The sequence below is a fragment of the Polyangium jinanense genome (assembly GCF_028435265.1).
Lineage (GTDB): Bacteria > Myxococcota_A > Polyangia > Polyangiales > Polyangiaceae > Polyangium > Polyangium jinanense.
Map to the genome: position 1 here is coordinate 1 of NZ_JAGTJK010000058.1, position 57,671 is coordinate 57,671.

Consider the following 57,671-nt stretch of genomic DNA (forward strand, 5'->3'; position numbering starts at 1 on the left):
GGCAAGTCCTCCGGAGGACCCCCCGGATCCGTCACCATCAGCCGCGGGCTCGAACGACTGGCACCCGCAGCAGAGATGCTACGGGTGCTCAGGGAGAATGGGCTCGCGAGATGAGACCAATGCTCAGAACCAGGGCAAGCCCTGGACCTCAGGGGGAAGAACTGCGCGATGCGCAGTTCTTCCCACAGGCCGGTGGCAAGACCAGGAAGGTGCGTTTCACGCCGTCGGCGTCATGGGTCGAGACGTCCGCGCTGCTGTCTTGGTGGGCAGGATCGTCGTTGGTCTTGACCTGGCCTGTTCGATGAACTGCGCATCGCGCAGTTCATCGACCCCGGGTCCAGCGCTTGCGCTGGTCCAGGTCCAGGGGCGGATAGCCCCGGTGGGGCCTGGGGCAAAGCCCCAGCGAAGCGCCTCCCAGATGAGACCAATGCTCAGGCGGATTACGAGGTTCGGCGCGGCCTGAAACACGCTTTCGCGCCGGTCTTCGTCGCGATCTCGTCGACGAAATGCGAGACCGAGTCGGACTCGTCCCTCACGCCGATTTGACGGACAAGGTCGAGAGTTGCTCCTCGATTTGCCCGATCAGCCACCCGATGAAATCCTCTTTTCGCATGACACGCGAGACGTGGAGCCCCGACCAGACCGGGGAGCGGACCGCGGAGGTGTCGCAGCTCTGCACGACGATGGGCAGATCGCGGGTGCGGGCGTCGTTCCGGATCGCGCGGACGAGCTCCACCCCGTTCATCACCGGCATGTGAATGTCTGTGATGACCAGCGCGACCGGGTGCGTCTCGAGCATGGAAAGCGCGTCGCGGCCATTCTCGGCCTCGAGCACCTGGAACTTCGGCGCCAGCACCGATCGATACACGCTACGCAAAAACGAATCGTCCTCGACGAGCAGGATGGCCCCGCCCGTGGCCCCGCCGAGGACGCGTTCCACCACCGCCCGGAGCTCTGCCGCCGTGACCGGCTTCTCCACGTACCCCGAGACGCCCTGGAGGATGGCCTCGGCCTCGCGCTTCACGACCGTGACGAAGATCGTCGGGATGCCGTGGCTCCGGAGGACGCGGTTGACGGCAAACCCATCCATTTCCGACATCAGGACGTCGAGGATGGCGACGTCCGGTTGCCACGTCGAGACGACCCTGACCGCGTCGCGACCGCTCGGGCTCGTGCGCACTTCGTGCCCGACGTCGGCGAGGGCGGCGGCCATCCAGAGCCTGGTTTCGTCGTCGTCGTCCACGATCAAAAGCTTCGCCATGGCCGGTCCTTCCCTCGGTCTGTCCTTCAGGCCGCCAGGGTCCCTGTCGAGGTGGGGGCCTTGCGGAGGCGGAACCAGAACCGAGCGCCTCCCTCGGGAAGCGTGGCGTACCCGATCGTGCCGCCCCAGCGCTCGACGGTGATGCGGCAGAAGTAAAGCCCGAGCCCCGTGCCCGCTTCGGGCCCGATCCCCCGGCCGAAGCGCTGGAACAGGCGCGTCGCGAGCGAAGGTGGCACGCCGGGTCCCTCGTCCTCGACGCTCACCTCGACGCACCTGTCCTCCTCGCGCGCGCGGACGCGCACGCAGCCCCCGACCGGGCTGTGGCGGACCGCGTTGTCGAGCAGGTTCGCGAGGACCCGCACGAGCCTGGGTTCGTCCGCGATGACGAGGCTCGGGAGCGGCGGCACCTCCCGCTCGATGCGCACGTTGCGGCCGCGCGCGGTGAGCTCGTGCTCGGCGACGACGCGGAAGATCCCGGCGCGCACATCGGAGACCGCGGTCTCCTCGTACGTGGTGTCGAGGTCGTCGTGCTCGGATGCGAACACGCTCAGAATCTCGCGGATCATCCCGCGCTGCCGGAGCGCCGCGTCGAGCGCGAGATCGATCAGGTCGCCGTCCTCGCCGGGCGGATTTCGCTCGTCGAGGGACGAGAGCACACCGAGGATCGTCTGGAGCGGGTTCGCGAGGTCGTGGACGATGCAATGCATGAGGATGTCCTTCTGCTCGATCTCGCGGGCGAGCGCGTCATGCGTGATGCGCAGCTCGCGGGCGCGCTGCAGGACCAGGCGCCGCTCGTGGAAGAGATCGTCGCAGCGGGTGATCACGAGCAGACGGCAAGGGCCCACGAGGAGCGCGGTCGCGGAGAGAGGCAGCTCCTCGCCATCGGTGGCGGTTTCGCACCAGAGGTCGGAGTCGAGCCGCGTCAGACCTCCGTTCGGCGCCTGCCAGACGGACTCCGCCTCGGGCAGGAAGACGGAAAGGAACGGGAACACGCTCTCCACGCGGATGGGCGTGTTCGCGTGGCGGACGCCCCGCAGCATGCGCGAATACCAATCGGGCGCGTTGCCACGTTGCAAGAACGTGCCGTCCGGCTGGCGTTCGAGGACGACCTTCCCGAGGAATGCGAGGATCGAGCTGGCAATCGAGGTCTTCATGCAGGCCTGCCCTTCAGCGCTGGAGCAGTGCGTGGCCGAGCGCGCGGAAAGCTTCTTCGACGCCCGCGCCGGTCTTCGCGCTGGTCTCGAAGACGGGCCCGTGCGCGGCGAGCTCACGCTCGTAGGCGTCGTCGAGCTCCCAGAAGGCGCGCAGATCGGCCTTGTTCAGAACGAGGACACGAGGCACGTCGCCCACGACCTCCGTGGCGGCGTGGTGGAGGGCCATCGCGGTCTCTACCGTGGCGCGGCGGGTCCCGTCGGCGACGAGCAGGTAGCCCGCGGCGCCGCGCAGGTACGAGAGGCGGACGCGCTGGAACTCGTCCTCGCCGCTGAGATCCCAGAGCACCAGGACAATCTCGTGATCGCCGTAGGTGAGGTGCTTCGTCTCGATCTTCGTGCCGATCGTGGTCAGGTACTGATCGGAAAAAATGCTCCGGACGAAGCGCATGACGAGGCTCGTCTTGCCGACGCCCGTCGCGCCGAGCAGGCACACCTTCCGCTTCTCCAGCGTGCTCATGACCCCTCGTTCATCGGCGAAAGGTGCACGTGGAAGGTGACCTTGCGCCCGGCCAGATCCGCGTGACCCACGCCTCGCACGGAGAGCCGATCCGTCGCGACGCCGCGCTCGTTGAGCTCGGCCGCCACGCTCGACGCGCGCTCCTCGCTGAGGCGCTGGTTCTTCTCGGGTGTGCCCGTCGCGTCGGCGTGCCCCACGATCTCGATCCGCGCGGTGAGGCCGCCCCGCGGGGCGGCGTCGAGGAGCGCCTGCACGGCGCGCGCCGCGGCGTCGAGGCGGGCGTGCTCGGCGCGTGGCGGCGTTGCCGAGCCGGGCGGGAACGAGATCTGGAGGCCCTCCAGCGTGGCCGCCGCGGCCCTCGCGGACGTGAGGGCCTCGGCCTCGAAGAGGCGCGTGTCGTCGAGCGCCGTGACGCCCGGCAGGCTCGTGGCGAGCAGACGCGCCCGGTCGATCCATGCGCGCTCGGCGACGCCCGCGGCCACGAGCGTCCCGCCTGCGAGGCGCAGCGAGACCCCGGACGGAGGCCGCAGCACCTGGACCGCGCGTCGCTCCGTGATCGGAGGATCCAGCGAGTAGATCGGCTTGAAGCGCAGCTCGACGTCGGACGCGCGCAAGCCGTGGGGCGCGAGCAGGGCGGCGGGGTTTTTCGCGAGCGGATCCCCGAGCCCTTCGACGAAGCGGCGTCCCCCGTCGCGCCCCGTCCGCGTGACCGTCACGCCGGGCTCCTCGCCGAGCGCCTCCACGTACGCGTCGAACCGCGCGTTTCGGTCGTGCACGACCTTCCACCCGATCCCGGCGCCGACCAGGGCGAGGACCGCGATCGCGGCGAGCGCGAGGGTGCCGCGGCGTCGGCTCTCCGGCTTCTGAACGCGCTCCTCCCGCATGCACCCGACGAGCGCGTCGCGGGTCGGCTCGAACGCGGCCGCGTCCCCTTTGAACTGCTCGAGCGGGGCCGCGTAGGTTCGGTGGATCTGCTCCAGCGTCTCGGCGAGCGACGCCGCCACGTCCTTCGTGGCGACGCCGCGGACGATGGCGACCAGCACGGCGCGCGGCCCGTGCTCGACGACGCCCGTGAGCCCACCGACGCAGAAGCGCGACAGATCCGCCTCTTTTTCCGCGTGAAACGCGTCCCGCGCGAAGTCGTCGATGGCCGCGAGCATCGCCGACACCTGATCGGGATCCTCCGCCGCCACGTTCTCCGCCGCGACGTGCTGCAACACGAGCCCGCTCTCGCGATGCACCAGAAACACGTGCTCCACCCGGTAGGCGAGGTTGTGGAGCATCACGACCTCGACGAACGGCCGGCCGGTGCGGGCCGCCTCGATGCGCCAGCGCAGGCTCTCCAGCGTCATCGTCTGCTGCACCATGTCGTCGAGCCGCTGGAGGAGCGCTTCGACCGCGGCGCGGGCGGCCTTCCGGACGGCGGGGCCGATCGACGGGAAGATGGCGTCGGCGAAGAGCTCCGGGTTTTTCCGGACCGTCTCGTGGATGCTCGACAGCATGAGCGGCTGCATCGCGGACGAGAGCTCCTCGCCGCGCTTCTGGCTCACGACGGCGGCCTGGGGCAGCACCTCGCCGATGGCCTCGGCGAGGGCCTCGGGGGTCTCGAGCTTGTGTTCGAGGGACTTCAGCCGCTCCTGCTCGGGCTTCACGAGGAACGGACGCAGGTCGTCGAGGGTGTAGTCGTGTTCTCGCCGCCGCGCCCGCGCTCGCAGGCGGGCGCTCATGACTGCTCGGCGCGAGGCTCCGGGGTGCGTGCGGCCTCGACGACCCCGCTTGCGGGGCCGGCGGCCTCCGAGGGCTCGCCGGTGTACAGGGCGAGTTCACGCTGGAGCGTGGACATGAGCTCGTCCCTGAGGGAGCGTGATTGCTCGACGAACCCCTTGGCCTCGTCGAGGATTTGCTGCCGGAAATCACGCTGCGCCCGGATCAGCCCGTCCTCGAGCTTCTTGATACGCTGGTCGAGCTCGGCGACGGCGTCCCGCGCCTCGCGCGCGACGTTGTTCAGGGCGGCCATCTGGGCGGTGTGGTCGGCTTCCCGCTGCGCGCTCTGCGCGTCCGTTTCGCGCTTCACGTGGGCTTCGAGCACGTCGATCATGCGCCTCGTATCGGCGCGCAGCTCTTCGCCCTGCGACGCGACCAGGCCCTCGATGCGGGCGATCTTTCGCTCAAAATCGCGAACGTAGGCGCCGAACAGGATCTCGCGCACCTGATCGAGGCTGTTCGCCGGCGACGGCGCGGCGTGCGTGGTCCCCCTGCTTTCGAGCTCTGCTCGTGCACTCGGGTTCATGGCTCCCCTCGTCGTGGACGGCCTCTCGCGTGGATTTTGCCGCGAGCGTTCCGGGCCGCCTTGTCGTCCAGATGCGCTGGAATCCATAGGAAAATGACTCCCTTGGCCGCAGCGGATCCATAAAGCGGTGGACGCGCATCGCCACCCCGCGGCGCCGTGCGCACCCAGCCGCTCACCGATCGGCTCGGCCGGCGATCGCCCCTCGAACGATCCCTCCGGCCGCCCGTGGCTTTCGATTGCTCAGAACTGCTGCTCGATCTCGATCAGCCGCTCCTCGAAATCCATCTTCTTACGAGGGGCGGTGGGGCTCGGCGCGGGCGGTGATTGCATCTGCTTGCGCCGCACGTCGAACACGAGCGACGGCGGGTATTCGACCTGGTACGACACGCGGAACTCGCGCTCCTCGCGCGGCGCGAGCGTCACCTTGAAGCGGACGATCCCCTTCGCGTCCGGCTTCTCGTTCGGGGTGATCTTGACGTTGCTCACGCGAATCTCGGTGTTCTCCGAGACGGGGATACGCTCGGCGAGGACCACCGTGACGGGGCGATCCGAGAGGTTTTTCGCTTTGCTCACGAACGAGAGCTGCATGCGGTTTCGCGCGTTGCGCTGGAGCGAGCTCTGGTGTTTGTCGAGCTCCCGCGTCAGCTTGACCTGATCGGCGACGCTGAAGAAAACGGAAAAGTCCTCGTCTTTCGCGACGAACTCGATGTCGGTCATGCCGAGGAACGCGCCGTCCTGGTACCGCGCGACGCTGCCGGGCAGGAGCGGCTGGCTCGTCTTGTTGGCCATCTCCAGGGTGATGGCGGCATTGAGGGATTCCTCCGGGGCGGCGATGATGTGGCGCTGGGCCTTGATGCGGCTCGAGCCGATGCGCAGCCGGATCGAACGACCGTCCGAGCGGACGATCGCCGGATCCTTCGCGGTGAAATGCGCCGTCGTGCCGCGCGTCTGCAGGCCCTGGAAAATTTGCACCGTCTTGCTTTGCACGCGCTCGAGCAGCGCCAGGTTTGACGAATAGGATTGCTCGAACTGCTCGACCTCGGAGATGCGCTGCGACGTTGCCTGGTTCATCCGGTTCCAGTGGCGGTTCTGCTCCTCGAATTTCTTTTGCGCGGCGCTGAACGACGTCACCTGCCGCGTCACGCTCCGGGTTACCTCCTGGGTCTTGCCGAGCGCCAGCATTTCGAGCTCGGGGATGCGCTCGCTGTCGGAGGAAGATTGCGTGGAGAACGAGAGCTCCGCGTGGCTCCAATCTTCGCCCGTCGTCTGCGTGACCACGGCGAACGACGTGAGCTCCACCCAGTCGGGATCGGCTGCGCTCGCGCGCACCTCGTGCATCGGCTCCCACGTGGCGCCGGGCGTGGCGTACGTCAGCGTCAACGTCGCATTGCCGGCGGCGCTGCCTTGCACCGTCACGAGCACGGTCGTCTCTTCCAGCTTGGTCAGGCGGCGGAGCTCTTCGAGGTTCTTGGCGCTCGCCTCCACGTCGGGGGCGAGCTGCTCGCGTGCAGCCTGCACCTCGCGCCGCGACGCGCTCGTCTTGCGCAGCGCCCCGGAGACGAAATCGATCACCTGCCCGTACGTATCGACCTTGATGTCGCGGGTGACGGCGTCCCCTTCGAGCTTCTGCACGGAAAACACCTTGATCGATTCGACGTGCTCCTGCTGCGCGTCCAGGATCGCGAGCTCGTCGTCGAGCGCTTGCAGCTTCCGGAGCAGCGCCTTGTGTTTTTCCTCGACCTTGCGAAACCCTTCATCCGTGGATCGCGCCAGAAAGCGCCGCTCGACGGCCACGTCCACGATCTTGCCGGTGCTCGTCGACGCACGCACGGAGCCTTCATCGACCCAGCCGGGCAGCTTCTTGAAACGGAAGACCGTGGGCTCGGCCGTGAGCGCTACCGTCGCCTCGCGGCTCACGAGCGCCCGATCCGAGTACACGGTCACCTTCGTGATACGCGACGCCACGCCTCGGTCGGCGGGGTCCTCGACCGTATCTGCGACGGTCGCCGCCAGGGCGAACACGGGCGGCGTGCTCTGCGGTGGAGCTTCCGCGCGTGGTGTCACGGGCGAGGGCGTGCTCGTGCAACCGAGGGCCGCGGAGAACAGGAGGGAGAGGGCAATCCACTTCGAAGGGAGGGGCGGCGTCATGGAGATCCCTACTGTACGAACGAGACGCGCCCAGGATCTATCCGAATGTGTGACGTGGCCAGCCGCACCGGGTAGCATGCCGCCATGTTGCTACCGACGCTGCGCTACCAGCTCGACGTGTCGTGGTCGCTTTTGGCCCTTCACCTCGACGGCTTGACCGACGAAATGTGCTTGTGGGAGCCCGCGCCCGGGGCGTGGACGGTCCGGCCGACGAGCGGACGCTGGGTCGCCGATCTCGTCTTGCCCGAGCCGGATCCTCCGCCCACGACCACCATCGGCTGGGTGACCTGGCACATCGGCTGGTGGTGGACGGGGGCGCATGCGCATACGTTCGGCGCGCGGCGCGGCGAGGCGCTCGACATGATCGAGCACGCGAAAACCGTGGACTGGCCGGGCAGCGCCGCGGGCGCCGCCGCGTGGCTGACCCGCTTGCGTGATCAATGGACGCAGGCGCTCGACGGTCTCACGGAGGCCGAACTGGACCAGCATATCGCGTGGTTCGACAAACCCTTGAGTCACGTGATTGCCTGGGCAAACATCGAGCTCATGAAGAACGCCGCCGAGATCGGCCAGTCACGGCTCTTGTACAGAGCGCGAAACGGCCGCGCCTAGTTGGCAAACCAATCGCTCGGCCGCTGCCGCTGGGTCACGACGATCCGCGCTTTCGTCCACGTCCCCGCGGTGGGCGCGATGGTCCCCGAACATTCGATGGGCCGGCTCGACGAATGATCGTACTCGTCCGTGAGGTAAAGCCAAGCGGAGAACCCGTCTCCGCCCTTTCGCTCGACGTCGTGCGCCCCGTAGCCCTTGAGACCGACATCGACCGTCTTCGCGCGGCTCCCGCGGGAGCAGGCAACACTGCCGCTGACCTTGAAATCCGAGCCGCTCGTGGTCCCCTCGTCGACGACGAGCCAGATGTTGTTGAATGCGTACCCCGTGCCGTCCCATTTGAACTGGACTTTGAAAGGTTTGTCCGGCTCGACGGCGACACTCGCGACTTCGGTATCGGGGACGTGCAGCCCGCGACCCTCCTCCTGATACAGGAGATACCCGCCGATGCTCGCCCCGATCAGGAACAGGGTGAAGCAGCCGGCGCCGAGGAAAAGGCCGACCCGGTTCACTTTCCCGGACGTGGCCGGCCGGACGCCTGGAAACGGGGCGCCCTGCGGGCCGGGCCACGGGGTGGCTTGCGGACCGGGGGGCGCTGCGCTGCATTCCGCGGCGGCCGCGGCGAGGAATGCCTCGGGGCTTATCGCGGGGAGATCGGCGCCCCGAATGCGCATGATCCCTCCGCCGGGCGCCTGCCGCCACTCGGCCCAGTAGGCCCGCTGCGCGCCGCCCTCGCCCTCGATTCCCCGCTCCGCCACAAAATAACGAGGCGGCTGGCCGCCCGCGCGCACGAGCGCGACGTAATGGCATTCGGTGGGCGCCTGCGGAGGCGGTAGGGGGATGAGGAGCGCCTCGACGCCGGGCGCGGGGTACATCGGCGTGATCACGAGCGCCGAACCGTCCGCGCGATCCTCGGGCCCGAGGCCCTCGCCGGCGGCGGCCCACGCTTGCTGCAGCATCGCGTTGCCCTGGTTCGCCGCGGCAGCCCACCACGCCGACGGGTCACGCAGCACGCCACTCATCAAGACTTGATGCGCAAAACGGTAATGTTGTTGTCTCACCGCGGACCTCCGCCGACCCGCCCGTCGGCGACCCTGAGGTCTCACGGGCCCGCCGTCGCGTCAATGGTTCCATCGAGCAAAGGGTCAGGGCAACGGCCCTCTGACGGGAATGTGCTCTTTTCACGAGACCGGCGACCTTTTTCCCGACATGGGGCATCCTCCTCGTGAGGAGGGACGCCGTGGGACCGGACGATTCTCCCGAGGATGCAACGAAGCTCGCTTCGCAGGCCCATGCGTGGCTGAGTCCCACCGCGATCACAGGACGAGCATGACGACCGATGAAAAGGTAACTCTGCGCGAGGAGAAAGAGACCCTTCTCCTCACGGTGTACGGCAAGGCGGAAGAGAGCCGCATGCCCGATTCCCTCCTGCGTGATCGTTTCGCCGCGGAGGCCATCCGCCGGGTCGACTACGATTTTTCGAAGCTGAAGGTCCGCCGCGACGACATGATTTCGCTGGCGATACGCGCGCACCTCCTGGATGGCTGGACCCGCGAATTCATCGCCCAGAACCCGGACGCCACCGTGCTGCACCTCGGATGCGGGCTCGACAGCCGGGTCTTCCGGGTCGACCCGCCCGCAACCGTCCGCTGGTTCGACGTCGACTATCCGGAGGTCATCGCGCTGCGCCGTCGTCTTTATCCCGAGCGTTCGGGCTATACCCTCCTCGGCACGTCGCTCACGGATCCGCAATGGCTCGACGCGGTGCCGTCGGATCGTCCGGCGATGATCGTCGCCGAGGGCGTCCTCCCTTATCTCCGCGAGGATGAAGTGCCCCGCCTCTTCGGTCGGCTCACGGCGCATTTGCCGGCGGGCGAATTCGGATTCGACTGCTACAGCCGCCTCGGCGTGCGGCTCCTCCGGCGGCACCAATCGATCAAAGCAACCGGCGCCTCCGTGCACTGGGGCCTCGATGATCCCCACGAGCTCGAAGCGCAGGTCCCGAAACTCGTGTTCCTGACGGAGGTCACGAGCCACGATCCCGCGCAGCTCGCCAGGATGTCGAGGGCGGCGCGCCTGATCTCCCGCGTCTTCATGGCGGTTCCGGTTCTCAAGAAGGTCGGACGGATGGTGCGATATCGGTTTGGATAGACAATCCGTGCCTTACAGCCGCCTCACCGCCCCGGAATTCGAACCACGTCACGGCGTCGATGTTCTCCCCGAAGCTCGTGCGATCGGGCCTCGATGCGAAGACCGTGGTGCTCGCTTTCACGGGCGTGCCGGTAGCGGGGCCCGCGGGCACTTTGAACGACATTCACCTTCGCTTTCTTTTGGATCCGTGGAGCACGTGGCCGCCGGCAGAGGGGACGAATGTCGGCCTGGCCGACGTGCAAGGGCCCTTCGCGATATCCGAGGGGGCAGGCATCCAGGTCGCCGTGCTCCGCGGCACGAGCGTAGGGCCCGTGCCGTATCAGATCATCCCCGAATTCGGCATGGGGGTCCCGTTCTTCCCGTCCTCCGCGCTTCCGTCCGACGCGACCCAGGCAGCCCTCCTGCGAATGCATCCCGGGGGGCACATCATCGGATATGGGCGTCCCCACGCCGGAGACACGATCGAGCTCCTCGTCGGACTCGGCCATCACGACGGGCCGAAGCCCACCGTGGAGGGATTCACGCCCATCGGCTGCACGAAAACCTCCGTGCTGATGGACGCCGTCCATACGGAGAAAGGGACGCTCGTCGGCTTTGCGAGCAATGACGAGCCGGCGAATGCCAAGGGCTGCACGGGCTCGCTCGGCGACGCCACACGGGTCGTCGTCGCCCGCGTCACCGATGGGAATCCGGTCGGCACCGAGCTCGCCGCGACGACGCCCGACAATCCGGCATCGATCATGGGGCTCGCCATGGCAGGCCGCAGTGAAGGCGCGTGGATGACCGTGGGCCACTCGGGGTGGATCGAGGCGACGGCCACGATTCAAGCGCACTTGCTCGACGCGGCAGGGACCTCCGTGGCAGCGCCGTTCAACTTGGCGGGAGCGAGTGATCTCAATCCGGATTCCGTCGGCGCCAGCAGCATGGCCGGCGATCTCGTCGCCGCGTGGTCCTACGGTGCGCTGTCCCCCGACCGTATCGAGGTGAAGCGCGTCAACGCCGCGGGCGCGGTCGTGGCCACGGCGATGATCGAAGCAAACCTCGGCACTTCCCAACCGATCGCTGTCCTTGGATCCCCCACGGGCGACGCCGTGCTCCTCGCATATTCGGCGATCTCGCCGGAGGACCCGACGGCGCGTATTCACCTCCAGCGGCTCGGTTGCGCCCCTCTGCCCTGAGCTCGTCCACGGGCGGACGCATTTTTTGGTATCCTCCTCCTCGGTGGCCGTTGTAGAGAAGCTCCAATGGTCGCGGGGGTGACTCCCGCGGAGCGAGGGACAGCCGCAATGAACACGTTCAATTTCACGCAAGCCGATGGCTCGTCACGGGCCGTCGTCGGATATCGGTATGCGCCGCCCAAGGCCGCGGCGAAGCGTTACGTCGCCGGCCGCGGCAATGTCTCGCGGCTGCCTCCCAAGGTCGACCTCCGGCCGTTCATGTCGCCGATTGAGGATCAGAAGGCCACGAACAGCTGCGCCGCCAACGCGACGGCGGGCGCCTACGAGTACCTCGTCAAGCGCCACCTGGGCGAAGACGCCTACGACGTGAGCCGCCTCTTCATCTATTACAACGGCCGCGCCGTCGACGATCCCGAGAACATCCAGGACGAAGGCAGCGTCCTGCAATCCGTCATCGCGAGCCTCAAGGAGCACGGCGCGTGCTCGGAGGAGACCTGGGCCTTCGATCCCGAGGCCGTCAACGAGCAGCCTTCGGACGAGGCGTACCAGGAAGCCGCGCAGTTCCGCATCGAAGACACCGAGCTCGTCCCGACGAACCTCGAGGCCTGGAAGATGGCGCTCGCGGAGGGCCACCCGATCATTTTCGGCGTCAAGCTCTTCTCCTCGTTCGACAAGCACAAGAAGGCGGGCCTCGTCCCCGTCCCGACCTCGCGGGAGACCGGGCGCGAGAGCCACGGCGGGCACGCGATGCTCTGCGTCGGTTATTCGGACCCGGACCAGGTCTTCATCGTCCGTAATTCCTGGGGACCCGAATGGGGCGACAAGGGATATTGCTACATCCCTTATCGGTACCTCATGAACGAGGAATACAACTTCGGCGACTCATGGATCATCAAGCGTATCGACGTCTTGCCGCCCGACGAGGAGACCTGGTCCGACGACGAGGAGTCCGTGCTGGAGGACGTATCGAGCGTCCTTGCCCAGCTCGACGAGGACGAATATGCGGGCCTCCTCGAGAGCATGGGCGACGTTCCGCTCGACGTGCGGCTCGCGCTCCTGTTCTTGCGTGCTGCCGGCGCGGACGGGGACATCGCGGACGACGAGCTGCGAGCCACGGCCGAGCACATCACGCCCGTGCTGGAGCAGCTCGGCTCGCGGCAAAGCGCGGAGAAGGTGCTGCGTAATGCGCTGCGCCGCCTCGATGACGAGCAGCTCGTGGAGGAGACCATCGAGGTCCTCGGCGAGGTCTTCTCCCAGGAGGTGCTCGCCTCGATCGCGTCCCAGCTCCAGGAGATCGTCGGCTCCGATGACGACGTCTCCGAAGAGGAGCAGGCCTTCGTCGACGCCGTCGTCGAGCGCTGGCAGATCGAGCCCGCGGAGGACGAGGGCGACGAGGAAGAGGGCGACGAGGACGAGGGCGACGAGGACGAGGGCGACGAGGAAGAGGGCGACGAGGACGAGGAAGAAGAAGACGAGTAGCCCCCCGAGATCACGCTCGGCGAAAAGTGAACGCATCGTTCACTTTTCGCCCCTTGACGTCCTCCTAAAGTGAACGTACGGTTCACTTTAGAGAGCGACGACGTGGCACGACAGCTCAACGAACAGGTGCGCGAACGGGTGTTTCGCGCGGCGGCGGAGGTGTTTGCCGAGGCCGGGTACCAGGGCGCGACGATGGCGGCCATCGCCGCCCGCGCCGGGGTCTCGACCGGCAACATCTACCGGTATTTCGAGCATAAGGACGCGCTGTTTTACGCGGTGCTGCCGGACGAGTTCGCGGCGCAGTTCCTCCGGCTCACCCGCAGGCGCGTGCAGGCGCTCGTGCGCGCGCCCGTGCCGACCGAGCTCGACGCGGGCGCGGAGGAGCGCGGCGAGGAGCTCCTCCGTTTCTGGATCGAGCATCGATTGAAGGTGATCACGCTGCTCGACCGGGCCCAGGGCTCACGGCACGAGGGATTCGCCGAGGCATTCGTGCGGGAGCTCATGCGCCCCTCGCTCGCCAAGCTGCGCGTCGATGCGCCGCAGAGGCGGGTGAGCCCCATCGCGCGTTTCGTCCTCCAAAATATCTTCCGCAACACGGTCCGCACGATCGTGTCGATCCTCGAAGCCCACGCGGACGAGGCGCAGATCCGCAAGGCGTTTCAAGGGTTCTGGAGTTATCAGCTCGCCGGTTTGTCCGGCTTTGCCAAATGGGTGCAGTCATGAGCCAAGATCTCTGGGAGCTCGACGCGGTCGGGCAGGCGGCCCTCGTGAAATCGGGCGAGGTGAGCGCGCTCGATCTCGTGGACGCGGCCATCGCGCGTATCGAAACACTCGAACCCGTGGTCCATGCGCTCGCGAGCGTGGACTTCGACGCGGCCCGGGAAAAAGCCAGAGCTCGGCCATCGGGGCCGCTCGGCGGCGTGCCATTCCTCATCAAGGACGTCCTCGCGTATCCCGGGCACAAGCTCACGATGGGCTCGCGCCTTTTCCGCGATTACATCGCGCCTGCGGGGTCGCCTTATACCGAACAGCTCGACGCCGCGGGGCTCGTCACGCTCGGAAAAACGACGACGAGCGAGTTCGGCCTCCTCGGCAGCACGGAGACGCTTCTCGCCGGGATCACGCGCAATCCGTGGGATCTCACGAAATCGGCCCTGGGCTCGTCCGGCGGCGCCGCGGCCGCGGTCGCGAGCGGGATGGTGCCGGTGGCGCACGCGAGTGACGGCGGAGGATCGATCCGGATCCCGGCGTCCGCCTGCGGCCTCTTCGGCTTCAAGCCGGGGCACAAGCGCTGCGTGCCCACAGGGTATGTCGACACGTTCGAGCTCGTCATCGATCATTGCGTGAGCCGGAGCGTGCGCGACAGCGCGTTCTTGTTGTCGCTGACGGAGGACCCGAGCGCGCATCCGCGGGTCGGATACGTGGATCGACCGCTCGATCGAAAGCTGCGTATCGGCGTGTATTCGACGACGCTCCTCGGCCGGGCGCCCGATCCCGAGGTGATGCGTGCTCTCTCGCAGACGATGCGTCTCTGCGCCGACCTTGGGCACGAGGTGGTGGAAGCGCCGCCGCCGCCCGTCGACGGCGTGCTGCTCTCCGAGGCGTTCTTCGATTCGGCCGGTGCCGCAATGCACGAGGTCGTCCGCACCATGGAGAGCATGCTCGGCAGGCCCGTCGGCGAGGACGACCTCGAGCCCTTCACCCTCGCGCTGATCCACCATTCTCGCAGTTTGCCCGAGGGCGCAGAGGCGCGCGCGAAGGCCACGGTTGCCCACGCGTCCGCGCGAATGCTCTCCTACATGGAGAGCTACGACGTCCTCCTGTGCCCGACCCTCCCCGTTGCGCCGTACGACCTCGGCACGCTCGCGCCGCACCTCGATCGTGAGCTCCTCATTCGCCGCACGGAGGTGCTCGCGGGGTACACGCCCATCTATAGCATGGCGGGTGTCCCGGCCATGTCCGTGCCGCTCGGCTCCTCGGAATCGGGCCTGCCGCTCGGCAGCCATTTCGCCGCGCCGCTCGGACAGGAGGCGACCCTGCTCGGCCTCGCTTATCAGCTCGAAGCGGCCGCCCCGTGGCGGCATCGCTGGCCCGCGGTGACGCGCGCGACGCGGGAGCGCGCCTCCGCGTCCGTGCTAGGGTAGGCGCCATCATGTCGACTGCCGCGTTCGAACCGCCGATCACCGCACCCTCCGACCTCGTGGAGACGGTGCGAAGGCAGGGGTTCGCCGTCGCGAGTTCGTCCTGGGCCCAGGGCCTCCCCGGCGCGCTCCACCCGGATTGGGCGGCGATCGCCGCGGAATGGGACGACATGCCGCGCGACCCGTACCTCAAGGACGGCGGGCACTACCGGCGGCGCCGGCACGCCTCGTTCATCGTCGACGAGGCGTCCTGCCGTCTCGTCCCCCACCGCGCGCACTTTCAGCCGCTGCAATACAATGCGCTCCACGGCGGCATGGAGCGCTGGTTCGAGCCGATGCGGCAAACTCTGATCGGGCAGCCGTTCTGGTCCGACTTGCTCACGGCCCTCGCGCGGGTCTGCTCCGAGATCAAGAGTTCCTTGCCCTGGTACGTCGAAGCACACCAGTTCCGGATCGACACGAGCGAGGGAATCGGGCGGCCCACGCCCGAGGGCGCGCATCGTGACGGCGTCGACTTCGTCGCGCTCTTCCTGATCGGGCGCCACGGGATTCGCGGCGGTGAGACCCGCGTCTTCGATGCGCGCGGCCCGCAGGGGATCCGCTTCACGCTCACCGAGCCCTGGTCCTTCCTCTTGCTCGACGACGAACGCGTGATCCACGAGTCCACGCCGATCCAGCCTCTCCTCGGCGGAGAATCGGGGGCGCTGCCTCACGGGCATCGCGACACGTTGGTCCTCACGTACCGCAGAAATGGGTTTCAGGACCGGTGAACCCGCGCGCGCCTCTTGACAGGGGCGGCCCTGTTCGATTCTCTTGCGTGCATGGGCGCGGGTAACGCGAGCGGAGATCTGCCGGCGGCGTATGCGCTGCACCTGGTCGATCTCGCGGCGCGGTGGGGCGTCGCGCCCGACGAGCTGCTCTCCGGGCTTGGGCTCACGCGTGATTCCCTGACGAACCCGGCGGCTCGGATATCCCTGGAGACCACGGGCACGCTCGTGAAACGGGCGACGGCGCTCACCGGAGAGCCGGGGCTCGCCGTTTTCATGGGCCTACAGATGCGCCTCTCGTCGCACGGATATCTCGGCTTCGCCGCCATGACGGCCGGGACGATCCGCCAGGCGATCGAGCTTGCCATTCGTTTCGTCCCCACGCGCACCACGGCGCTCGGCTTCCATCTGCACGTCGAGGGCGAAACGGCGTCCCTCGTCTTCGAGGAGCGCGCGCCGCTCGGCGAGGCGCGGGAGTTCATTCTCATCGCGCTCATGATGGGCATTGCCCGGATCGGCCGGGACATCACGAAGCAGGAGCTCGGCGGGGACGCGTACTTCGCGTTCGCCGAGCCCCCTTATTTCCAGCGGTTTTCCCACCTCGCGCCGGGGCGGATTCATTTTGGTCAGCCCTCGAACCGCATCGTCTTCGCCTCCTCGGTGCTCGATTTGCCCCTCGACATGGCCGATCCGGTGGCGATGCAGCTCGCGCGCGAGCAATGCGAGCGGGAAATGCAGGCCCTCGGGCGGGATGATCGGACGGCGGCGAAGGTCCGTGAGCTCTTGCCGCTGCCGGAGGGATATCGCTCCCTCGAGGAGATCGCGCAGCACCTCGGCGTCTCGCCGCGCACGCTGAAGCGACGCCTCGCCGATGCGAATACCTCTTATTCCGAGATCCTCGACGAGCTCCGGCAGGAGCGCGCCATGCTCCTCCTCCGGGACGAGAGCCTCTCGCGCGAGCAAATCGCCGAGCGGCTCGGCTATTCCGACGCGGCGAATTTCGCGCGGGCCTTCCGGCGCTGGACCGGACGAACCCCCGGCATGCTCCGCAAACCGTGACGGTTACGGCGAGGTCGCGGCTCGATACGAGGCCTTCCAGCGATCGAGCTCCTCGCGGTTATCCATGTCCCAGGGATGGAAGCCGGGCCGGTAGTAATCGAGGTAGTGCAGAAACAGCTTGAACATGCCGCCCGGACGGAAGAAGAGGAAATCGACGAGCGATATCCATTCCCGGACCGAGAAGAGAATCCCGTTTTCGTGCATGAGCCGCGCCTGGTGCTCGATCACCTTCGCCCAGAAGATCAGGGTCGTCGGGATCATCAGGGCACAGCGCTCGAACGCGTTGCCGCCCGACGCGAGGTAGACGTCGAACGCGACGGCCTTGTGCTCGTTCTCCTCGGCGGCATGCCAGCGCCAGAGCGCGGCCATCTCCGGGTGCGCGCCTTCGAGCAGGCGCGGATCGCCGAGGATGAAATGCCCCATCAGCGCGGTGAAATGCTCGAGATTACACGTCACCGCGAGCCGCCAGCGCGGCGGCAAAAGCTTCGTCGCGCGGCGGAGGATGCGCTCGACTCGCTTCTCCATCGCGTCGATCGGATACCCCTCCTTGCGTAGCATCTCGTTGTATCGGTCGTGCTCGCGGCCGTGAATGCCCTCCTGGGCGACGAAGGCTTTGATCTCCGCGAGGAGCCGGGGATCTTGGACCCTGTCCCGATGGGCCTTGACGGCCGCAATGAAGAATCGCTCGCCTGCCGGGAAGAAGATGGAGAGGTTGTCGAAGAAGAGCGTGACGGCCCGCCGCTCTCCGTGCCAAAAACGCGGGATCCGCTCGTTGGTCTCGAACCGCAGATTCCGAACCTCGATCGTCGGGGAAACGGACATGGCTCACCTCGTGCCGGACATGCGGATCGTGACACGATGCGCCAAGCGTCGGCAGGTTCGCGCGTGCCAGATCCGTGTCATCTGGGGCCACGGCAGGAGGCCGGCGGCGGCTGGCTTGCGAGGCGGAGCGGTCCGCGAGGGTTTCGTGCTACGGTCGCCCGCACGGAGGTCTTGTCATGAGATTGCTTGCGTTCGCCATTCCTTTCGCCGTTGCCCTCGCCCTCGCCCCGCGCGCCGCGCACGCCGGCTGCCCCCAGGCCGCCGGTGATGGATGCGATGCCATCATCAAGATCGAAGCGCGCCTCGAAGGCGCGCCCGCGTGCGCCAGCCTCGATCAGATCGAGCCCGAGAACGGCTGCGTTTGTCACGGCACCGTCTCCTTCGTGAACAATTGCGCCTTCGAGATCGTGGCCCAGGATTTCTCGTTCGGCAGCGACAAGACCCTGGTCCTTGCCGGCGAGACGGCCTTCCTCGACGTCGAGGGGAGCCCCTCGGGCGACGCCGTGGGCGGACCGCCGGGCGTCCACCACGACGAGCTCAACCTCCAGGGCGACGGGCAGGCCTTCAAGCTGATCGTCGATTACACCGTCGAGCACCGCGTGCTCGAGACCGGGTGCAGCATGTCCGGCGCCGATCGGCCGGGCCTCGCCGGCGTGGGTCTGGGACTCGCCGCGCTTCTTTTCGCGCGCCGTCGCCGGGCTCGTTGAGGCTGCGGAGGAAGGACGGAACGATGCGAATCGGAATGCGCATCTTCATGAGCGCGCTCCTCCTCGTCGCTGCGCGGGCCACAGCCGGCTGCTCCGGCGGCGGGGAGGGCGGAACCGGAGCGGGCGGCGCCGGAGGAACAGGCGGCGCTGGTGGAATGGGCGGCGCGGGCGGCGCCGGAGGAATGGGCGGCACCGGAGGAACGGGCGGCGCTGGTGGAATGGGCGGCGCGGGCGGCGGTGATCCCGGGCCGAGCGTCGATACGACGAATCCGCAGCTTTACAAGGTCTCCTTCAAAGCGGACCAGGCGGATGCGGCCGCGACGCAGGCCCTCGGCACGCAGCTCGCGCACCTCGATACGCGGGTCACGTCGCGGGGGCAGCTCGTCGTGTATCTGCACGGCGCGGGCGCGCCTTCCACGTGTGGATCGAATGCCCACGGCGAGGTGCTCGCGGGCCTCGGCTTCCACGTGTTCGGCCCCTGTTACCTCAGCGATTACGGCGTGGGGAACTGCGGCGACGACATCGAGGGATGCCGCCTCGAAGCGTTCGACGGCACGGATCACCACCCGTTCGTCGACATCACCCCGCCGGACAGCCTCGAGACGCGTATCGTCAAAGGGCTCGCCTATCTCGCCGAGCAAAACCCCCAGGGCGACTGGACGTATTTCGTCGACGGCGACAAACCCCGCTGGGACAAGATCGTCATTTCGGGGATTTCTCACGGCGCGAGCACGTCCGCGGTCATCGGGAAACACCGGCTCGTCCACCGCGTGGTGAGCCTCTCCGGGCCGCTCGACAGCAACCAGGCCTGGCTGAAGGCGCCTTCGCTCACGCCCATCGATCGGTTTTACGCCCTCACCCACACGGCCGATTCACAGCACCCGGGGCACCTGACATCGTTCGAGGATCTCGGCCTCCCCGGCATGCCGACCTCCGTCGACGGCGCCATGCCGCCCTACGGGGACAGCCATCGCCTTCGTTCGTCGGCCGAGACGAGCGACGGTCACGTCTCCACGCAGGCCGGCGGCCCTTCGCCGAAGGACGCGGACGGGAACTACGTGTTCCTGCCGGTCTGGATCTACCTTTATACCGGATCGCTCTGAGCGCTTCTTCCACATCGACGCGCTTCGCCCGCCCGCGTCTCCAGTGCGAGGCAGCGGCGAAGCGCCTCGAGGAAGTATCGATCCCCGAAGGAGAGGGATTGCTGCGGCCATCCGTAGGAGGTGGATCCGCGTGCCAGGATGCCTCGATGGGGAGAATCCACCGCGAGATAGGCGAGCTTGCCGTCGGGGGCGCGGAAGGTGAGCAGGGAATGCAGGATGTTCTCGGCGGCGCCGAGATACCGCTCCCGCAGGTTGGGGTCGTCGACGAGCGTGCCGAGCTCGAGCAAACCCGACGCTGCAATCGCGGCAGCGGACGAGTCCCGGGCCGTGAACGCATGCGTGCCCGGCCGCCGGTCGCCGAGGACGCCATCGCCGTTCGCGTCGTTCCAGGGCCCCTCGGGCTCCCCGAGCGCTGCGTCGAAATCGCTGGGCGGCACGAAGTCGCCGGGAACGTGGTTATAGGGATCGCGCGTATCGTTCGGCAGGTGATCGATGAAATAGTCGGCGACGCGTGAGGCGGTTTCGAGGAACCGGACCGGCTCGACCGAGGCATCGTCCCTGGTGAAGCGGTAGACCGTGGTAAAACCATGAAGGGCCCATGCCTGGCCGCGCGACCAAGTGGATTCCGCAGCAAAACCTTGATCACTTATCTTCTTGTGGATCCGACCCGCCCCCGGCCCCGCGCCCTCCTCGTGCTGGACGATGTGGTAGGTGCTGCCGTCGGAGCGAACGTTCTCGGCCATCACCGTCATCGCGTGGGTCACCGCGTGCTTGTAGAGGAGGCGCAGGGGCCCGGACCCGGGACGATCGGCGAGGTCCCAGGCGAGCAAGGGGAGCTCGACGTTCATCATGCTGTCGATGTACACGGGATAAGGCGCGAGGTAATCGTTGGAGAGCGGAAAAGCTCGGTAGGCCCCCACCGGCGTGGAGCCCGCATTGAACAGCCGATCCAGCGAGAACGCGCTCCGCTCGATCGCGGTCCGCGCGCGTCCGCGCCAAACCCCGCCCGGATCGTCGCCCTCGTCCAGCACGGAGAGCGCCTTGCCAAACGTCGAGAGAAAACGAAAACCGAGATCGTGGTCGCTCGCCGTATTCTCCAGCGTCGCCATGTGCGAGGTCCATGCGAGCGCGGCTTGTCGCATCCGCGGATCACGCCCGTGGCGATAGAGCTCCCACACCACACCCGGGAAAAAGCCGCTGCGCCAGTCCTCGACGGGCTTCTGCACCCAGCTCCCGAGGTTGGGCGGCGAAGGCTTGGTCACGACCGGGTAAAGCGAGGCGAAATGGTCGGGATCCGCGCCCGCGAGCTCGTCGATCGTGGCGCGCGTCCGTTCTTGAGCGAAGACCAGCGCGTCGTCGATCCGTGGGCGAAGCGGAGATGCGGCGGATTCGCTCGGCGGCTCCTCGGGCGCACACGTCGGGAGCGTGAGGCAGAGCGCGGCGATGACGGGGAAATTCCGACGAAGCCGGTTCACGGGCGCGTGCATGCCCTATGTCTCGTGCCCGCGAGGGTCGACGTAAAGCCGACTTACGGCTCGGCGAACGCAGGCGCGGCGCTCTGCCCGGAGCCGAAGGAATCCGCCCCTGCGCGCCGTGCCGCGTGCGCGAGCCTGTGCTCCCGCGGGCCTTGGCCGTGGGCGCGCGTAAAAGCCCGCGTGAAGGCCGCTTCGCTATCATAGCCGACACGCGCCGCGATCACCTTGATGGGCAGCGTCGTTCCCGCGAGCAGCGCGGCCGCGCGGTCGAGGCGCAGGCGACGCACGTAGCTACCGAGCGGCTCGCCGAGCAGGGCGGTGGCGCGTGCCGCGAATGCCGAGCGCGAGAGGCCGACGCGCCGCGCGAGCTCCCCGAGCTCCCAGTTCTCCTCGGGCGCGGCCCGCACCTCGGCGAGCGCGGCCGCGATGGGCTCGTCCTGCAGCGCCTCTCGGCCGGGAAGCGGCGAGGCCAGCGTGCGGAGCGCGCAAGCAAAGAGCGTGTGCCCGAATGCCTCCACGATCCCGTCGCGCAGCGGCGGCGAGAGATCAGGCGCCTCGGCGAGCAAATGCAAGGTCTCGCCGAGCCACCGGGACAAACCCGGATTCGAGCCCTGGAGGTGCACGAGCGAGGGCAGGAGCGAGATCCACGGCGCGCCCGCGGCGTCGAAGCGCAGATCCACGACGACGAGGCGCGTCTCGGGCGGCGCCTCGGTGCGTATCGAGGTCGGGCCCGTGGGCCGGAGGGCCTTGCAATAAACGTCGGAGAAGCCGCAGAGCGAGGTCGTGGGTTTGTCGCGGATCGAATGCGCGTCGCCGCGGGGCAGGAAGACGATCTCGCCCTCGCGGAGCGCGAGCCGCTGGTCCTTCTGGCCGACCCAGCCACCCCCGCGCAGCGCCGCGTAGACGCGAGCCTTGCCTTGCGAGGGGAGCTGTTTTCCCCATCGATCGCCGAGATCGGCCTGCTGCACCTCGGTTCCTTGCAGGCGGAGCGTCCGTGCCAGCTCGTCGAAGGCTGCCGACATGCCCGGGAGTCTAGCGTGGCGGGCGCTTGACGTCACGTGTGGACGCGCGGGCGTGTGATCCGGACGCGCGGCAAAGCCCTCTGCCGTTACCTTCTGGGCATCCCTCGAACGGAGGAGGTATCCCATGACGAGCACAGGACATCGTGACGCTGCGCAGGCCCTCGACGAGCACCTCGCGCTCATTTCCCAGGACATCCAGCGCTGGATCGAGCTCTTCGCGGACGACGCCGTGGTCGAGTTCCCTTACGCCCCGCCCGGGCTGCCGGCGCGCCTCGAAGGCAAGGCGGCGATCGACGCGTATTTCCGCCCCACGCCGCAGACGTTCGTCGGGCTCACGTTCAGCAACCTGCGCCGGTATGTCACGACGGACCCCGACGTGGCGCTGGCCGAGGTGCACGGCACGGCGTTCATCCCCACCACCGGCAAGCGGTACGAGCAGGACTACATCATGGTGCTGCGGACGAAGGCGGGGAAGATCGTTCATTATCGCGAATACTGGAACGTCGGGCTCGCGCTCGAATCGTTTGGCGGGACAGACGAGGCGCGCAAGGCGGTGGGTACGCCATGAGCGGCCATATCTTGATCACAGGCGGGACCGGCAACACCGGTCGTCGGATTGCCGCGCGCCTCGGCGAGCTCGGTGTGTCCGCGCGCGTGGCGAGCCGCGCGGCCAGCGGCAGCGATCACGTGGTGTTCGATTGGGCCGACCCCTCGACACACGCGCCCGCGCTTTCGGGCGTGGATCGGGTGTATCTGATCGCGCCGGGGATGGTCGAGGATCCTTCCACGCTGATGCTGCCGTTTCTCGAGCGTGCCCTCGCGAGCGGGGTCGGGCGGTTTGTCCTGCTGAGCTCGTCTGCCATTCCCGAGGGCGCACCGGGCCTCGGCACCGTGGATCGATTTCTGCGCGAGCGCGCGCCGGGCTTTGCGATCTTGAAGCCCTCGTGGTTCATGCAGAACTTCGTCGAGCCGCGGCACCCGCACGCCGCGAGCCTGATCGGCGAGGGAAAGGTGGTCACCTCGACGGGCGCGGGGCGGGTCGGATTCGTGGACGCGGACGATATCGCGGAGGTCGCCGTGCGCGCGCTCGTCGACGAGACGTCACATGATACGGCGCACGTGATCACCGGGCCGGAGGCGCTTACGTATGCGGAGGTGGCGGCGATCCTGGAGCGCGTCACCGGCAGGCCGATGCGGCACGAGCACGTGGACGACGACGAGGCCCGGCGCCGCCTCACGGCCGCGGGCATGCCGGAGCCGTATGCCGCGCTGCTGGTCGGGCTCGACATTGCAATCCGGGACGGCGCGGAAGATCGCGTCACGGATACGGTCCTCCGCGTCACCGGGCGCGCGCCGCGTTCGTTCGAGGCGTTTGCCCGGGCGCATGCGCGGGTCTTTCGGGGGTGAGCCACCAGGGCGGGCGTTCGCGCCCGACCGCCGCGCCGGCGTCCGGCGCCTCACTTTCGCCGCCGCGCGCCGGCCCGACGTCCCGCCGCGCTGAGCCATACGATGATCGCGCCGGCGAGCGGAGCGAGCGGCGTCGGCCCCTGATCTGCCGTTTGGCAGGTGCAACCGCCGCCCACGGGGATGATACGAGGCTCGTCCTCCCCGCCGGCGCCCGTCGTTGCGGCCATACCACCGGCGCCAGCCATTCCGCCGCTGCCGGTTGCACCCCCACTGCCGCCTGCGCCGCCGGAGCCACCCATTCCGCCGGAGCCACCCATTCCGCCGGAGCCACCCATTCCGCCGGAGCCACCAGCACCTCCAGCGCCGCCCATTCCGCCGCTACCGCCCGCGCCGCCGCTGCCGCCCATTCCACCCGAGCCGCCCATGCCACCGGCACCGCCCATTCCCCCAACTCCGCCCGCGCCACCGCTGCCCGTGCTCCCCGTCCCGATCCCCTCGTTCAAGCAGATCCCGCTCACGCACTGGCCGCCGCTACATTGTGCGTCCGTCGTGCACGACGTGAAATCGATGATCCGCGCCTGAACCCGCGCGCTGCCGAACGGAGCTTCGAGGTGGAACGTCGAATACGTGACCAGCACCTTGCCGCCGTTCGTCGACGCGAGCGACGGGATGCCTTTTGGCATGTCGTCCGTGGTGATCGGCAAGCTCGTGATGACCGCGAGATTGCTGTCCAGCACGACGGCCGCTTCGTCGGTCAGTGTGGGGCCGCAAGCCCGGTAGGCGACGACGAACCGGTCGCCGTCTCTGATCGCGCCGCGTTCCTCCAGCCCGAGGTAGGCGCAGCCGGGATGGCTCGCGAGCTCGATCGGCGCCGCGTCCACGAGCGTGCCGGCCGGGCTCACCCGTACCCCGAGGAGCTTCTTTGCGTCGCTGTCGATCCAGAACACGACATGGTTCGTCCCGTCGAACACCGTCGACATACCGGCGACGCCGCCGGGGCCCGTGAGCGCGAGCGGCGATGGATCCACCGGCGCGCCCATCGAATCGACGCGCGCCGCGCGCAGGCCCGAATCATACCACACGACGAGGTGGTTCGTCCCGTCAAACGACGCGCTCACGACCGAGGATACCGCTCCCAGCGCGACGATACTGCCGGGGGAGACCTGTCCCCCGGTATCGATCGTCTGCGAGGCGAGCACGAGGTCCCCGATGCCATTGTCATACGTGGGGCCCACGAGGAGCGTCCGGCCCGCGCCGACGGAGAGCGCCACGCGCTGGGTCATCTCGTTGAACGTCGGCAGCGCGATCGAGGGGGAATCGATCACGACGCCCTGCGTATCCATTCGGTTCACGAGGATCGCGCAGTTGTCGAAATCATACCCATGGGTGCAGCTCGAAAAGCCGAGGAACGTGCTCGTCCCGTCGAACGCGGCGCTCGTGTACTCCACGTCGCCGACTCCATCCTCCACGAAGATCCCGTTCGGATCGAGGGAGACGCCTTCTGGGGTAACACGCGCTGTATAGAGGTTCGTGCCCTGTCCCAGCACGAAATCACGCGCGTCGGACCACGCGACGACGAAGTTCTGCCCGTCGAAGGCCGCCGACGGCGACCGCTGGTCGTTCGCGCCGCCCGAGACGAGGAGCGGCGACGCGTCGAGCGCCACGCCGGTCGGCGCGAACCGCCGCGCCTGGATCGAATAACCGCCGGGGTTGAAGCCATCGAAGTACGCGTTTTGCCACACGACGAGCGCCTGCGACCCGTTCGAGGCGCCTTGCCCGTACGCGCCGAGGTCCGTGTACGTCACGCCGCCCGGATCGAGCACCGCGCCCTGCGGGGACACGCGCGCGCGGCGCAGCGGATACGCGACGAAGTCGGTCACGTAATCGCACCACGTCACGACGGCGTTCGTCCCGTCCACCGTCACGTCGATCTCCGTCGCATCGTACACCGGCGCGCTGATGGTGATCCCCGCGGGATCCAGCACCGTTCCCTGCTGCGCGTCGAAGCGCGTGCCCATGATCGTCGTCGCATACGTGTCGTCGTCGTATTGCCCGTACGCGATGAAGTAATTTTGCCCGTTCCACACCGGCACCGGATCCCACGTGGAAAGGACCGGCGCGGGCGTCATGATCTCGATGCCCGCCACATCGACGAGCGCGCCCTGCGTATCCACGCGGTGCGCATACCCGACCCCGCCCGACTCGCGCAGGAGGAGCGCCCCCGCGCCGTTCGATGCGACGTCGAGCCGGTAGCTCGGGCTCACCGCGATCCCGCCCGGATCGAGGGCCTGCCCGGCCGGCGAGACGCGTCCGTATCGGCCCGTGCCATTGTCGACCCACGCCACGAGGTAATTCGCGCCGTCGTACGCGACCCGCGTCTTTTGCTGGATCTTCGTCGACGTCGAGAGCGTGATCGGCGCGCCCACGGGCTTGCCGTCCCCGTCGAGGCGCTGGCCGTAAATGCCCGTGTTATAGATCATGTTCGCGGCGCCCTTCTGGTATGTCAAGAAGAACCCGCTCCCGTCGCTCGCGAGCGCGGGCTTGATCGCGCCTGCGTCCCCCACGACGGGAAAACCCGTCGCGTCGAGCACGGTGCCGTCGGCGGCGATACGCGCCGCGTAGATGCGGTTGTCCCCGGTCGGATCGAGGTAACGATTCTCTTCCCAGGCGACGAGGTAATGGATGCCATTCCACGCGACCGCCGGCCGGAACCGCCGCCTCCCCGCGGGCAGGCCCGCGATCGGCGTATCGATCCCGAACTCCGGCGTGAGCCATGGATCCAGCACCGCCGGATACGCCGACGACGCGACCACGCGCTCGGGCACGCGCATCACGAGCCGCCCCTCCTCGACGCGCACCGGGGTTCGCGTCTTTTTCCCGGTCGCGTCGATCCATGTCGCCCGGCCAAACCGCACGCCGAGCCCCGTGGCCGCGTCCATGAAATGGTAACCGCCCGACGTCTCGCCGACGAACGGCTCGCCCCCCACGTCGAGCGTCACCAAAAGATCGCCCGCGCCTTCGGGCGCGTGCGCGAACGAATACGAGAGCTCGACGCCGCCGTCCCGATTCTCGAGGTGCTCTTCCACGTCCCCGCGCGAAACGACGAGGTGCCCATCCCTCTCCACGCGCCCCGCGCCCGCTCCGCGCCCGAGCGTGGTCCCGCCCCGCGTGATCCGCGCTTTTTTCAGCCGCAACGGCGCGCCCGCCCGCGGCGACGTGTTCGGCGACGCCGCCGGCGCGACCGGCACGATCTCGAACCCGTCCACCGTCGCCGCGATCTGGTGCGCCGACCCCGCGCCGAGAAAGCGTCCGTTCTCGGCTCGGAACCTCGCGCGGGACGCGCGAACGCTCGCGTCGAGGTCGAACGAGGGCGACATCTTCACGCCCGCTGTCTCGCGCCCGAGCGGACGGCTCTCGGCGGGCGTGGGGCTCGCGCCGCGCGAGCATCCGGCGAGTAGCGCAACGGAGAGGAGGAGGCTCGATCGCTCGGCGAGGAAACGGAGGCGCGAGAAAGTCCGGGGCATCATCCCATATCGATTACCACGAAGCGGACGGGGGCGGGAAGAGGCGTCACGCCCGTGTTTGAGCCCGGACTCGCGCAGTCGTCAAAGCCTCAGGCCGCGTGAAACACGATCGGGAGCGAGCCGGGGCCACGCACCAGAAGCGTGCGGTGCCAGGCCATCGGCTCGGGGCCGGGCGCGATGCGGCGTGCGCGATCGAAGAGCGCCTCCAGGGCGAGGCGCCCTTCCATGCGCGCGAGCTGCGCGCCGAGGCAGAAGTGCACGCCGTGGCCAAAGGGTAGGTTTTTCGGGCCGGGTCGCTCCAGATTGAATTGGTCGGGGTCCGGGAATTGCGATTCGTCGCGGTTCGCCGAGCCCGTCATAACGAGCAGCGGCGCGCCTTTGGGCAATTTCACGCCGCCGAGCTCCACCTCGGCGGTCGTCGTGCGTGGCACCGCGTGGAGCGGCGGCTCGTACCTGAGCACCTCGTCAATGAACGCGGGGATCCGCGAGCGATCCGCGCGGAGTTTCTCCCAGAGCTCCGGCCGTTCGAGGAGGACCACGAGCGAGGCGCCGAGCATGTTCACGGCGGTCTCGATGCCGCCCACGAGGAGCAGGGTCATGAATGCAATCAGCTCGTCCTGCGTGAGGGCCTCGCCGTCGACTTTGGCCGCGAGCAGGTCACTCACGAGATCCTCGGCGGGCGCGCGCCGGCGCTCCTCCAGGAGCTCGCCGAAATACCGCCGCAGGTCCGCCACCGCGCCCCGCGCGAGCTCTTTGCGATCGTGTTCGTCCGGACGCACCGTGGTCACGCCGCCGGTGATGAGGTCCGCCCATCGCTTGAGGCGCGCGTGCAGCGAGGGCGGGAGCCCCATCAAGTCGCCGATGACGAACGCCGGAATTCGCAAGGCATAGGGCGGCATGACGTCGACGGGCTCTCCGAGCGGCAACTCGGCGACCGCTTGCTCGGCAAACGCCCGCACACGCGGCTCCATCCGCGCCATGGCAAACGTGCCGAAGGCCCGCGAGATGAGGGCTCGCAGCCGCCCGTGCTGGGGCGGATCCATGGTGATCATCGAATCGGCGAACGGGTTTCCGCCGAGCCACGGCGGGTTCACCGCCAGGCCAAAGCCACGTGAGGAAAAGAGCTCGGGATTCTTGAGCACGAAGAGGACGTCCTCGTGCCGCGTGACGGCCCACATGCCGCCCGGATCCACTTGACACACGGGAGCGTTGCGGCGCATGTCCGCATAAACCGGATAAGGATCGTTCCTGAACTCCGGGGAGAACACGTTGTAACGAACGGTCATGAAGTCCTCCGAAGAAGCGGGGCCCATGATACCCGCGCCCGGGTGTTTTGGGTCGGCGAAAACGTGCGTTGCGAGGGCATGGGCGCGCGCCCACGTGGTTCGGAAGGGGAGCGGGGCGCTACGCGTTGGCGCGGCGATGATCGAGCCCCGCCGGACCGGAGATCCCACGAAGACGCTCATCGCGCTGGCCGCCGCGTTGGCCCTGACCACGTCCGCCTGCTCTCGCCCCGCGACACGAGCTGACGACGTCGCAGCCGCGCCCGAGCCCGTCGCGTCCGCGGAGGTGCCTGCGCCTTCCGAGGTCTCTTCGAGCGCCGTCGCGCCCCCGCCGAGCGCCTCCGCCGCTGCGGCAGCGCCGCCGTGCGCGGGCGTTCCGGCGCGCCCCGGCGTGGAGGCGCACGAGGGCAATATCTATTTCTGCGCGCAGGATGGAGCGGCGCGCAAGCTGACCGCGTCGGGGAAAGACGATTCGCCGGCGCTTTCTCCGGACGGCAAGCGCGTGGTCTTCGTGCGGGCCGAGGGGATTGCGTCGGTGGAAGCGGACGAGGCTCGGGTCACCGACAACCGCATCCTGCTGTTCGATCTTGCGTCGGGACAAACGCGCGAGATCGCGAAGAACGGCACGTGCCTGAGCTTGTGGTCGCCGGTCTTCGCGTTCGACGATTTCGTCTTGCTCGATGCGCGGGGGTACGAGATCCCGCGGTATACCTACACGAGCGTCTGCGGCGTCGACCTCCGGAAAAAAACGCCGGAGGTGAAAACCGTCGCGAGCGGGACTGATTGCGTGACGGCCATTCGCTCCGGGCCCCATCGAGGTCACCTCTACGCTGAGGGCTATCGCAGCCCCGGCCCCACGGAGTATTTCGCGATCGTCGACCGCTCCGGCCACATCGTCCGCGAGCTCGAAGCTTCGGCCATGACCGAAGATCCCCCCGAGGGCCCGGTCGCCCAGACCGGGGCTTTCTGTCGTCCGTCGCGGCGGCTCGATTTCCGGAAGAAGTGAGCCCGCCGTGATAGAGTGCGGACGATGCTCCGCCACCATCGCCTCCTTCTCGGTGCCGCGCTGTCCGCATTTTGTTTGAGCTGCAACGTCATCTCGCCACCGCCGCTCTTGCCGAACCTCGCGCGGATCGCGCCGAACGAGCCGGGCGACACGCGGATCATGCTCGTCGTGGGGCTCGGGGCGGGGATCTGGGTCGACGGAGGGGTCGGGGCCGAGCTCAGGGTCGAATCGCAAGTGAACGAGTGGGCGACGGTAGGCGGCGGACTCTCGGGCGCGCTCAATCTGGATCACGACGAGCCCGAGCCCGGATCGAGACGCGGAGCGCGGGATAACCATCCGCGCTGGCTTTATGGTCTGCGGACGTGGGGGCGGTTCAATCCCGGCGAGCTCGATTGGCTCGCGCTGAAGGCAGGCGCGGGGATCGCGGGCACGAACAAGGGGACGGTCGCGCTGACGCTCGATGGCGCCCCGCTGTTTGGCCATTCGTTCGAGGTCGGCGGCGAAGCGGGGAGCGCGCCCTGGCTCGTGAGCCCGTATGGCGGGCCCGTCGTGGCCCTGTCAGTGCCTTTGCGGCAGGGAGAAAACATCATGGACCAGCAGATCAACTTTGGGCTCGGGCCCGATATGCATACGACGAGCCATATGGAGCCCATCCCCTTCACCACGACGTTTTTCGTGGGTGCGCAAGGAGGGCTCGCCGTCGACGCGCCCGGCGCCCCGGCCTGGACAGGGGCGCTGGAGCTCCTCACGTTGCTCGGGATCTCCGATACCCATGCCGCGGTGCTTCTTGGCATTGCCACGGGGCAGGGCGTGCGTGTGCGCCCGTGAGCGGGCGAGCCTTCACCGCTTCGGCCGGCCCGCCACGGTGCGCGCGAGCGCGAGCACGCGGAGCGCGACGATCGGCGATTCGCTCTGATCCTGCTGCGGCAAGGCCTCGACGATGAGGCGGGCCGAGAACCTCGAAAAGAGCGGCAGCTTTTTCGAGAGCTCGATAGGCAGGTAGGTCGGGATACCCTTGTCCGCCATCGGGCCGTGGAGGAGCGCCCGGATCCATTCGGCGCCCGAGAGCTCGCGTTTCTGGTACTTGCGTTGCTCGAGCAAGACACGCCGTGAATGCACGTCGAGGTAATCGGGCGGGAGCATGCGGTTCGCCTTGGCCCACGCCTCGCGCACGCGGAGCGAGAAATTCGCCGCCACGTCGGCGGAGCTCCCGAGCGGCGTGCCGAGCGCCTCGTTCGCGAGATCGAGCGTCTCCTTGAGCTTCTTGTCGCCCACGGCGAGCGGCGCGGCGGCGCTCGACAGGACCTTGAGGACCTCGATTTCATCGAAAGGCAATTCGAGCTCCCCCGCGACGACGAGGAGCGGAGGTTCGAGCACGCCGTCGTCGTTGACCGCCGAGAAGAGCGCATTCTCCACGTCGAGCGTGGGGATTCCGCGCGTGAGGACCTTGGAGACGCGGGATTTGTCCTCCTTCGCTTTTTCTTCCGGGGTCTTTTCTTTCTTGCGCTCGGGCTTCTTGCGAGGTTTCGGCGGCGGAGCTTCCGGGTCCTCGTCGTTCCACGGGTCTTCGGAGGCTTCGTCCGCGGGCTCTTCGGGCACCGCGGGCGCCGTCGGCTCGAAGAGCGGCTTCCATGTTTCGTTTTCGGGGAGCCGCGGGGGAAGCTCGGGGGCGAACCACAGGAGATCGACGAGAAAACCCACGGGCGCAGGTGCCGCGGCGGGCGTCGTGACGGTTGGTTTGTCGCGCCGCTCCTTTTCGCGATCGTCCTCCGTGGGCGCCGTGGCGGCGGCATGGGAGGCCTCGGCCGCGCCGAGGAAGGCAGCCGTGGCGAGGACGCGTGGATCACTTTTCCCGGGGCGGGAACGATCCTTTTCGAATGGCGCGGGCGGTGCGGCGGGCGGCTCGGGGCGAGCCTTTTGCGCGGCGAGCACCGCCTCTTGCCCCACCGTGGTCCCGGATGGCCGCGTGACGGGCGGCGGCTGTATCGGGAGGGCGGGCGCGGGCGGCGCCGAATGCGGGACGACGACGCCCGGGAGCGACGGAACCTGCGGGCGTGGGGGCGCGGGCGCGAGGGGCGCCTGCAGCGGCGTCGGAATGGGCGGAGGCGGCGCGGCAATGGGCGGAGGCGGCGCCACGATGGGCGGCGGGGCCGGGGCTGCAGGTTCGGCCGGGCGCCGGAGCTGCGTCATGGGCGGCGGCGCGACGGGCATGGCCGGCGGCGGCGCGGCCATGGCGGGCGCAGGCGCAGGCACGGGCGCGGGCGGGTTTTTCTTCCCCGCGAGCCACGCGGGCATTGCATCGCGCGGGATGGTCCCGACAAACACGGCGGTGTCGTTGGCATCCTCTTCGGGCGGCGGCCGTGGGCGCGGCGGCGCCTGCGAGGGCGGCGGCTGCGGCGCGGCCGCGCCCGGCGCGAACGGCAAGGCAGGCGAGGCCGCAAAGGGCAGAGGATTGACGCCGAGGCCCCGGAGGCTGTCGGCTGTCGTCTGCGTGAGGTCGAGATCGTCGTCGTCCTCGTCGATCGCAGGCGTCGGTTCGTGCGCGGAGCGTGTCGGCTCGGGGAACCGCACGGACTCGCCGGGGTATTCGACGCCAATGAAGATGCGGCCCGGCTGATCGCGGCCGTCGAGCGGAATCTGGGCGCGGAACGTGAGGCTCGCGATCGCGCGGTTCGTGTCGATCCACAGGGTATCGGGGACGAGATCGGGCTCCCAGGGCGGCAGGCCCTCGATCTCCACGCGCATGTGCGGCTTGATTCCCGGCAGCCGCGTGGAGAATCGTTCGATCTCGGGGTGCATGTTTTCGAGCAAAATTGGCTCATCCGGCCGCAGCTCGGAGACGAGCTGATCCGATGGCGCGCTCTGGAAATACGAGCCGTCGAAATCCATCCCGAGCGGCGTCTCGGCCCACGTGCCATTCGCGAACGCCCCCACGAGCGCGCCGAGCTTGGCGCTGCGCACGAGCCATCGCGAAGCAATGGGCCCGAATCCGACGGTGGGGATCGGGCGGGGGACGTCCGCAGCCATCATCCCGGGGGGCTGCAGGTTTGGCAAGGTACGTCGCCCATATGCATCGACGACGGACGGGTCGATCCCGACGGGGTTCCACGACTCATCGCCGCCGGCGGCCCGCTCGTAGCGGAGAGGCATTTGCGTCCATTTTTGCGCCTCCGAGACGGCGCCGTCCCGCGCGACCGTGCGCGCGCCGAGGACCTCGATCGATTTGTCGACGTCGGCGACGACGAGCCGCGCGAAGAGCGATCGCAAAGGCTCACGGCGCGGCGCGAACGCGCTGCCGACGAGCAAGACCTCCGGCCGGGGTTTGTAGGGCGCGAGGTCGCTCGGGGCATAGACGCATTTGCCCGGATCGTCGTCCCAGTGGTTGTCGCGCTCGTTGACGCCCTCGGGCTCGGTCGCCACGATCGACGTGCCCGGCTTCAGCGCGTACGTCACCTTGCAGACGACCGTGAGCGACCATTGCCCCGGTTGCTCCTGCCACGTGACGGAGCTCGTGAGGAAAGGCGGGATGGTGATGATGTCCATGAAAAATGATTCCTGCCCGCCGCTCAGTCCCACTTCAGGCGCTTCGAAAAATACCGCGCCCGCGCCCATACGTCGCGCGAGTAATCGTCGCCGGCCGAGCCATCGTCGAGCTTGGCCCAGCTCGCCGCGTCCTTCGGCTGGGTCCGGACGTTGCCCGGGCCGAAGTTGTATCCAGCGATGGAGCCCGCGAGGAGCTGCTCCCGCGTCCAGTTCGGGTGCGCGGCCTTCACGGACTTGTACGTATCGCTCCAGATCTTCATGGCCTGCTCGGCGTGATCCATGCTGAAAGGACCACCTTTCGGTTTGTGGAACTCCTTGTCGACCTGGAACATCCCATACCCGTCTGGATCGTACTTGCCGTACCCGTCCGCGCGGAGGTGCCTGCCGAAGCCGGATTCGCGGCTCGCGAGGCCGAGCAGGAGCGCCGGGGGAATGCCGTATTTCGCGCCGAGCTTCTTCGCGAGCGGTACGAGCTTTTGCGCCCGCGCCCGGTCCATCGGCGCCTCCACGCTTGCCCGGGGCATCTTGCCAGGCTTCATCTTGAGCAGGACCTTGTTTTGCCGCTCGGCCCGGTTCGGGCGATCCTCGGCCTCCTCCGGCTTCTTCTTCGGCGTCTTTTTCCCGCCGGCATACAGGGCCATGCTGCCGGTCTTCACGACGCTGCCGCAGTCGAGGCAATCCCCGACGCGGACGACGGCCTTGCCATTGACGTAAATCTCGTCGGATCCCTCCTCCGCCACGCTGTCGTGGTGCGGGTGGTCGGGGCCGTCGTGCGGCTCCCAGAGGTCGCCGACACGGACGACGGCGTATCCGTCGAGGAAGACGTCGGGGCTACCCTCGAGGGCCTTGCGCGGCGGGCACCCGTCGTGGCCGCTGCATTCGTCGATGCCCTTGCGAGCTACCAGTGTCATCGACCCCTCCCGTCACCACTTCAGGTTCTTCGAATACCACTGCGCCTCGGCCCAGACGTCGCGCGAATAATCGTCGTGCGCGGTGCCGTTGTCGAGCTGCGCCCACGCCGCCGTGGACGAGGGGCGCGTTTGCGCGTTGCTCGGGCCCGAGTTGTAGGCGACGAGGCCGGCGGCGAGGTACTCCTCCTCGCTCCAGCCGGGGTGCTTGTCCTTGATCTGGCCAATGTATCCCTTGTAGATGTCCATCGCCTGATCGATGTGGTGCCAGTCCGAAGGGCCGCCTTTCGGCGTGTGATACCGCTTGTCGACCTGGAACAAACCAAAGCCCATTCCGTCGAACTTGCTGTAGCCGTTCGCGTCGAGGAACTCGCCGAACGCCGATTCGCGGTTCATCCAGGCGAGCGCGAGGGCCGGCGGGATGTCGTACCGTTCGCCGATCTTCTTCGCGAGCTCCTTGTAATGTTCGGCCTTCGCTTTGCGGGCCGCGGCGATCTGGTGGTACTTGCCCGCGGGGCCGGGGTTCATCTTGCCGAGCAGCTCGTTCTGCTTCGCGGCCTTCGATTTCCCGTGGTGCTCCTTGTCGTGGTCGCGCTTCGGGTGCTCTTTTTCTTTCTCGTGCTTGGGAGGCTCGTGCTCGCGTTTCGCGTGCTCGTGCTTCGTTTCGTGCGGATCGTGTTTCGCGTGCTTCTTTGGCCCGTGCCCGCCGAGCTTCTTCGGCTTGCGCCCCGCGGGCACCTCCACGGGTGGGTTGAGCTGGATCTTCGGACCGCCCTTGACGACGAGCTCTTTGCCGGCCTGGATGATGACGTTTCCCTTCGCCGAGAGAATGAGATCGCCCTCGACCGTGACGTGCCTATTACCCTTCGTCTCTTCGAGCTCGTCTTCCTGCACGACCTTGTGCAGGTCCTTCGTGGCTTCGACGTAAAAAAGCTCCCCGTCCGCCTTGTCGTCGAACGTGATCTCGTTGCCGCCGTTTTTCGAGCTCGATTTGAGCGTCGTGCGGGTCTTGTGCTCCGGGATCGAATAAGGCACCGGCGAGATCGTTCCGAACAGGCGGCCCACGACGACCGGTAGGTCCGGATCGCCATCGAGGAACGCGACGAGCACCTCCTGCCCGACGCGCGGCAGGGTGACCATGCCAAACCCGGGCCCCGCCCAGGCCTGGGAGACGCGCACCCAGCACGAGCCCTTCTCGTCGCCCTTCGCCTCGCGATCCCAGGGGAATTGCAGGCGCACGCGGCCATGCTCGTCGCAATGGATGTCCTCGCCCGGAGGCCCGACGACGACCGCGCTCTGGACGCCGTGGATGCGCGGCTTGCTCGCCTTGGAGAGCGGCTTGAACGCGCCGTCCTCGCCGCTCCGATGCGCGTCGCCGTGGCTCGTCGCGGTGAGCAGGGGCCGGTAGGGCTTCTCCGCCGAGATGGCCTCGCCGCCGGCGTGCCAGTCGTCGTCGACCTCGCCCGAGATGAACGACGAGAGGACGAGGAGCTTCTTGCCATTCTTGAGATCCCGGTGCGGATGTCCCTTCATCGAAAAGACGGTGCCAGGCCCGACGTCGGTCGCCGACGTGGAGAAGCTGATGCGGCTGGCCGCGCCGCGCATGGCCTCGACATGCCGCTGCGCTTTCTTCGTGGCCTCTTTTTCGTTGTGCCGGTAATTGCCCTCCGCGTCGCCGACCGGGGTGCTACCATCGCCGTCGCCGGCGACGTGGCTCGATCCGGGGAGGAAAAAATACTCTTCGAGCAAACTGTCCGGACCGTCGTCGTCCGCGCTGTGCGCGCCGGCGAGCGGGAACGTCGGGCGCCGGAAATCGAAATCACGCACCACCGCGCGCCCCGGCCGCACGTCGTGCCCGATGCTCACGTCCGTGATGTGTTCCGATTTCTCGGCCAGGCTCGAGGAGCGCACGAACGGCAGCGCCTTCTCGCGTGGCTCCGAGGTGGTCGGCGCGTCGGTGAGGATCATCTTCGTCTCCTTCTCGCCTTCTGGCGTGGTGAAGAAAAACGAGATGCCCGCGTCGACGAGGAGGCGCCGCACGAAATCGTGGTCCGTCTCGCCGTATTGCACCTTGAATTCGCGCTTCGGGTAATCGTCCTCGTCGATCCGGAATTCGAAGGGCAAATGCCACTCCTTCAGGACCTTTTTCACGATCTGCGGCACCGATGCGTGCTTGTAGACCCGGTGGTTGCGGCGGTGGGTGAGCAGCCAGAACGCGGGGACAATGCGGAGCGCGTACGTCGAGAGCCCGTCGGATTCGACCTCCGTCTGCGCGATCCTCGCGCAGACGCCCGTCCAGATGCGCGGGCCGCCGTGGCCCACGAGCCCGAACGACGCGGGGCGGCCGCTGATCTTTTTCAGGTCGACGTCGTCGTCGCCGAGCGCGATCACGTCGATCTGAAACGAAGCGCCGAGCGCCTCGTGCACAGCGAAGCTGCGGACGTCGAGATGTTCCCCGGATTCCAGTGAGATTTTCACGTTGCTCATGGCTTCATCGTTCTCCGCGAGGGTGTGTCCGAGGAGCGCTCACTTGAACGTCAATCGATAAAGTTTGTCGACGAGCTTCGTCGGGTTCTTGAGGGCGGGGTGCCTCCGATATGGGCCGCTCATCTGCGTGAGCGCCTGGCCGCGCGCCCGCTCGCCGAAGAGCTCGAAATGGATCATCGACATGCCGAGCGAGTCGAGCAGGCCGACGTACGCGATGTGCTCGCCGCACTTGACCTTTTGCCCGGCCCGGACGGGGACGCGCTTGCTGCTCGAAATCTCGCCATACCGGACGACGCCGACGCCCGGGTGGAAGACCTCGAGCGCGTTCGTCCCGTCATAGAAGAAATACGGGGGGCGGATGATGACGCCGTCGGCGATCGCGCGGATCTTCGAGCCAAACGGCGCATACAGGTCCACGCCACCGTGCTTGCGGCCGCCCGAGCGTGGGCATCCGAAGTACCGGGGACCGTCTTTCCAGCTCGCCGTGGGTTTTTTCCAGAGCGGGAAGATGAGCTTGCGCTCGGTCTTCGAATCCTTGTCGTCGTCCTTGTCGGTAGCGGGTTTCTTCGACGGCGGCTTTTTCGGCGGCGGTTTGGGCTGGCTCGGCTGCGGGGAGGCGCCGCCGGTGCCGCTCGACGCGCCGGGGAGCTTGATCTGCTGCCCGACGGAGATCTGATTCGGATTCGTGATCTGCGGGTTCGCCTTCAGGATCGCGCTGACCGTGGTGTCGTGTTTCTCGGCGATCGCGCCGAGTGTATCGCCCGACTTCACGGTGTACGAGCCCGGCGCTTTCGCCGACAGCGCCATCATCTTCTGCGCCTGCGCGGGCGCGGCGGGCGCCGGCGTCTCCGGTACGATCGCTCGCGCGGCGAACGCGACGGGCGCAGGCGGCGGCGCGCCGGCAACGGGGCCGGGAGGCGGGATGAAGATCGGAGGCGGCGGCCCGAGGTCGAAAGGCGTGTCGTCGTTCGACATGAGATCTCCGGCGCAAGCAAGGTCGTTGCCAACGGCGCGTCCTCGACAAATACGCGAAAGGACGTCGGCTGAAAATGGCGGGGAGGAGGCAGGGGTGGATCGACCCTGATCCATCCCTGGGGTTTGCGTTCCCCAGGACGGCTCGGCGCGCGGAATTGACGGGCGGGGCGGGGCTCTACCCCGCGCACTCCGCGCAGAGCTTGCCGAGCGTGCGAATCGCGTGATCGAAGAGCTCCGACCACGGGTGCCCGCACGAGAGGCGGATGTACCCCGAAAAGCGCTGCTTCGCCGAGAAGAGCGGACCCGGCGCGATGGAAATGCCCCGAGCGAGCGCACGTTCGAAGAGCAGGTGCGCGCTCGTGCCTGGTGGCAGCTCGACCCACAAGAGGAACCCGCCCGCCGGACGCGAAATGCGCGTCCCGGGCGGGAAGTATGCGGCCACGGCCTCGCTCACCCGCTCGACCTGCGCCGCGAGCTTGCGCCTGAGCGCGCGCAGGTGGTGGTCGTAGCCGCCATTATCGAGGAAATCCGCCACGGCCATCTGCGGCAGGGTCGCCGTGGCCACGCTCTGGGCGAACTTGAGCTGCTCGACCTCCTCTCGGAAGATGCCGGGCGCGGCCCAGCCGACGCGATACCCCGGCGCCAGCGTCTTCGAGAACGAGGAGCAGAGCATCACGAGCCCGCGTTTGTCGAAGGCCTTGGCCGGCCGCGGGCGCTCGTCGCCGAAATGCAGGTCGCCGTAGATGTCGTCCTCGATGAGCGGGATCTCCCGGCGCCCGAGCATTTCCACGAGCTCTTCCTTCGCCTCGTCCGGCATCAGGGAGCCGAGGGGGTTGTTGAAGTTCGGGATGGCCATGACGGCGCGAATGCGGTGGCGTCCCATCGCCTCGGCGAGCGCGGCGAGGTCCATGCCCGTACGGGGGTGCGAGGGGATCTCGATGACCCGCATGTTGAGGCTCGCGAGGAGCCGCAAGAGCCCGTAATACGCGGGGGATTCGACGGCCACCGTGTCGCCCGGCCGCGTGGCGGCGCGCAGGCAGAGGTGGAGCGCCTCGGCCGCGCCCACGGTGGTCACGATGTCGTCGGCCGAGAGCGCACAGCCCCATTCGATGGATCGACGCGCGATCTGCCGGCGTAGTGCGAGCAGGCCCGGCGGCAGGTCATACGAGACGCCCGCGCCGCCCGCGCTCCGGGCAATGAGGCTCGCGGACCGGTTGATGCGCTCGGTCGGCAGGAGGTCGGGATCGAGGAAGCCTGCGCCAAGCGGCACGATGCTGGGATCACGCCCGGCGCCGTAGAGCTTCGCGACCATGCTCTCGATGCTCGGGCGGCTCGTCGTCGTGCACGCGCGCGCCGCGCGTGGCTCGGGCGGGAGCGGGGCGCGGCGGGCCCGCACGTAATGCCCCGATTGCGGCCGCGCCTCGATGATCCCGCGATTCTCGAGCTCGAGGTACGCCTGCAGCACCGTCGCGATGCTGACGCTCTGCTGGCGCGCGAGCCTTCGCACCGAGGGGATCCGATCGCCGGGGCGGAGCGTACCCCGCTCGATCAGCTCCTCGATGTGCGCGGCGACGCGCTCGTAAAGAAGCCCCTGCTCCACGGCGACGGTTTCTTGCTGCACGGGGATGAAGGATACCGCGTGGAGGCCTCCCGTGCACCGGTACAGTTGCGGCAGGGGGCGACCGGTACAGTGCGGCTACGGGCCAACTGTACCGGTCGCACATGCCGAGCAACTGCATCTGTGCTGGGTACCTGTCCGAGGTCAAGCTCCAGGCATGATGACGACCGTGCCAAGGTTCCGCGCGGGCGTGGCGTCCTTCGCGCCGCGCCCTTTCGAGCTCGATCTCGCCAAGGGAGCGCTGTGGGCGCAGCGTCTCCGGGGGCCGTTCGCCCTCGCGTGTACGAGCGGTTCGGTGTGGTTGACCCGCGAGGGTGATCCGGACGACGTGGTGCTTTCAGCGGGCGGCTGCTACCGTGGCGCCGATCAAGGGCTCGTCGTGGTCGAGGCCCTGTCGCGAGCGCACATCACGGTGTCGAGAGAAGGTTTTTCAGGGAAACTCCGGCGGCTCCTCGCCGTGCTGAGGCAGCAGTGGCTCGTTCTGGTCTCGCTGTTCTCTCTGTACGTCATCTGGGGCTCGACGTACCTCGGGATGCACATCGCGCTGGAGACGCTGCCGCCGTTTTTCATGGGCGGGACGCGGTTCGTGCTCGCGGGCGGCATTCTGTACGGGGTGCTCAGGCTGCGCGGCGAGGCGGCGCCGTCGCGGAAGCAATGGGCCGGGGCCGCGCTCGTGGGCTCGCTCCTGCTCGCGTGTGGTAATGGGTTTCTGGCGATCGGGCAGCAGCGAGGGTGGGTGAGCTCGGGCGTGGCCGCGGTCGTGGTGACGACGATGCCGCTCTGGATGGCCGTGCTCGGGAGCGCCGCGGCGTTCGTGCAGCGCCGCATGGGCCGTGAAGGGACGTCGGCCGCGCCTTCGGCCGGAGAATGGACGGGGCTCCTCGTCGGCTTCACGGGCGCCACGCTCTTGCATCTCGGCGGCGCGATGGGCGGATCGGGCGGCGGGATCTTGCTGCTGATGCTGTCGCCATTCGCCTGGGCGCTCGGCTCGCTGCTCAGCCGCTCTTTGGACCTGCCGAAGGGGCTCATGGCCTCGGCCGCGCAGATGATCGCGGGCGGGGTCATCATGCTCTCGCTCGCGCCGCTGCTCGGCGAGCCGCTGCCGCTCGCGCCCTCGGCCCGCTCGCTCGCGGCGCTCGCGTATCTGACGGTGTTCGGCTCGATCGTGGGTTTTTCCGCGTACGGTTATCTCATCCGGAACACGCGGCCGGCCATTGCGACGAGTTATGCGTACGTGAACCCGCTCGTCGCCATCGCGCTCGGGATCTGGCTCGGCGGTGAGGCGGCCTCGGCGACGACGTGGCTCGCGGCGATCATCGTGATCTCGGGCGTCGTGATCGTGTCGATGGCGCGGGCGCGGCCTTCGACTTCGTGATCGATTTGGCCTCAAACCTTCGGGGCGCAGCCGCCGTGCGCCCCGCTGTCGCACGTGCAATCGATGCAGCCGTGCTCGGCGCATGTCCCGCACGAGAGGGCGACCTGCTTCCGTAACGCCTCGCGCGCGCGGAACACGCGTACGGCCGCGTTCGAGGGCGTGATCCCCTGCTCCTCGGCGAAATCTTTCACCGCGATACCTTCCACCTCGATGCGCTCGAGCGCGGCGCGGTATTCGGGTTTGAGCGTCTTCGCCAGGCGCGTGACGCATTGGCAGATGGCGCCGTGGACCTCCTGGTTCGGCTCGGCGTGATCTTCGACCTCGGAGGCGAAGGCGTCGAGCGCGCGCCGCGCGGAGCCCTGGCGGCGGCGGTGATCGACGACAGCGTTGCGCAGGAGGCGATAGAACCAGGCGATCGCGGATTCGTCCTTCTGGAGCGTGTCGAGGTGCTGGAGCCCGCGCGTGAAGGCCTCTTGCAGGATGTCCTCGGCGAGGGCGCGGTCGCCGAGGCGGCGCTCGAGGAACGCCAGAAACTCCCTGTGGTTCTCGACGAGGACACGCGCGACGTCGCCCTCCACGGGCAAGGTGGCGGTCGTCTCCGAGGTCGGGCCAGGATCTGCCATGGGCTCGTTTGTCGCCTCCGCGGGCGCTCCTGTCAACACGGCGCGCGTGCTCATCGTTTGGTTCCATAGGAACGAAGCCGCAAGGAGCTGAGGAGGACGGACACGCTCGACAAGCTCATGGCCGCGCTCGCCAGGACCGGCGAGAGGAGCCAGCCGGTGAGCGGAAAGAGGGCGCCCGCAGCGATCGGGATGCCGATCACGTTGTAGACGAAGGCCCAGAAGAGGTTGCGACGGATCGTGCGCAACGTGGCGCGCGCGAGGCCGAGCGCCGTGGGGAGCGAGGCGATTCCGCCGCGGAGGAGCGCGATGTCGGCCGCCGCGACCGCGATGTCGGTGCCGGTCGCGACGGCGATGCCGACGTGGGCGCCGGCGAGCGCTGGAGCGTCGTTGATACCGTCGCCGACCATCGCGACGATGCGCCCTTTCGCGCGCTCCTCGGCGACGATACGGGCCTTGTCCTCGGGGCGGACGCCCGCGTGGACCTCGTCGATTCCGAGGGATCGCGCCACGGCGCGCGCGGTGGCCTCACGATCGCCGGTCGCCATGGCGACACGCACGCCGAGCGCGTGCAGGGCGGCGATGGCTTCTTTGGCCTCCGGCGTCGGCAGATCGGCGACCGCGACGAGGCCGGCGAGTTGTCCCTCGATGGCGACGAACGAAGGCGTGTTCCCGGCCTCTGCGAGCGCTTCCGCAGCGTCTTCGAGCGGAGCCGCATCGATGCCGTGCTCGGCGAGGTAACGCGCGGTGCCGATTCGAACCTCGCGCTTCGCGACACGCGCAAGCACGCCGCGCCCTGCATCCGCGCGGAATTCCTCGGGCGAAACGAGGGCGAATCCACGCGCGCGTGCTCCCTCGACGAGCGCCTTCGCCACCGGATGCTCGCTGCCGAGCTCCGCGGATCCCACGAGGTGGAGGACGTCTTCCTCGCGGAAGCTCGGCATGGTTTTCACCGCCGAGAGCGTCGGGCGGCTGGCCGTGACCGTGCCCGTTTTGTCGACGATCACCGTGTCCACGCGGCTCGCGGCTTCGAGCGCGGTGCCGCCCTTCACGAGCACGCCGAGCTCGGCGCCGCGGCCCGTGCCTACAGCAACGGCGGCCGGCGTGGCGAGGCCGAGCGCGCAAGGGCAAGCGATGACGAGCACCGCGACGAACCGCTCGACCGCGGCGGCGAGGCCCGTCGTCGTGGGATCGGCGATGAGCCACGCGGCAAACGCGAGGGTCGCGATGCCGAGCACCACCGGGACGAACACCCCGCTCACCGTGTCCGCGAGGCGCGCAATGGGCGCCTTCGAGCCTTGCGCTTGCTCGACGGCCGAGGCGATCTGCGCGAGCGCTGTCTCCGCGCCGGTCTTCGTGATGCGCACGGTGAGCTGTCCGCTCCGGTTCAGCGTGCCGCCGAAGACAGCCGAGCCCGCGGTTTTGTCGACCGGAAGGCTCTCGCCGGTGAGCATCGATTCGTCGACCGCGGATGCGCCCGCGATCACGTCCCCATCGCTCGGGAGGCGTTCGCCGGGACGAACCCGTACGACGTCGCCCGGCACGAGCTGCGCGAGAGGGATCTCCTCCTCGATGTCGCCGATGCCGCCGCGGAGCCGCCACGCCGTCTTCGGCTGGAGCGCGACGAGCCCACGCACGGCGTCCGTGAGGCGCTTTCGCGCGCGGGTTTCGAGGAGCTTGCCGAGCAGGACGAAGCTCACGATGGCCCCGACGGCCTCGAAATAGACGTGCGGACGCAGGCCATGCGCGGCGTGCGGGAAGAGGCCGGGCGCGAGGACGGCGATCGCGGAATAGACCCACGCGGCGCCGGTCCCGAGGCTCACGAGGGTGTTCATGTCGGCGGCGTGGTGCCGGAGCGCGATCCACGCGAGGCGAAAGAATCGGCGGCCGGGGCCGAGGATCACGGCCGTCGCGAGGGCGAGCTGCACGAGGCGGCCGAGCGTGCCGTCCGCGCCGGGGATCCGGCCGTGTGACATGCCGAGGACGAGCAATGGGACAGAGAGCCCGAGCGCAAAGGTGAAGTCGCGCCGGAGCACGCGGCGCTCGTGGTCGAGGCTCGCGTCGGCTGCGTGGGTTCGTTCAGCGGGCGCGGCGGCGGAGGTTTCCGGGGCGGCTGCTTGTTGCGGGACGCTGTAGCCCGCGCGTTCGATGGCCGTGATGAGCGGTTCGGTTCCGGAGGCCGTGGGGTCGTACGTGATCGTCGCGGTGCGCGTGACGAGGTTGACCTTGGCCTCGCGGACGCCTTCGGTCGCGAGCAAGGCGCGCTCGATGCGTCGCACGCAGGCGGCGCAGGTCATGCCTTCGACGGGCAGGTCGATGCGGCGAGCCGCAGGGGCGGCGGTTTTCTCGGGGAGGAGAGCGGGAGTGGATGCGGTCGACATGGGAACCTCGCTTCGACCGCGCAGACGCATCACCGCCCGGCGCATTACACCGGCTGGCGGGGTGTAATGAAGCGCGGCGGCTGCGTCTTCAGGGGTGCGAGCGGCGAACGGGCCGCTCCCCGGAAAGGAAGGACGCCATGAAGGAAACGTTGCTCCATGTCGACGGGATGAGCTGCCCGTCCTGCATTCGCCACATCGACGGCGCGCTACGCGGGATCGCCGGCGTCGAGAAGGTCGACGTGAAGCTCCGCGAGGGCACCGTTCTCGTGAAGCACGATCCGTCGAGCGCGCCGACGAACGTCCTCGTCGAGGCGCTGCGCGACGCCGGCTACGAGTCACGCCCCCGCGCCGCCTGAAATGGGGGCGAGCGCCGGAGCTCTCGGAGATTCCCGCGAGCTCCGGCGCTTCGGGTTTCACCCGCAAGAACCTTCCCCGCAGCTCATCTGCGCGCCGTGCTTCTGCGCGGCCGTCGGGGCCGGCGCGGGTTTTTCGGTGGGCTCGGACGGCGTCGCGGTCACGGGAGACGGGGCGGGAGGCGCTGTCGTCGAACGTGGCGTCGCGGTGGGTTTGGCTGCGGCTTTCGCTGGGGCCGCGGAGGGCGCGACGGCCGCGCTCGGGGGCGCTGGGATGGGGGCCGCGGGCGTCGCGGCCGCGGGTTTTTCGTTTGCCGGTGGAGGCGGCGCGGCGGGCGTTTCGGCTACCGGTTTCACGTCCGGGCCGTCCGGCGGCGCCGGGGACGTGGTGCAACCGGTGATCAGGGCGCCCGCCCCGAGGGCGGCCAGCGCCTCGTAGATACGCTTTGCATTCATGACCAAGCTCCTTCGTGGTTCTCCGTCGGATCGACGGAAGGGGTACGACCCTGCCGACGCAGGGGGGCGCCGCCCATTACAGTCGTCGATCGGAATTTTCGCGGCCGGGCGGGCACGGGGCGAGGCCCTTTGAAAGCAGGTCCGGACGGTGTAGACATGGGCCATGGCGCGAAGGGAGAGCCTGTTCGTCCGGCTGACGGTTTGTCTGGGCCTGCTTCTCCCCGGGGGCTGCGGGGGCGCGCCCGCGGCGAAGGCGAGCGCCGTGATGGGGGACGCGCCGGAGGTACATTATTCGTTCGTGATCGATGCCGAGCTCCGCACGCTTTCGGCCACCGTTTGTCCCCGCGATCTGAGGCTCGCGCGGCTGCGCATGACGGTGCCCGAGCTCCTCGAGCGCGTGCGCCGGCCGCGCATCCTGCGGGCCGCCGGCGACGTGCCGCTCACATTCGAGGAGGATGCCGTGCCCATTGCTTCGGCGACGGACGGCGCTTGTATCGGCTACGACGTCGACCTCGGTCCGCCGGGGGAGGGTTTTTGGATCACGCACGGCGATGCCCACGTGCTCGCGGCGCCCGACGTGTGGCTGCTCGCGCCCGAGCCCCGGCCCAGAGGGACGCATTTCACCGCGAGCTTCACGCTCCCGCCGGGCGTTCGCGCCGCGCTCCCCTGGCCCGAAGATCCACGAGGGTATCGGGTGCCGACGTCGGCCTTCACGATGCGGAGCGCGGGTGCGTTTGGTCAATTCGAGCGAGAGACGCTGCGCGTGGGCGGGGCCGAGCTCGATGTCGTCGCGCTCGGCGGCGGGTTCGGCGAGCGGGCGCCCCTCGTGACGGAATGGCTGCAAAAGAGCGCGTCCGCGCTGACCCAGCTCCACGACGGGTTTCCCGTTCCGCGGGTGATGGCGCTGCTCGTCCCGCATCCGGGGTCGGAGGTCGGATTCGGCATGGCGCTGCGTGGAGGCGGGCCGACGGTGATGATCATCGTGGGGTCGTCCGTCACGCCCGAGGCGCTCGACGAGGACTGGGTCGGCGTGCACGAGCTTTTCCATCTGTCGGCGCCGCGGTTTCTTCCGAGCGACGCCTGGCTGTCCGAGGGGCTCGCGACGTATTACACGGACATCCTGCGGGCGCGGGCGGGGGCATTGGATGAACACCGCGCCTGGGACGATCTCGTGGACGGCTTTCGGCGCGGGAGCCGGCGCGGGACGGGGCGGACGCTCCGGCAAGAGAGCATCGACATGCACGAGACGCACGCTTACCAGCGGGTGTATTGGGCCGGCGCGGCGCTTTCGCTCCTCGCGGACGTGGAGCTCAGGAAGCGGGGCGTGGAGGACGGCCTCGATGGGCCGCTGCGTGAGCTCGCGCGTTGCTGCGCGCGATCCGAGGAGGCGTGGTCCGCCGAGCAGTTCGCGAAGTTCGTTGATGAGAAGACCGGTCAATCCGTCGTGCAGCCGCTGTTCGAGCGGTACCTCGATCGAGCGGATTTCCCCGATACCACGGAGGTTCTCGCGGCGCTCGGCGTGAACGGGACTGGGCGGGAGATGACGCTCGCAGCGGAGGCCCCGCGCGCCGGCGTGCGCAGTGCGATGATGGCGCCCCGCGCCGGGAGCACGAGACGCTGAGTTTGTCCGGGCTCAGGCGGTTTCGGGCTTCGGCGCGGCCTCTTCGGGCGCGTGGCGCTCGATTTTCCGGCGGAAGACGAGCATACAGACCGGCGCCGCGATTGTCATGAGCCCGATGACGAGCCACATCTGCCGCGAGTCCCGCGGGCCGGTCGGTGGGCAATACACGGAGAGCAAATACCCGCTGAGGAAACCCACGAAGGGTTTGGCGAGGAACAGGGGGATCTCCGAGAGGCCCATGTAGCTCGCCTCGCGTCCGGGCGGCGCGATCGTCGCCGTGTATTCGTAGAGCCGCGGCGACCAGAGCGCCTCGCCGATCGAGAGCAGGACGATGAACACGATGCTCGCCGTGACGGTCGTCGAGACGGCCATCGCGAGCACCGAGAAGGCCGTGATCGTCGCGCCGATCGAGATCACCGGGTAAGGCGGGTATTTGCGCGTGAGCGCGGTCGCCACGGGCGTGAGGACGATGATCATCGCAGGGTTGATCGACCAGTAATAAGCGAACGGGAAGTCCTGTCCGAACTCGCGGAGCGTGTACTTCGGCCAGGTCAGATGCGCGTGCTGGAGGACGAGGCGGACGAACGTGAGGAGCGCGACGAACCCCAGGAAGATCCAGAAGGCCGGCTCGCGCAAAACGTCGCGGGCAATCGCGAGCGGGTTTTTCGTGGGTTTGTCCGAGGTGGCCGGCTTCGCCTCGCGCATGGAGAGCGCGAGGATGACATTGATGCAGGAGGCGACGAACCCGACGAGGAAGACCAGCTGGCTCGACGAGAACGTGATCCCGGCGATCGTCGCGCCGCTCTTGAACCACTTCCGGAACTCGGTGATGAGCGGCCCCTGGGCGAGCGAGCCGACGTTCATGAGCACGTAATAAAATGAGAATGCGAAGGAGACCGTCGCGGGGGTCGTGTAGTTGCGCACGGCCGCGTTCATCGTGGGCTTCATGCAGGCAATGCCCCAGACGGACGCGGCGAGCGCCGCATAAATGGTCATCTTGTCGCCCGCGAACGCGAGCATGCCCCGGCCGATGGCCGTGGAGAGGGCCGCGATCACGAGCGCGCGGCGGACCCCGAGCCCGTCGGCGATGAAGCCAGCGAGGAACACGACGAGGCTGATGACCGTGAGCCAGGTGCCCGCGACGGAGCCGGCGGCGGTATCGGAGAAGCCGTGATCGTCCGACAAGAAAATCACGAGAAGCGACCAGATGGCGAAATACGCGACGGACTCGAGGAGCTTCATCGCGTACACGGTCCAGAGCTCGCGCGGGGAGGCGACGAGCGCGCGCAGATCGGCGGAGAGGGAGCCATCGGCGCGTGCTTCGGGAGGGGCTGCCATGGGCGAACGATACACGCGCTCGGGCCGGGATCCACGGGGATCAGAGCCCCGGGCGTCGCGAGGAGCACCGGGCTCCCGTTGACAGAGGGCCTTTTGCTCTTCTATACAGCGCGTTGCTTTTTCGGACGACCCCGATGCGCGCTCCTCGATCCAGGCTCCGCCGGCCCCTCCTGCGCATGGGGCTGCTCGCTGTCGTCGCCGGGGCGTTCGCCGTGCCGGCGTGCCCCGTCGCGTGGGCCGACGAGGTGGCCCAGGAGGGCGAGAGCGGGGCTTCGCTCTACGCGCAGATCCTGAAGCTCGTCGAGGCGGGCCGGTATCCCGAGGCCGTGCGCCTGGCCGATCGCGCGGTGAAGCTCCTGGAAGATGCCCCGAACGATAATGGGCATTTCCCTTTTTTGCTCGGGAGCACCTACACGCTCTACGGCGATTATGCGCGGGCCGAGCCGATCTTCGTGCGCCTCTTGGCAGCCCAGGATCCCCGCGAGCCGAATCCGGCGGTGTACGAATCCCTCGGTCGCATTCGATTCGCTCTCGGTGACCTGGAAGGCGCGGCGCCGCTCCTCCGGCGCGCCGTGGCTATTGCAGAGGAGCGTTTCAGCGCGGAATCGCCGTATGCCATCGGCGCCGTCGAAGCGCTCGCCGCGCTGCATCGGCGCCGGGGCGAGCGAAGGCGCGCCGAGGAGCTCCTCCGCGATCTCGAAACCCGCGTCCGCAATGCATCGAGCATTTCCCGTGATGTCCTGAGCTTGCCCGCGCTGCGTCTGGGCGAGCTCGCGCTGGATCGAGGGGAGCCCGATGTGGCCGAGCCACTCTTGAAAGCGGCACTCGCGGGGGCGGAAGAGTCCCTCGACGAAAACCACGTGCAGCGCGCGGAGTACCTCCAAGCGATGGGGCTTTTGCTGGCCCGTCGAGGAGACTTCGCCGCCGCCGAGGCGCGGATGAAACGAGCGCTCGAATTGCGGGAAGCCGTCTTCCACCCGGACCATCCCGACATCGCTCGCACGCTCCGCGACCTCGGGGATCTTTACGTGGCCCAGGACCGCATCGAGGACGCGGTGCGCGTGCGGGCACGCGCGGCCGATCTCGCGGACCGCGCCGCGCGCGTGCATCTTGGGCGTGGATCCGAGGACCAGAAACGCGCGCATGCCGCCTTGCTCCAGGAGGATACGGACGCGCTGGTCTCGCTGCACATCCAGGTCGCGCCAAAGCATCGCGCGGCGGGCCGCCTCGCTCTGACCGCGATCCTCCGGCGAAAGGGAATCGTCCTCGACGCCGTGGCCGGGAGCCTCTCCGCCTTGCGGCAATCACTCGATTCGGCGGGGCGCGCGCTTTTCGACGAGCAGGCCCAGGTCGATGCGCGCCTGTCTGCAGCCGTCTCGCGCGGGCCCATCGACGTGCCGCCCGAGGAGCACCTGGCCGAAATCGAAGCCCTGGAGCGGCGCCGCCGCGAGCTCGATGCGCGCCTCTCGGCCCATCCGCACGCCGTCCCCGACGGCGGCCCTTCCGCGCTGCTTTCGCTAGAGGACGTGCAGCGAGCCATTCCCGCGGGCGCCGCGCTCGTCGAGCTCGTCGTGTATCGCCCGTACGATCCTTCGGGTCCGCCCGTTCGTCCCACCTGGGGCGCGCCGCGTCTCGCCGCGTACGTCCTCCGCCGCGAGGGCGAGGTCGCGTCGATCGATCTCGGCAATGCCGAGGGCATCGAAGAGGTCGCGGCGGGACTTTTGCGGGATCTCGCGACCACCCGTCGTGATCCGCGCCCCGCCGCGCGGTACCTCGATTCTCTGGTCACGGAGCCGCTCCGTGGTTTGCTCGGGGATACCCGCTGGATCCTCCTCAGCCCCGACGGCGCATTGAACCTCGTGCCCTTCTCTGCGCTCGTCGACGAAAAAGGGACGTCGCTCGTCCGGCATACGTCGTTCACGTATCTGACGAGTGGTCGCGAGCTCGTCCGCCTCGCCAAACCTCCGGCCGAAGCCCGCGAAGCGCCGCTCGTGGTCGTCGATCCGGCATTCGGGGCACGCGGCGAAAGCGCGTCGGCAGGGGAGGGGCGCGGCGCGCGGTCTGCGAGGATGACACGGATCCGATTTTCGCCGTTGCCAGCGACGCGGAGAGAGGGCGCCGCGGTGAAACGGATGCTGCCCGGCGCGAGGCTTCTGGAAGGGACGGCAGCGACGGAAGAAGCGCTCATGGCGGCTCGGGGGCCGCTCGTGCTGCATGTCGCGACGCATGGGTTTTTCCTTCCGGATCAGCATGCGGCGGGCGGGCGGGACGAGGGTGAGCGGGGAGGGGAGCGGTCGGCGTTCGTCTCGGAAAACCCGCTCCTCCGGGCGGGGCTCGCGCTTTTTGGCGCGAATGGGCGGCGGAGCACGACGGACGCCGCCGACGGCGTGCTCACGGCGCTGGAGATTTCGGGGCTCGATCTGCGCGGCACGCGGCTGGTCGTGCTCTCGGCGTGTGAAACGGGCGTGGGCGAGGCGCTGCGTGGCGAGGGGGTTTTTGGGTTGCGCCGCGCGCTCGCCCTTGCAGGGGCCGAGACGCAGGTCATGAGCCTGTGGCAGGTCGACGACGAGGCCACGAGCGAGCTCATGACGGCCTATTACGCAGGCCTCGCCGTCGGCGGGGGGCGGAGTGAGGCGTTACGCGCGGCCCAGATCGCCGTGCGCGAAAAACATCCGCATCCGTATTACTGGGCGAGCTTCATCGTCTCCGGCAATGGGGCCGCGCTCGACGGTCATTCCGTCCCGCCCCGCTTCGAGGTCGCGCGCGGGCCTCGCGGGTGCGCTTGCCAGGCCGCCGGGGCGCCCTCCGAAATGGGAATCGGGGCCGTCGCGCTCGCCGCGGGCGCCCTCGGCCTCGCGAGGCGGAGGCGCCGCACCTGGAACGTTCATTGAAAGGACCTCGCGTAGATCGCGACTCGCTCCCGAGGGAAACCGTTCGAGGGTCGCTTCGAGATTGGAGATTGTCATGCATCATCCCAGATTCGCCGCCATCCGTCCGCTCTTCCTAGGCCTCGCCGCCGCGCTCCTCGTGGCGTGTGGCGGCGCGCAGCAGCCCCCCGCGGAGTCCGGCGCCGGCACGGCATCCGCGGAGGTCACGTGCACGACGCCCGAGGTCACGGACCCGAACACGCCGCCCGAGTGTCCGAACCCCGAGCAGTGCGAGTGGAGCGCGGAGAACAAGAAGTGCCAGCCGAAGCGCGGGATCATCATGGAGGACGCGAGGCCGAAGCCCCCGCCGCCCCCGCCGCCGCCCGAGAGCTGACGCTTCCCCGCCCCCGACCCACCTCACGTCCCGCAGCCGGGCGCTCCCCGTCCGCGCCATCCCCTCCACCACCCATCCACCGATACACGGCGCCCGTCGCGGCCGTCCCCTGGCCGCTCGCGTCCGTCCATCACGCCCGACGTCACCGGTCGGGGACACTGTCATCAACTGGCGACATCGAGCAGGGACCCTGTCCACGGGTGGTGACAGCGATCGACGCCGGCTGGCTACAGCAGCGTCGCGCCCTCGTCGGTCTGCGTGAGCCACGCTTCGGCCTCTCGCAGGAGCCGCCTTGGCAAGGCGCCGAGCGACATCTCCGCCGCGCGTCCTTCCTCCACCACGCGCGCGAGCTCCGTCCGCGCGACCTCGCCCTGCTGCACGAGGCGCAAGACCTCCCAGAGCTTCGCGCAGATCTCCATGCTCCGATCGTGGTGCTTCTCGGCCACCACCCGCGCCGTCCGCGCGTCCGCGATCGCTTCGGGCATCCGTCCCATCAATCTCAGGATCTCCGCGCGGCGGAGGAGCGTCAGGGCACGGCTGCGGGTGCCTCGCTCTCGTTGGATCGTGTCCGCCTCGTCCGCGCTCTCGAGCGCGTCGACGAGCGCGCCGACCTCGGTCAGGGCCGCCGCGCGGAGCGACAGCGCCGTCGAGCGCAGCACCGGATCCCCGGCTTGCCGTGCGAGATCCGCGGTGCGCGAGGCCGTCTCGGCCGCCTCCCGAGCGCGGCCCTCGCGCAGGAGCATCACCGCGAGGTTTTGCAGGAAGAGCCGCTCCTGCCCGCGCATGCCCCGCTCGTTCGCGCGCGCGGCGAGCCGCTGGACACGCTCGATCGCGGCATCGATGCGCCCCGCCTCGGCCTCCAGCACCGCCAGATCCCCCTCGATGTGCACCTCGTGCCACGCAGATCTCGTCGACGAAGCGATCGCCACGGCCCGCCGCAGATCCTGCTCGGCAAGGCCGAGATCCCGTGGATCGAGCGCATAACAGAGCTCGCTGCGCAGCACCCGCGCCGCAAGCTCCATCGCCGGCCCCGCGCCCGCCGCGAGATCCACGGCCTCGGTCACGACCGCCATCGCGCGCTCCGGCAAGAGCACGCCCGCCACCGCGAGGCGCGCCTCGCAGCGGAGCCGCACATCCGCGAACGCGTCCGCATCCGCGACGAGCGTCGCATCCGCAACGCCGCTCTCCCGGAGCCCGCGCGCCACCTCGAGCCGCGAGACGCGCCGCCACAGATCGAACCGGCGCGCTTCCGGCCCGTCTCCCGCGAGGATCGGCAGCCGATCGAGCCTTTGCTTCGCCTCCTCGAACTTGCGCCCGCGGATGAGCATCCGGACCCCTTCGAACGCGAGCCGCGCCTGCGTCTCGGCGTCGTCCGTGATCGCCGCGAGCCTGTCGCCGAACGCCGCCGCCTCCTCGAAGAGCCCCGCCGCGCCCGCCTTCTCCATGGCGCGGCCGAGCCAGACGCGTGCCTCCGCGAGCGCGCCGAGCCGCTCGTACCCCGTCGCCAGGAACGCCGCGTCGAGCTCTGCCGGCGCGCCCTCGGCCATGCCGTCGAGCAGCGCCCGGTGGAGCCTGTGAAACCACGGGCGCGGCCTGAGCAGGTTGAGCGCCGCTTGTCGCACCATCTCCTGCGCGAACCCGTACTCCTGCCGCTCGCCGTGCGCCGTCAGGATCCCCGCTCCGACGAGCGCTTCCAGCGCCTCCTCCGCGCGATCCGCGTCCCCGGCCACCCGCAGCGCGAGATCCACGTCGAGCCCTCCGCCCGCGAGCGCCACCGCCGCGAGGACACGCAAGAGCGTACGCTCGGAATCGCTCCCCGGCGGGAGACACGCGCCGAGCCGCGCCTCCAGGAGATCGGCCACGCCCGGCACGTCGCCTCGCAGGATTTGCTCGTTCGCCGCGCGGTAGGCGCCGTCTTGCCAGACCATCGCACCGCCTTCGCGCCACGCGACGAGCGCGTGCACGAGGTAAAACGGCACGCCCGCCGCGCCCGCGACCACAGCCCGCTCGACCTCCTTCGTGATGGGACAGACGCCCTGCGCGAGGCGCGCCGCGGCCGCGGGTTCGAGCGGGCCGAGCGAGACGTACGTGAGCCCGGGGCTCGTGCGCGCCCGCGCCTCGCCGAGGAGCTTGCGCAAGGGCGCGCCCGCGACGGGATCCGGCCGCGCGGCGAGGGCCACGAAGAGCCGCCCCGGCGCGCCCGCCGCCGCGCGATGCACGAGGAGGCGCACGACCTCGCGCGTCGGCGTGTCGCTCCACTGGAGGTCGTCCACGAGCACGAGGAGCGGCGCCGAGGCGCTCACCCGCACGAGGCCGTCCTCGATCGCCTCGACCGCCTGCGCGAGCTCGTCCGGGCCCGGGACGAGCCCCGGCGAAAAGGCCCGCGCGAGGGCGCGCGCGAGCGGCTCGAACGAAGGCGCGATCTCGGGCGGGAGATCCTCGACGGCGCGGCGGAACGGGTAGAGAGGGCTCTGCTGCTCGGGCGGGCAATGGACCCTGAGGATGCGCGCGTCCTCGAAGGTCCAGCGCTCGGCAGCAGCATCGAGGAGGCGGCTGCGGCCGATGCCCTGCGGCCCCGTGAACACCACGACCTGGCAGCGTCCCTTCTTCGCCTCGTCCGCGGCGCGCTGGAGCGTCGCGAGCGCCTCGTCGCGGCCCACGAGCGGGGGGCACGTCTCGGGCGCGGGCGCGGCCTTGCGAGCGGGCGTGGAAACCGGCGCGGGTCTGCGGACGGAGAGCGGCGCGATCGACGTGACGGGCGCGAGGACCGCGGGATCGAGCCGCGCGAGGAGGCGTTCGAGTTCGCGCGCGACCCATTCGGCATGGCGAGGTCTGAGGAGCGGATCGAGCGCGAGCAACCGATCGACGAGGAGCGAGAGCTCGGCCGTGATCACGCTCCGCGCAGGGACGCTCGTCACGAGCGATGGCGCGGGCCCCTGGGGCATGGGCGTCTCGTGTGGGAGGCGGCCCGTGACGAGGTGGAACATGGTCACGCCGAGCGAGTACAGATCACTCGCGGGCGTCGGGAGCTGCGAGAGGCACTCGGGCGCGAGGTAGCCGAGCGTGCCCGCGACGCGGAGGCCTGGGCGGGCGCCGGGGCCCGGCGCTGCCGCCGCGATCGGCGAGGCCGTCATGGTCATCGTCTGCGTGTGCGTGTCCGGATCACGCGGAGCGGCCGCCGCGGGCGCGGGAGGCGGCTCCGCGCGCGTCGTGTCCGCGGCCGCGAGCTCCGCCACGGTCGCGGGCGTCGCGGCCGCGAGTTCCGGGGCCACCGCGATCCCGAAGTCGATGAGCTTGTAGCCGGAGGGCCCGCGCACGATGTTCGCGGGCTTCACGTCGCGGTGCACGAGCCCCGCCGCGTGCACCGCCGCGAGCGCCCAGGCCACGGATCGCGCGGCTTCCAGCACGACCCGCTCGTCGAGCCGCCCGTGCGCGCCGGCGAGCATGTCGAGGCTCGCGCCCGCGACGTGCTCCATCACGAGGCCGATCCGCGCGGACGCATCGTCGCAGAGCAGCGCGTAGAACCGCACCACGTTCGGGTGCTCGACGCGGCAGAGGGCGCGCGCCTCCTCGATGATCTCGTCGCGCCACCGGCTCACGTCGTGGCCCCGCGCGGCGGCCGCGTCGAACGCGAACAGCTTGATCGCCACGTGGCGCAGCAGCTTGCCGTCGTACCGCTCCTCCGCGAGGAAGACCGGGGCGAACCCGCCCTTCCCGAGCTGCTGCACGAGGAGGTACGGCCCGATCTGCGGCGCCACTCCGGGCGGAAGACGCGCAGCGAGACGCGAACTCGGGGGCATGCAGCGCGGATGATAGCGCGGCGAAGCGGGCACGCCGGGCTTGTCTTGACGAGCTTTCGAGATCTGCAACGATGCGCGGGATGACGCGGGCGGAGGAGCCTGGGTGCACGCTCTCCGATGTCACGGACAACGCTGTGCTCCTGCCGGCGCTCCGGGTCCGCGTGACCGCGCCCGACGGCACGATGCGCGAGGCCCCGCTCGGCATGGAGACGCTCGTCGTCGGCACGAGCGCCGAGTGTGATCTCGTCGTGTCGGATCCGCGCGTCTCGCGCCGGCACTGCGAGCTCCGTCTCACGCGGAAAGGCGTCGTGCTGCGTGACCTCGGCAGCAAGAACGGCACGCTCATCGGCGATCTCGCGGTGATGGAGGTCCTCCTCCCGCTCGGCACCGTCGTCACGCTCGCCGGCTCGCGCCTCTCGACGCACCTCGCGGGCGCGCCTTCGATCGTGTCCTTGTCGACGTCCACGCGGTTCGGCGAGGCGATCGGCGAGAGCCTGCCCATGCGCGCGCTTTTCGCCGCGCTCGAGCGCGCCGCGGCGTCGTCGGAGACGGTGCTCCTGCTCGGCGAGTCGGGCACGGGCAAGGAGGTCCTGGCGCGCGCGATCCACGCCGCGAGCCCACGCAAGGACGGCCCGTTCGTGGTCTTCGACTGCAGCGCCGTCGCGCCGAGCTTGATCGAGGCCGAGCTCTTCGGCCACGCGCGCGGGGCCTTCACGGGCGCGGTCTCCGCGCATGCGGGCCTGCTCGAACAGGCCGATCGCGGGACCTTGTTCATCGACGAGCTCGGCGAGCTCCCTCTGGATCTGCAGCCGAAGCTTCTCCGCGCGCTCGAAGCGCGGCAGGTGCGGCGCGTGGGCGCGGTCGAGTGGCGCCCCTTCGACGCGCGCATCGTGGCCGCGACGCACCGTGATCTCCGCGCGCGCGTCGCCGAGAAATCGTTCCGCGAGGACCTCTACTACCGGCTCGCGGTCGTCGAGGTGAACATCCCGCCGCTGCGCGAGCGCAAGGACGACATCCCCGCGCTCGTCGAGCGATTCCTCGCGGCGCAAACGCCGAAGCGCACGCTCGCCGATCTGCCGCCGCACGCGATGTCCTTGCTCCTCGCGCACGACTGGCCCGGCAACGTCCGCGAGCTTCGCAACGTGGTGGCGCGCCTCTGCCTCTTCCCGGACTTCGCGGTGTCGGCGCTCGGCGCCCAGGCACGCAAGCCGCCCGCGGCCGCCGCGCCCGAACCTGCGCGTTCGCCCGAGCCCGCCGCTGCGGCGCCTGCGGCCGCGCCGGAGGCGCACGAGGCTCCGGCGGGGGAGGCCGAGGAAGGTGATCTCGGCGGGCTCCTCGGCCTGCCGCTGCTCTCGGCGCGCGAGATGGTGCTCGAGCGCTTCGAGCGGCAGTACCTCGCGACGAAGCTCCGCGAGCACGGGGGCAACATCTCGCGCACGGCCGAGGCGATTTCCGTGTCGCGACAGTTCCTCCACAAGCTCGTCGACCGTTACGGGCTCCGAAGCTCCGCGCGGTAGCCCCGCCCCGCGCCCGATCGGGCTTGGCACGGTTCGCGCAATGGCTCCTCGCGCTACCGGACGACAATCGAGTCGCCGTCCGGACGAGGGAGCCAATTGTCATGACACACCAACGAAGCCAGAGGTTTGCGCCCTACCGCCGCATGTGCGGAGCGACGCTCATGGCGCTCGCGCTCACCGCGGCCCTGGGCAGCGGATGTGCCGAGGGCGAGCTGCGCGACGTGAACGAAGAGGCCACGGCGGAGGCCGAGCATGCCATCAAGAACGGCACGGTCTGGGACCCGTGGACGCAAAATACCCAGACCTGGACGCGGAATGTGGTTCGGCTGCCGGGCTGCACGGGGACCCTACTCAACCGCGAATGGGTGCTCACCGCCGGCCATTGCTTTCCGGATGGGACGGGCACCGATCCCGCGACCATCACCGCGCGGCTGACGGAGGACGACGGCAGCGTGACGTCCTCCGTGGGCGTCGAGCTCCTCTTCCACCCGCAGACCGCCGCGGGCGTGGACGTCGCACTCCTCCGCCTCGCCAATCCGATCGACCCGGGAAACGCGTCGCTGCCGCTTTATACGGGCACCACGGCGTCGCTGATCGGCGATACCGTGTTCTGCGCCGGGTATGGCGCGATCAACTCGGGCGCCGCTTGCTCCGCGTCGATGCCGTGCCCCGCTGGCCAGTATTGCCACGACTGGGGCGTATGCCTGACGCCGACGGACGGCAACTTGCGGACCGCGTCGTTCAGCATCATCGAGGACCCGATCGATCCGGTCATGTGGTATCGGTTCCAGGTCCCGAACGCACTCGGTCAAATGGAGCTGCCGGGGGACTCGGGTTCGTCCTGCTGGAACGGCTCCGGCCTGACGGGCGTGATGAAGGCGGGCAACACGACGAATTACAACCGCCAGACGAGCGTCGAGGCGTTTCGTGACTGGGTGAACGGCATCGTCAACCCGACCGTGGTCAAGCAGGTGAACCAGGCGGGCACGTATTGCCGGCCCGTGGGCAGCGCGCTGGTCGATCACGGCAGCGACGGCGAGGCCTTCAATTCGAGCGTGTGGTCGGGCCAGGTGGTATGCCCCATGCAACGGCCCGGGGGTGAGGACGGGTATCCGAACGTGGTCGACGTGCCGCGGCTCTTCGTGCTGGATCGCCACGCGAGCCAGGACGTGTGCTGCAAGCTCCAGTCGAAGAACCCGACGGGGACGCACATCGAGACGACGACGGTCTGCTCGAGCGGCGCGAGCGCGGATTACCAGACGCTTCAGCTCCCGTCTCTGTACGACCCGTACACGTGGAGCCAGTTCAGCCTGAATTGCACGCTGCCGGGAAGCGCCGCGCTCGGCCTCTCGGGCATTCAGGGGTACCGGTCGCGCCAGTCGATGCGCTGAGCGCCGAGCGACCGAAGAGAAACCGAAGATTCAAACGTAGATAGATACGACGATTCGAAAGCGAAGGACGAAAGCCATGATGAACAAGAAGCACTCCCCCCTCAAGGGTCTCCTCATCCTCGTCGGAGGGCTCCTCTACGCTGGCGTCGCGCTCGCGGCCTCGACCCAGAACGCGCCCGGCTCGGCTTGCGTGGCCACGAGCGGCCAGGCCCTCACCGCGCGCGCCGACGGGGAGGCCGAAAATCAGTCCGCCTCGCTGGTCACGGCGATCTGCCCGACGGAGCGTCCGATTGGCACGGGCGTCACGACCACGAACCTCAGCGGCACGGTCTTCGTCGTCGACCAGAACGCGGGGGCGAACGTGTGCTGCCGGGCGGTCTCGAAGAACCCGGACGGCACAAAGATCAACGGCACGTGGTCATGCTCGAGCGGTTCGAGCTCGAGCTACCAGACCTTGAACGTCGCGTCGATCTCGGACACGTACACGTTCAGCTCGTTCTATCTCGAATGCCAGGTGCCGGCCATCAGCGGCGGCAATGCCTCGCGCATCCAGATGTACCGCGCGATTCAGAACTGACCCACGCCGCCGCTCATCGCAAACCGTCGCGCCGGGGCGCTGCCCCGGGCCCCGCGGGGGCTGTTCGCCCCTCGACCCGAACCAGGGCAAGCCCTGGACCGATTGGGGAAGAACTGCGCGATGCGCAGTTCTTCCCACAGGCCGGTGGCAAGACCATGGAGGTGCTGGCGACGGGCACGTTGCCTGTTGAATCGTCAACGACGCGGTTTTGATGGGCAGGGTCGTCGTTGGTCTTGACCTGGCCTGTTCGATGAACTGCGCATCGCGCAGTTCATCGCCCCGGGTCCAGCGCTTGCGCTGGTCCGGGTCCAGGGGCGGATAGCCCCTGGTGGGGTCTGGGGCAACGC

The 57,671-nt window shown here is 68.9% G+C and carries 44 protein-coding genes; 22 read left to right on the plus strand and 22 right to left on the minus strand.

Annotated elements, in window-relative coordinates:
- Positions 1–532: 532 nt before the first annotated feature.
- The 6 genes from KEG38_RS46885 to KEG38_RS46910 all read right to left on the minus strand — a co-directional run bounded on the left by KEG38_RS46885 (position 533) and on the right by KEG38_RS46910 (position 7,370).
- Positions 533–1,261: a response regulator gene (locus KEG38_RS46885; RefSeq protein WP_272427395.1), complete on the minus strand. Its 729-nt coding sequence runs from the start codon at positions 1,259–1,261 to the stop codon at positions 533–535.
- A 26-nt stretch (positions 1,262–1,287) separates the two neighbouring features.
- Complete coding sequence (locus tag KEG38_RS46890; protein WP_272427397.1) at positions 1,288–2,415, minus strand: sensor histidine kinase; 1,128 nt, start codon at positions 2,413–2,415, stop codon at positions 1,288–1,290.
- Positions 2,416–2,428: 13 nt separating this feature from the next.
- Positions 2,429–2,932, minus strand: a complete 504-nt coding sequence (locus tag KEG38_RS46895; protein WP_272427399.1) for a Rab family GTPase — start codon at positions 2,930–2,932, stop codon at positions 2,429–2,431.
- Positions 2,929–4,659: an OmpA family protein gene (locus KEG38_RS46900; RefSeq protein WP_272427401.1), complete on the minus strand. Its 1,731-nt coding sequence runs from the start codon at positions 4,657–4,659 to the stop codon at positions 2,929–2,931. Before KEG38_RS46900 ends, KEG38_RS46895 begins: the two co-directional genes overlap by 4 nt.
- A complete protein-coding gene (locus KEG38_RS46905) occupies positions 4,656–5,222 on the minus strand; it encodes a hypothetical protein (protein ID WP_272427403.1) in 567 nt (188 codons plus the stop codon). The genes KEG38_RS46900 and KEG38_RS46905 overlap by 4 nt, the downstream gene beginning before the upstream one ends.
- Positions 5,223–5,462: 240 nt before the next feature.
- A complete protein-coding gene (locus tag KEG38_RS46910; protein WP_272427404.1) occupies positions 5,463–7,370 on the minus strand; it encodes a mucoidy inhibitor MuiA family protein in 1,908 nt (635 codons plus the stop codon).
- 84 nt (positions 7,371–7,454) lie between these two features.
- On the opposite strand from KEG38_RS46910, the gene KEG38_RS46915 reads away from it, so the two are divergent.
- The gene (locus KEG38_RS46915; RefSeq protein WP_272427406.1) at positions 7,455–7,982 is read left to right on the plus strand and encodes a DinB family protein; all 528 of its coding nucleotides are present in this window, start codon (positions 7,455–7,457) and stop codon (positions 7,980–7,982) included.
- Here KEG38_RS46915 and KEG38_RS46920 read toward each other — a convergent pair.
- A complete protein-coding gene (locus KEG38_RS46920; protein ID WP_272427407.1) occupies positions 7,979–9,001 on the minus strand; it encodes a hypothetical protein in 1,023 nt (340 codons plus the stop codon). The genes KEG38_RS46915 and KEG38_RS46920 overlap by 4 nt on opposite strands.
- 307 nt (positions 9,002–9,308) lie before the next feature.
- Here KEG38_RS46920 and KEG38_RS46925 point away from each other — a divergent pair, with 307 nt between their 5' ends.
- The 7 genes from KEG38_RS46925 to KEG38_RS46955 all read left to right on the plus strand — a co-directional run bounded on the left by KEG38_RS46925 (position 9,309) and on the right by KEG38_RS46955 (position 16,754).
- Positions 9,309–10,130, plus strand: a complete 822-nt coding sequence (locus KEG38_RS46925; protein ID WP_272427408.1) for a class I SAM-dependent methyltransferase — start codon at positions 9,309–9,311, stop codon at positions 10,128–10,130.
- A 59-nt stretch (positions 10,131–10,189) separates the two neighbouring features.
- Positions 10,190–11,308: a hypothetical protein gene (locus KEG38_RS46930; RefSeq protein WP_272427409.1), complete on the plus strand. Its 1,119-nt coding sequence runs from the start codon at positions 10,190–10,192 to the stop codon at positions 11,306–11,308.
- Positions 11,309–11,416: 108 nt separating this feature from the next.
- Positions 11,417–12,787: a C1 family peptidase gene (locus KEG38_RS46935; RefSeq protein ID WP_272427411.1), complete on the plus strand. Its 1,371-nt coding sequence runs from the start codon at positions 11,417–11,419 to the stop codon at positions 12,785–12,787.
- Positions 12,788–12,889: 102 nt separating this feature from the next.
- Complete coding sequence (locus KEG38_RS46940; protein ID WP_272427412.1) at positions 12,890–13,510, plus strand: TetR/AcrR family transcriptional regulator; 621 nt, start codon at positions 12,890–12,892, stop codon at positions 13,508–13,510.
- Complete coding sequence (locus tag KEG38_RS46945) at positions 13,507–14,931, plus strand: amidase (RefSeq protein ID WP_272427415.1); 1,425 nt, start codon at positions 13,507–13,509, stop codon at positions 14,929–14,931. The genes KEG38_RS46940 and KEG38_RS46945 overlap by 4 nt, the downstream gene beginning before the upstream one ends.
- A gap of 8 nt (positions 14,932–14,939) precedes the next feature.
- On the plus strand, positions 14,940–15,698 hold the full coding sequence (locus KEG38_RS46950) for a 2OG-Fe dioxygenase family protein (RefSeq protein ID WP_272427416.1): 759 nt from the start codon (positions 14,940–14,942) through the stop codon (positions 15,696–15,698).
- A gap of 51 nt (positions 15,699–15,749) precedes the next feature.
- The gene (locus KEG38_RS46955; protein WP_272427418.1) at positions 15,750–16,754 is read left to right on the plus strand and encodes an AraC family transcriptional regulator; all 1,005 of its coding nucleotides are present in this window, start codon (positions 15,750–15,752) and stop codon (positions 16,752–16,754) included.
- 3 nt (positions 16,755–16,757) lie between these two features.
- On the opposite strand, the gene KEG38_RS46960 is transcribed toward KEG38_RS46955, so the two are convergent.
- A complete protein-coding gene (locus tag KEG38_RS46960; protein WP_272427420.1) occupies positions 16,758–17,576 on the minus strand; it encodes a metal-dependent hydrolase in 819 nt (272 codons plus the stop codon).
- Positions 17,577–17,752: 176 nt separating this feature from the next.
- On the opposite strand from KEG38_RS46960, the gene KEG38_RS46965 reads away from it, so the two are divergent.
- Together KEG38_RS46965 and KEG38_RS46970 are read left to right on the plus strand one after the other, a co-directional pair.
- On the plus strand, positions 17,753–18,283 hold the full coding sequence (locus KEG38_RS46965) for an MXAN_0125 family MYXO-CTERM protein (protein ID WP_272427422.1): 531 nt from the start codon (positions 17,753–17,755) through the stop codon (positions 18,281–18,283).
- 23 nt (positions 18,284–18,306) lie between these two features.
- Positions 18,307–19,386: a BPSS1187 family protein gene (locus tag KEG38_RS46970; protein WP_272427423.1), complete on the plus strand. Its 1,080-nt coding sequence runs from the start codon at positions 18,307–18,309 to the stop codon at positions 19,384–19,386.
- Here KEG38_RS46970 and KEG38_RS46975 read toward each other — a convergent pair.
- The gene (locus tag KEG38_RS46975; RefSeq protein ID WP_272427425.1) at positions 19,368–20,861 is read right to left on the minus strand and encodes a hypothetical protein; all 1,494 of its coding nucleotides are present in this window, start codon (positions 20,859–20,861) and stop codon (positions 19,368–19,370) included. The two genes, KEG38_RS46970 and KEG38_RS46975, sit on opposite strands and share 19 nt — an antisense overlap.
- A 53-nt stretch (positions 20,862–20,914) precedes the next feature.
- The gene (locus KEG38_RS46980) at positions 20,915–21,883 is read right to left on the minus strand and encodes an AraC family transcriptional regulator (RefSeq protein WP_272427426.1); all 969 of its coding nucleotides are present in this window, start codon (positions 21,881–21,883) and stop codon (positions 20,915–20,917) included.
- A 124-nt stretch (positions 21,884–22,007) separates the two neighbouring features.
- Between KEG38_RS46980 and KEG38_RS46985 the strand changes: the two genes are divergently transcribed.
- Positions 22,008–22,451, plus strand: coding sequence for a nuclear transport factor 2 family protein (locus tag KEG38_RS46985; protein ID WP_272427427.1), 444 nt, complete (start codon positions 22,008–22,010; stop codon positions 22,449–22,451).
- Positions 22,448–23,290 (plus strand): NmrA family NAD(P)-binding protein, encoded by an 843-nt coding sequence (locus tag KEG38_RS46990; protein WP_272427428.1) that lies wholly within the window; start codon positions 22,448–22,450, stop codon positions 23,288–23,290. The genes KEG38_RS46985 and KEG38_RS46990 overlap by 4 nt, the downstream gene beginning before the upstream one ends.
- A 50-nt stretch (positions 23,291–23,340) precedes the next feature.
- Here the strand turns inward: KEG38_RS46990 and KEG38_RS46995 are convergent, their stop codons facing one another.
- Positions 23,341–26,817 carry a hypothetical protein gene (locus KEG38_RS46995; protein WP_272427429.1) on the minus strand — a complete coding sequence of 1,159 codons (3,477 nt, stop codon included), beginning with the start codon at positions 26,815–26,817 and terminating at the stop codon, positions 23,341–23,343.
- A gap of 86 nt (positions 26,818–26,903) precedes the next feature.
- Positions 26,904–28,100, minus strand: a complete 1,197-nt coding sequence (locus KEG38_RS47000; RefSeq protein WP_272427430.1) for a cytochrome P450 — start codon at positions 28,098–28,100, stop codon at positions 26,904–26,906.
- 136 nt (positions 28,101–28,236) lie between these two features.
- Here KEG38_RS47000 and KEG38_RS47005 point away from each other — a divergent pair, with 136 nt between their 5' ends.
- Both KEG38_RS47005 and KEG38_RS47010 read left to right on the plus strand, forming a co-directional pair.
- Positions 28,237–29,103, plus strand: coding sequence for a hypothetical protein (locus tag KEG38_RS47005; RefSeq protein WP_272427431.1), 867 nt, complete (start codon positions 28,237–28,239; stop codon positions 29,101–29,103).
- 24 nt (positions 29,104–29,127) lie between these two features.
- Positions 29,128–29,931 (plus strand): hypothetical protein, encoded by an 804-nt coding sequence (locus KEG38_RS47010; protein WP_272427432.1) that lies wholly within the window; start codon positions 29,128–29,130, stop codon positions 29,929–29,931.
- A 12-nt stretch (positions 29,932–29,943) separates the two neighbouring features.
- On the opposite strand, the gene KEG38_RS47015 is transcribed toward KEG38_RS47010, so the two are convergent.
- The 5 genes from KEG38_RS47015 to KEG38_RS47035 form a co-directional block, all read right to left on the minus strand.
- A complete protein-coding gene (locus KEG38_RS47015) occupies positions 29,944–32,646 on the minus strand; it encodes a DUF2169 family type VI secretion system accessory protein (RefSeq protein ID WP_272427434.1) in 2,703 nt (900 codons plus the stop codon).
- Positions 32,647–32,669: 23 nt separating this feature from the next.
- A complete protein-coding gene (locus tag KEG38_RS47020; RefSeq protein WP_272427435.1) occupies positions 32,670–33,557 on the minus strand; it encodes a PAAR domain-containing protein in 888 nt (295 codons plus the stop codon).
- 12 nt (positions 33,558–33,569) lie between these two features.
- Entirely contained in the window at positions 33,570–36,041 is a 2,472-nt protein-coding gene (gene tssI / locus KEG38_RS47025) for a type VI secretion system tip protein TssI/VgrG (RefSeq protein WP_272427437.1), read from the minus strand.
- A 39-nt stretch (positions 36,042–36,080) separates the two neighbouring features.
- Complete coding sequence (locus KEG38_RS47030; protein WP_272427438.1) at positions 36,081–37,016, minus strand: LysM peptidoglycan-binding domain-containing M23 family metallopeptidase; 936 nt, start codon at positions 37,014–37,016, stop codon at positions 36,081–36,083.
- A 175-nt stretch (positions 37,017–37,191) separates the two neighbouring features.
- Positions 37,192–38,637, minus strand: coding sequence for an aminotransferase-like domain-containing protein (locus tag KEG38_RS47035; RefSeq protein ID WP_272427440.1), 1,446 nt, complete (start codon positions 38,635–38,637; stop codon positions 37,192–37,194).
- A 154-nt stretch (positions 38,638–38,791) separates the two neighbouring features.
- On the opposite strand from KEG38_RS47035, the gene yedA reads away from it, so the two are divergent.
- Positions 38,792–40,009: a drug/metabolite exporter YedA gene (yedA, locus tag KEG38_RS47040; protein WP_272427441.1), complete on the plus strand. Its 1,218-nt coding sequence runs from the start codon at positions 38,792–38,794 to the stop codon at positions 40,007–40,009.
- An 11-nt stretch (positions 40,010–40,020) separates the two neighbouring features.
- Here the strand turns inward: yedA and KEG38_RS47045 are convergent, their stop codons facing one another.
- A complete protein-coding gene (locus KEG38_RS47045; protein ID WP_272427442.1) occupies positions 40,021–40,632 on the minus strand; it encodes an RNA polymerase sigma factor in 612 nt (203 codons plus the stop codon).
- Positions 40,633–40,682: 50 nt separating this feature from the next.
- Complete coding sequence (locus KEG38_RS47050) at positions 40,683–43,010, minus strand: heavy metal translocating P-type ATPase (protein WP_272427444.1); 2,328 nt, start codon at positions 43,008–43,010, stop codon at positions 40,683–40,685.
- Positions 43,011–43,147: 137 nt separating this feature from the next.
- Between KEG38_RS47050 and KEG38_RS47055 the strand changes: the two genes are divergently transcribed.
- Entirely contained in the window at positions 43,148–43,366 is a 219-nt protein-coding gene (locus tag KEG38_RS47055; RefSeq protein ID WP_272427445.1) for a heavy-metal-associated domain-containing protein, read from the plus strand.
- 57 nt (positions 43,367–43,423) lie between these two features.
- Here the strand turns inward: KEG38_RS47055 and KEG38_RS47060 are convergent, their stop codons facing one another.
- Positions 43,424–43,819, minus strand: a complete 396-nt coding sequence (locus tag KEG38_RS47060) for a hypothetical protein (RefSeq protein ID WP_272427447.1) — start codon at positions 43,817–43,819, stop codon at positions 43,424–43,426.
- A gap of 163 nt (positions 43,820–43,982) precedes the next feature.
- On the opposite strand from KEG38_RS47060, the gene KEG38_RS47065 reads away from it, so the two are divergent.
- The gene (locus tag KEG38_RS47065; RefSeq protein WP_272427448.1) at positions 43,983–45,440 is read left to right on the plus strand and encodes a M61 metallopeptidase family protein; all 1,458 of its coding nucleotides are present in this window, start codon (positions 43,983–43,985) and stop codon (positions 45,438–45,440) included.
- A 12-nt stretch (positions 45,441–45,452) separates the two neighbouring features.
- Here KEG38_RS47065 and KEG38_RS47070 read toward each other — a convergent pair whose 3' ends face one another.
- Positions 45,453–46,778, minus strand: coding sequence for an MFS transporter (locus KEG38_RS47070; protein ID WP_272427450.1), 1,326 nt, complete (start codon positions 46,776–46,778; stop codon positions 45,453–45,455).
- 176 nt (positions 46,779–46,954) lie between these two features.
- Between KEG38_RS47070 and KEG38_RS47075 the strand changes: the two genes are divergently transcribed.
- Both KEG38_RS47075 and KEG38_RS47080 read left to right on the plus strand, forming a co-directional pair.
- Positions 46,955–49,669, plus strand: a complete 2,715-nt coding sequence (locus KEG38_RS47075; protein ID WP_272427451.1) for a CHAT domain-containing protein — start codon at positions 46,955–46,957, stop codon at positions 49,667–49,669.
- Between the two features lie 73 nt (positions 49,670–49,742).
- A complete protein-coding gene (locus KEG38_RS47080) occupies positions 49,743–50,039 on the plus strand; it encodes a hypothetical protein (RefSeq protein WP_272427453.1) in 297 nt (98 codons plus the stop codon).
- A gap of 227 nt (positions 50,040–50,266) precedes the next feature.
- Here KEG38_RS47080 and KEG38_RS47085 read toward each other — a convergent pair whose 3' ends face one another.
- Positions 50,267–53,839 (minus strand): serine/threonine-protein kinase, encoded by a 3,573-nt coding sequence (locus KEG38_RS47085; protein WP_272427454.1) that lies wholly within the window; start codon positions 53,837–53,839, stop codon positions 50,267–50,269.
- An 80-nt stretch (positions 53,840–53,919) separates the two neighbouring features.
- Between KEG38_RS47085 and KEG38_RS47090 the strand changes: the two genes are divergently transcribed.
- The 3 genes from KEG38_RS47090 (at position 53,920) to KEG38_RS47100 (ending at position 57,324) form a co-directional block, all read left to right on the plus strand.
- Positions 53,920–55,356, plus strand: coding sequence for a sigma 54-interacting transcriptional regulator (locus tag KEG38_RS47090; protein WP_272427455.1), 1,437 nt, complete (start codon positions 53,920–53,922; stop codon positions 55,354–55,356).
- 101 nt (positions 55,357–55,457) lie between these two features.
- Positions 55,458–56,747 (plus strand): trypsin-like serine protease, encoded by a 1,290-nt coding sequence (locus KEG38_RS47095; RefSeq protein WP_272427456.1) that lies wholly within the window; start codon positions 55,458–55,460, stop codon positions 56,745–56,747.
- Between the two features lie 76 nt (positions 56,748–56,823).
- Positions 56,824–57,324, plus strand: coding sequence for a hypothetical protein (locus KEG38_RS47100; RefSeq protein WP_272427457.1), 501 nt, complete (start codon positions 56,824–56,826; stop codon positions 57,322–57,324).
- Positions 57,325–57,671: the final 347 nt, after the last annotated feature.

Coding starts and splice junctions, on each gene's coding strand:
- KEG38_RS46885 (WP_272427395.1), bottom strand. CDS start 1,261: ATGGCGAAGCTTTTGATCGTGGACGACGACGACGAAACCAGGCTCTGG.
- KEG38_RS46890 (WP_272427397.1), bottom strand. CDS start 2,415: ATGAAGACCTCGATTGCCAGCTCGATCCTCGCATTCCTCGGGAAGGTC.
- KEG38_RS46895 (WP_272427399.1), bottom strand. CDS start 2,932: ATGAGCACGCTGGAGAAGCGGAAGGTGTGCCTGCTCGGCGCGACGGGC.
- KEG38_RS46900 (WP_272427401.1), bottom strand. CDS start 4,659: ATGAGCGCCCGCCTGCGAGCGCGGGCGCGGCGGCGAGAACACGACTAC.
- KEG38_RS46905 (WP_272427403.1), bottom strand. CDS start 5,222: ATGAACCCGAGTGCACGAGCAGAGCTCGAAAGCAGGGGGACCACGCAC.
- KEG38_RS46910 (WP_272427404.1), bottom strand. CDS start 7,370: ATGACGCCGCCCCTCCCTTCGAAGTGGATTGCCCTCTCCCTCCTGTTC.
- KEG38_RS46915 (WP_272427406.1), top strand. CDS start 7,455: ATGTTGCTACCGACGCTGCGCTACCAGCTCGACGTGTCGTGGTCGCTT.
- KEG38_RS46920 (WP_272427407.1), bottom strand. CDS start 9,001: ATGAGTGGCGTGCTGCGTGACCCGTCGGCGTGGTGGGCTGCCGCGGCG.
- KEG38_RS46925 (WP_272427408.1), top strand. CDS start 9,309: ATGACGACCGATGAAAAGGTAACTCTGCGCGAGGAGAAAGAGACCCTT.
- KEG38_RS46930 (WP_272427409.1), top strand. CDS start 10,190: ATGTTCTCCCCGAAGCTCGTGCGATCGGGCCTCGATGCGAAGACCGTG.
- KEG38_RS46935 (WP_272427411.1), top strand. CDS start 11,417: ATGAACACGTTCAATTTCACGCAAGCCGATGGCTCGTCACGGGCCGTC.
- KEG38_RS46945 (WP_272427415.1), top strand. CDS start 13,507: ATGAGCCAAGATCTCTGGGAGCTCGACGCGGTCGGGCAGGCGGCCCTC.
- KEG38_RS46950 (WP_272427416.1), top strand. CDS start 14,940: ATGTCGACTGCCGCGTTCGAACCGCCGATCACCGCACCCTCCGACCTC.
- KEG38_RS46955 (WP_272427418.1), top strand. CDS start 15,750: ATGGGCGCGGGTAACGCGAGCGGAGATCTGCCGGCGGCGTATGCGCTG.
- KEG38_RS46960 (WP_272427420.1), bottom strand. CDS start 17,576: ATGTCCGTTTCCCCGACGATCGAGGTTCGGAATCTGCGGTTCGAGACC.
- KEG38_RS46965 (WP_272427422.1), top strand. CDS start 17,753: ATGAGATTGCTTGCGTTCGCCATTCCTTTCGCCGTTGCCCTCGCCCTC.
- KEG38_RS46970 (WP_272427423.1), top strand. CDS start 18,307: ATGCGAATCGGAATGCGCATCTTCATGAGCGCGCTCCTCCTCGTCGCT.
- KEG38_RS46980 (WP_272427426.1), bottom strand. CDS start 21,883: ATGTCGGCAGCCTTCGACGAGCTGGCACGGACGCTCCGCCTGCAAGGA.
- KEG38_RS46985 (WP_272427427.1), top strand. CDS start 22,008: ATGACGAGCACAGGACATCGTGACGCTGCGCAGGCCCTCGACGAGCAC.
- KEG38_RS46990 (WP_272427428.1), top strand. CDS start 22,448: ATGAGCGGCCATATCTTGATCACAGGCGGGACCGGCAACACCGGTCGT.
- KEG38_RS46995 (WP_272427429.1), bottom strand. CDS start 26,817: ATGATGCCCCGGACTTTCTCGCGCCTCCGTTTCCTCGCCGAGCGATCG.
- KEG38_RS47000 (WP_272427430.1), bottom strand. CDS start 28,100: ATGACCGTTCGTTACAACGTGTTCTCCCCGGAGTTCAGGAACGATCCT.
- KEG38_RS47005 (WP_272427431.1), top strand. CDS start 28,237: ATGATCGAGCCCCGCCGGACCGGAGATCCCACGAAGACGCTCATCGCG.
- KEG38_RS47010 (WP_272427432.1), top strand. CDS start 29,128: ATGCTCCGCCACCATCGCCTCCTTCTCGGTGCCGCGCTGTCCGCATTT.
- KEG38_RS47015 (WP_272427434.1), bottom strand. CDS start 32,646: ATGGACATCATCACCATCCCGCCTTTCCTCACGAGCTCCGTCACGTGG.
- KEG38_RS47020 (WP_272427435.1), bottom strand. CDS start 33,557: ATGACACTGGTAGCTCGCAAGGGCATCGACGAATGCAGCGGCCACGAC.
- tssI (WP_272427437.1), bottom strand. CDS start 36,041: ATGAGCAACGTGAAAATCTCACTGGAATCCGGGGAACATCTCGACGTC.
- KEG38_RS47030 (WP_272427438.1), bottom strand. CDS start 37,016: ATGTCGAACGACGACACGCCTTTCGACCTCGGGCCGCCGCCTCCGATC.
- yedA (WP_272427441.1), top strand. CDS start 38,792: ATGATGACGACCGTGCCAAGGTTCCGCGCGGGCGTGGCGTCCTTCGCG.
- KEG38_RS47045 (WP_272427442.1), bottom strand. CDS start 40,632: ATGGCAGATCCTGGCCCGACCTCGGAGACGACCGCCACCTTGCCCGTG.
- KEG38_RS47050 (WP_272427444.1), bottom strand. CDS start 43,010: ATGTCGACCGCATCCACTCCCGCTCTCCTCCCCGAGAAAACCGCCGCC.
- KEG38_RS47055 (WP_272427445.1), top strand. CDS start 43,148: ATGAAGGAAACGTTGCTCCATGTCGACGGGATGAGCTGCCCGTCCTGC.
- KEG38_RS47060 (WP_272427447.1), bottom strand. CDS start 43,819: ATGAATGCAAAGCGTATCTACGAGGCGCTGGCCGCCCTCGGGGCGGGC.
- KEG38_RS47065 (WP_272427448.1), top strand. CDS start 43,983: ATGGCGCGAAGGGAGAGCCTGTTCGTCCGGCTGACGGTTTGTCTGGGC.
- KEG38_RS47070 (WP_272427450.1), bottom strand. CDS start 46,778: ATGGCAGCCCCTCCCGAAGCACGCGCCGATGGCTCCCTCTCCGCCGAT.
- KEG38_RS47075 (WP_272427451.1), top strand. CDS start 46,955: ATGGGGCTGCTCGCTGTCGTCGCCGGGGCGTTCGCCGTGCCGGCGTGC.
- KEG38_RS47080 (WP_272427453.1), top strand. CDS start 49,743: ATGCATCATCCCAGATTCGCCGCCATCCGTCCGCTCTTCCTAGGCCTC.
- KEG38_RS47085 (WP_272427454.1), bottom strand. CDS start 53,839: ATGCCCCCGAGTTCGCGTCTCGCTGCGCGTCTTCCGCCCGGAGTGGCG.
- KEG38_RS47090 (WP_272427455.1), top strand. CDS start 53,920: ATGACGCGGGCGGAGGAGCCTGGGTGCACGCTCTCCGATGTCACGGAC.
- KEG38_RS47095 (WP_272427456.1), top strand. CDS start 55,458: ATGACACACCAACGAAGCCAGAGGTTTGCGCCCTACCGCCGCATGTGC.
- KEG38_RS47100 (WP_272427457.1), top strand. CDS start 56,824: ATGATGAACAAGAAGCACTCCCCCCTCAAGGGTCTCCTCATCCTCGTC.